Source organism: Virgisporangium aurantiacum (genome assembly GCF_016863635.1).
In the GTDB taxonomy this organism is placed as follows: Bacteria; Actinomycetota; Actinomycetes; order Mycobacteriales; family Micromonosporaceae; genus Virgisporangium; species Virgisporangium aurantiacum.
Map to the genome: position 1 here is coordinate 113,020 of NZ_BOPG01000025.1, position 43,736 is coordinate 156,755.

Sequence of the window (43,736 nt, forward strand, 5' to 3'; positions counted from 1 at the left end):
TCGAGGACGTCCCATCGCCACTCGGGCGGAGCGAAGCGGTCGCCCGCCGCGCCCCCCTCGGTGTTGGCGGCCAGCGCCGGCGGCAGGATCTGCGCGCCGTCGTTGTAGAAGAGGTGGAACGCCGCCGCGTACAGCCGCTCGTCCGGGTGCGCCGCGGCCAGGTCGGCCACGGTGCGGCAGCCGGTGTCGTGCCATGCCGTCTCGAACGCGGTCCAGTCCATCGGCGCACGCTAGCGCACGCCCGGCCCACGGCCGCGAACGGCCGTGGGCCCCGACCGCGTCACCGCGGGGTGAGGCGGATGACCGGGTACTCGCGGTCGGACTTGCTCTGGTACTTCGCCATCCGCGGGTTGGCGGCCGTGATGTCGCGCCAGGCGCGGTCGCGGTCGGCGCCGGCGAGGCGGTGCGGCGTCACCGGCAGGGGCTCGCGGCCGGCGAGTTCGATGGACGCCTTGTCGGGGTGCGCCATCAGGTTGGCGTGCCAGTCGGGGTGCTGGCTGCCGCCGCCGGACGCCACCACCAGCCAGGCGTCGGACCCGTCGGAGCCGTCGGCGAACCAGGCGACCGGGGTCTCCCGCGGCTTCCCGCTACGGCGTCCGGTGGTGTTCAGGATCAGGACGTTCATGCCCATCATGGTCCCCTTGCCCTGGCGGACCTTGCGGATCATGCGGCCGTTCGCCTTCTGCTGGAACCACCGCGAGAAAGCGCCGGGCGTGCCGGGCCTGCGCTTGTCGGCCTGCTGGTTCTGGGTCATCTCGCACCTCCGTGTTCGTTGTCCCGAACGCTATGTCCGGCACCGCTTCCGGCACTTCTCGATTCCTGACCGATCAGAGCGCGAACCTTCCGCGCCGGAACGCCGCCATCGGGTACCGGTTGCCGGTGGAGTGGTCGACGACCTCCGACCGCTGGTCGTTCCACGTCCACTGCTTCATCGGCCGCTCACCGGTGACGATCTGGTCGCGGCGCGCCCGGTTCCGGTCCGCGCCGGCGGCCGCCTCGGCGGCGACCGTGAGCCGCCGCCGCAGTTCCGCGAACGCCGCCTGGATGTTCTGCCGCTGGCTGCGCGACGCCGTGGCCACCACGACGAGGCCGGTGGGCCGGTGGGTCAGCCGGGCGCACTGCTCGGACTTGTTGCGGTGCTGGCCGCCCGGCCCGGACCCGCTGAAGACGTCGACGTCGATGTCGTCCCAGGACGGGTCCGCCGGCGCGGCCTCGGTCGCGTCGAGAACGGCGAGCGTCGCAGTGGACGTGTGCCGACGGCCGGCCCGGTCGTTGCGGGGCACGCGCTGGATCCGGTGCGTACCACTGAGATTCTGGATACGCAGGGGCCGGCCGCTGATCGTCACCGTGATCGTCCGTCCATTATGGACGGACGCGGCGCAACCGTTGCGACGCGCGTGCGCGGCGACCGCGCCGGCCAGTTCCGTGGCGAAGTCGAGTGCGTCGTCGCCACCCTCACCCGGCCTGATCTCGACGACGTGTCTGGTGCTGGACATGCTGATGGAGCCCTTTCGGCGGGATGCGGAAGGGCGCACGGAAATGCGGAAGCGAGACGGCGACTGTGCGCACCGCGAGCGGCAGGCTGCCCACGCGGGATCGGGAACGCCGGCTCGCGACCTCAGCGACGGCCGGGCAGGTGCGCGCCAGCCAGCAACGGGGCCACGGGCGCGCACATGGCAACCATGGTGCCCGAAGAAAGCACGCGCGGCGACTAGAATTTCGCGCCATGGGGTCCGCGGTGCGCGCGGCCGTCGGGCGGCTTCCGGCCGCACCCGGCGTGTACCGCTTCCGAGACGCGCGTGGGCGCGCGCTCTACATCGGACGCGCGACCGCGCTGCGCCACCGCGTCGGCTCCTACTGGGCCGACCTGGGCGACCGCCGTCACCTGGAGCGGATGGTGCCGCAGATCGTGCGGGTCGAGGCGCTCGTCTGCGACTCCGTGCACGAGGCGGCGTGGCTGGAACGCAATCTCCTCGAGCGGTCGAGGCCGCGCTGGAACCGGGTCGCCGGCGGTGCCGAGGAGGCGATGTGCATCCGCCTGGAGCACCGGTCCGGCGTGCCGCGGTTGGTGACGGTGCACTGGCCCGTCACCGAGACGGCGGGAACGTTCGGCCCGTATCTGGGTGGGAACCGCACGCGGCTCGCGGTCTCGGCGCTCGACCGGGTGCTTCCGTTGTGGGCCACCGACGACCGGCTCGCCGGCAGCGCCCGGGACCTGGCCCGGGTCCGCGGTGTGGCGGTCGCCGACCGCGAACGCTTCCTGGCGACGGTCACCGCGGTCCTGTGCCGCCGACCCGACGCGGTGCTGACGGTCCGCGATCTCCTTGTGCGCCAACGCGACCGGGCCGCGACCAACCTGGCGTTCGAGCACGCCGCCCGCATCCAGGCGGAGCTCGAGGCCGTCGACTGGATCGTGGCCGAGCAGAAGGTCACCCACCTCACGGCGCGACCCGACGCCGAGGCCTACGGCTGGCACGACGGCCTGCTGGTCGGCTTCCGCTTCCACGCCGGCCGCCTGTGCGACTGGACCCAACGCGTGTGCGGCCCGCGCGCCGCCCGGCCGTACCTCGACCGCACCCCACCGGCGCTGGCGGAGTTCGCCCGCCGCAACGCCGATCTCGGCCGTACGCTGGCCGGCGGCTAATTGATTAGAACCAGGCGAGGCAGTGCGGGGCGCGTTCGGCGCGGAAGAGCGCATCGGCGCGGGCGGCGGCGTCCGGGTGGTGGGCCTGGATGTGCCCGGCCCGCACCAGCAGGCTCGGTGCGGTGCCGCCGAGGTACACCGAGGCCAGGTCGCTCACGTCCAGCGACAGGTCGGGCCGCCGGTCCGTCGGGACGCAGTCGGCCCGGCCGTCGCGGACGGTCAGCAGGTAGCGGGCCCGCTCGCCGAGGAACGGGTCCTCGACGTCCAGAACGAGGTCGCCGTCGGCGAACCAGCCGCGGGCGGTCAGCGCACGCGGGACGTCCAGCAGCCGCACCCAGAGCCAATCGGTGTCGTCGGTCACCTGCGCGCCACGGAAGTCCGCGAGCTGCCAACGCAGCGGGTGATCGGGCGCGACGTGCTTGAACGACACCTGGGAGACCAGGTCGTGCCCGAGCACGAACCGGGTCAGCGCCGTGTCGACGGCGTCGTCGAAGGCGATGATCTCGTCGACGACCAGGGTGTCGGGATCCTCGATCGAGTAGCAGGCGTACCCGTCCGGAACGCCGTCGGCGTCCCGGTGGACGGCGAGGTAGCGCGGCGCCGGCGCGACCGGCGGCCGCCCGGCTCCCTTGGCCCACCAACGGTGCGGCCGCGACAGCGCACCGGGTTGCGCCCGCCGGTACCGGTCGTAGACGTCTTCCAGAAGCTTGTCGCACTCGGACCGCCGCAGCACCTCGACGGTGCCGCTGTCGGCCGGTCCGGTCGCCCGGGGAACGGCGAGGGCGGCCCGGTGCCGCGTCACCGTCAGCCGGGTGGTGTAGGTCGCCGGACCGTAGCCGAACCGGCGGTAGATCAGCGCCTCGGAGGCCAGCAGCACGGACAGGAACTCCCCGCGCTCCCGGAGGTCGGCGAGCTGACGCCGCATCATCGCGTTGAGCACACCCTGGCGCCGGTGCGACGGCAGGACACCGACGACGGTGATTCCGGCTGCGGGTACGACGACCCGGCCGGGCAGCGTGAGCTCGAACGAGTACGCGCCGGCGGTGCCGACGGGACGGCCGTCCGCCGTCACGGCGAACAGGTTGCGGTCCATCTCGAGCGCCGCCCACCAGACGCCTTCCCGGGCGTTCGGCGTCTCCGGGAACCGCCCGAACGCGGCGTGGACGGTGTCGACGAAGACGTCGAACTCCTCGTCGGTGGTGGGCCGGATGTCCATCGCTGGTCTGGTGTGGGGGGACGGCGACGCGGTCACCGCCGGATCGTAGCGTTACTGTCCGGGCATGGCCCGGTGGATTTCGAACCCTGACCGTGACGCCGGCTGGACCTGCCGGCCGGCGCCGGCCGGGGTGCTGGACTTCCACCGGTCGCTGCCCGGGTACGCGCCGACACCGTTCGTTCCGCTGCCCGGGCCCAACGGAACGCGCCTGTTCGCCAAGGACGAGTCGAACCGGCTCGGGTTGCCGGCGTTCAAGGCGCTCGGCGCGTCGTGGGCCGTGCACCGGACGCTGCGGGAGCGCGCACCCACCGGCCCGGTCACGATCGTCACCGCGACCGACGGCAACCACGGCCGCGCCGTCGCGCGGTTCGCGCGGGGGTTCGGCCACCGCGCGTCCATCTTCGTTCCGGACGGCGTGCATCCCGCCGCCGTCCAGGCGATCCGGGACGAGGGCGCAACCGTGACGCACGTCGCCGGTGACTACGACGCGGCGGTGCGGGCCGCGTCCCGGGTCACCGACGGGATTCTCGTGCAGGACATGGCCTGGGACGGCTACGAGGAGATCCCGGGCTGGATCGTCGACGGATACACGACACTGTTCGCCGAGATCGACGACCAGTTGCAGGGGCGGCCCGACCTCGTCGTGGTCCCGGCCGGGGTGGGATCGTTGCTGCAGGCGGCGCTCACCCACTACCGGCGTGCGGACGCGGCGCCCGGTACCGCCGTGGTCAGCGTCGAACCGGCGACGGCGGCGTGCGTGCTGGCGAGCGTCGCCGCCGGCCGTCCCACGACGATCCCGACCGGGACGACCATCATGGCCGGACTCAACTGCGGCACCATCTCCTCGCTCGCGTGGCCCCACATCCGGCCCGGCCTCGACGGGTGCGTCGCCGTCGACGACACCGAGGTGGCCGACGCCGCCCGCCGGCTGGCCGCGAACGGCGTCGACGCCGGCCCGTGCGGCGCCGCCCCGCTGGCCGCGCTGGACGCCATCGAACCCGCCGGCACGGTCGTGCTCCTCGTCACCGAGGGAAGCGCGGCCAACCCGGCCTGAGCGCCGACCGTCAGCGGCGGCCGACCCAGACCATGCGGGTGGCGCGGACGACCAGGTCGTCGCGGTCGTTCGCGGTCGCGGCCAGGGTGTCGAGGGCGGCCAGGTCGTCGGCGCTCAGGGTGTCCTCCAGGCGGTGGCGCATGCGCTGCATGGTCACCTGGGCGTAGCGGCGGGCCTTCGCGGGCAGCGGCGGGCGCAGTTCGAGGTCGAAGCGGCGCTCGCCGTCGAGCGTGAATCCGGCGGACGTGAGGCGGGCGCCCCAGTCCAGACCCATGTGCATGCCGGCCTCGCGGCGCAGGCGGTCGAGTTCGGCGTGGCAGCGGTCCTCCAGGGCGACGCCGGCGGGGTCGGTGAGGAAGCGCGGGAACGAGTCCAGCTCGGTGATCATGAAGGCGCCGCCGGGGCGGAGCGTGTCGCGCACCTGGGCGAGCGTGCGGTCGACGTCGGCCATGTGGTGCATCGACGCCGAGGCCCACACGAGGTCGGCCGGGCCGAGGTCGGGCCAGGCCCCGTCGAGGTCCGCGCGGACGGTGCGGACGCGGTCGGCGACGCCGGCCTCGGTGGCGCGGTGGCGCAGGTGGGCCAGCAGGTCCTCGTCGAGGTCGACGGCGGTCACCTCGGCGTCGGGCAGGTGACGGGCGAGGGCGAGCGCGCCGGTGCCGCTGCCCGCGCCGAGGTCGATGATGCGCGGGTGGTCCGGCACCAGCGACGCGGCCCAGGCGATGAGCTCGCGGTGGTGGTCGTCGAGGACGTCGGCGTCGAGGTCGAGCATCTCGGCCATCTGGCCGGATCCCGGGTGGTGATGGTGGTGTGCCATGCCACGACGCTAGCGCCTCCTTGCGTCTACGACATAGTCTCTTGCGTATGACGCAAGACGGCGAACTCGACTCGCTGGTCCGCCAGCGCATCCGGAGCCTGCGGGTGGCCCGCAACTGGTCGCTGGACGAGCTCGCCGCGCGCAGCTACCTCAGCCCGTCCACCCTCAGCCGGATCGAGACCGGCCACCGCCGGATCGCCCTCGACCAGCTCGCCCCGATCGCGCGCGCGCTGGGCACGACGCTCGACCAGCTCGTCGAGTCCGGCCGCGACGAGGACGTGGTGATCCGCCCGCACCGCGACGAGACGCGCGGCATCACCACCTGGCTGCTGTCGCGCGAGGGCGCACCGGCGGGCATGACCGTGGCGAAACTGCGGGTGACCCGCGCCGTGCCCGCCGACCTGCGGGTGCACCCGGGGCGCGACTGGTTCACCGTGCTCTCCGGCACCGTCGTGCTCCGCCTGGCCGAGCGCACCATCCTGGTCCGCGCCGGCGAGGCCGCCGAGTTCTCGACGATGGTGCCGCACGCGTTCGGCGTCACCGGCGGCCCGGCCGAGATCCTCTGCATCCTCGACCACGACGGCGAGCGGACCCACCTCGGGCCGGGCTCAGCCCCGTAGTGCCGGGATCGGACCGAGGAGCTCGATGCCGTTGCGCGACGCGATCTCCAGCACGGTCGCCATGTCGGGCGGGCCGGCAGCGGCGGCCGCCGCCACCGCGCGGCTGAAGCCCTCCATCGGCGCGCCCGGCGCGTGCACGGAGAACGCGACGGCCGGCCGGTCGGACTCGTTGCGGACCGCGTGCGGCACGTTGCCGGCCAGCGGGACGGCGTCGCCCGCCCGGGCGGTCACGCGGCGCACACCCGCATCGCCCTCGTCGATGTAGAACGTGAACTCGCCGTCGAGCACGCGGTAGATCTCGCCGGGCGCGTGGCGGTGCATGACCGGCGGGCCGCCGCCCGGATGCATCGTGATCTCGACGGCGAACAGCGCGCCGCCGGTCTCGTCGGAGCCGGCCAGGATGGTGATCTCGTCGGTTCCCATGAGCAGCCGCTCGCATCCGGCCCGATCGACAGGTAGCTTGTCCATGTCTCCGAAAGTAGACAGGCAGCTTGTCCATTGTCAAGGACGGAGTCCGATGTCGCGTCGCACGCCGATCACCGACGGCCGGCCCCGGCCGGACAATCTCGCCGTCCTCCTGCGCGAGGTCTTCGTGGCCCTGAACGACCGCGCGCTCGCCCGCCTCGCCGAACGCGGGCACGGCGTGGTGCGGGCCGCGCACAGCGCCGTCTTCCAGTACCTCGACGACACCGGCACCACCGTCAGCACGCTCGCCGAACGGGCACAGGTCACCAAGCAGGCGATGGCGGAACTGGTCGCCCATCTGGAGACGCACGGATACGTCGTCCGCGAGCCCGACCCGGCCGACCGCCGGGCCAAGCTCGTCATGCCGACCGCGCGCGGCCGCGAGGTGGTCGCGATCGCCCAGCAACTGGTGCCGGAGATGGACGCGGTGATCGCCGGCTGGCTCGGCGCCGGCCGCGCGAAGGACCTGCGCGCCGACCTGGAGAAGCTGCGCGCCCACCTGCTGAGTACGGGGACTCAGGTGTGGCGTCCCCCGCCGCCGTAGGTTCTCCGTATGGCATCGAAGGTTCTCGGTGGGCTGGCCGTCGCCGTGTTGTCGGCCGCGGCGTGGTTCGGGTGGATGGGCTGGGACACGGAGTACGACGTCGATCCGGTGACGCAGTCCGCCAGCGGCCCCTACCAGGCGTGGCAGGTGATCGGGTGCGGCGTCACGTTGCTGGTGCTGCTCGTCGGCGCGCTCCTGCTGGGCGTCACCGCGCCCGTTGCCTGCGTGGCCATCACCGTGCCGTTCACCGCGGCCTGGACCACGACGGCGGCCGCCACCGACGACTCCGGCCTGTTCGTGGTGGGTGCGGTGCTGGTGTTCCTCGGCCTGGCCGCGGCGACGACGGTGGTCTCGGCGGTGACGGTGGCGCTGCGGCGAAGCTGACGCCCGTCCGGCCGTCGCGTGCCACGATCGGGTCATGACCAGGACCAGATCGGTCGGGTGCTACGGGGGTCATGTGCCCGATCGTCCGGATCCGGAGCGCGAGATCTGGGTCTACGACAGGGCGTTGTCGCTGCTGCTGGGCGAGGTGATCGGCACGGTGGAACGGTTGCCGACGGAGCGGCAGCCGGCGTGGTGGGCCACCCACGTGGAGGACCTGCGGGTGCAGGCCACGGTCAGCGACCTGTACTTCGACCTCACCGACGAACTGGACGCCCACCACCACGACGAGTTCGCCCGCCTGCTGGAGGAGGCCGCCGAGCGCCTGCGGCACCGCGGCGGCGAACCCGACGACCCGGAACCGGTTGCCGAACTCGGCCACGCGCTGGCGGACCTCATCCGGGGAACCCTTCCGGAACCACCCGCCGGGACGCTGTGGTTCTACGGCGCACCCGGCGGCCGCTCGACCATTCCGCCCGTGTAGTCACGACGCGTACGGTGGCAGGCCCGCCGGAGCCCACCCTCTCAGGTGGCCGTGAAGATCACCGCTCGGCCGGCGGCGGCCGCCCGGCCGTAGAAGTCGCGGACGTCGACGAAGTTCTCCCAGGTGTACGTGAAGTCCTCGTCGTCGCCGGCGCCGACGTACTCGGGATCGTCGATCGCGTCGAACCGGGTGCGCAGCCAGGCCTGGTCGATGCCGCGCAGCGCCACGGCCACGTCACGCACCTCGGACGCGCCGACGTGCACCACGTAGCAGTCCTCGTGCAGGTGCCGTCCACCGAGGACGGTGTGGTTCAGCGGGTACTCACCCGCGTCCGGGTACAGCGTGCCGTCGGTGAGGCAGCGGTGCATCGCGTCCCACGCCTTGTCGGTGTCGACCGTCAACCGGTCGTCGTCCCACGACTCCTCGAGTTCCTCGACGATCTCGCCGACCGCGTCGTCGTCGCCGTCGGCGGCCAGCAGCGCCCGTTCCTGCTTCGCGGTGATCGCGAAGTGCACACCCAACATGTCTTGCGATCCTACGGACCGGTGACGCCGCCCCGGTGGAACCACGGTCACCGGCAGCCGCACCGTGTCGGGTGATCCGCGAAAGGCGGGTCCGGTCGGCCCATGGGCCGACCCGGTTGCGAGACGGTAGAAATTCCTCTGTTGTTCCCGATCGCGACGGGGACCCGCTCCCCATTCCCGTCACCCGAGGACACGCCACATGCGCAGAGCACTCATCGTCACCGCCCTCGCCGCCACGCTCACGGCGGTCGCACCGGCCGCCGCCGGCCAGGCCGCGGCCACCGATCCGGCACCGTCCGGGTCGGCCGCGGCGTCGAGTTCCGCGCCGGTGACCCCGGGCGACCAGCTCACCGGCCTCGGCACCCTCGGCGACTTCGGCACGCCCACCGCCTACCTGGCCGCGGCCGGCACCCGCTGGGGCGCGGCCGGCGCGTTCACGATCACCTACCCGGACGGCACCTACGCCATCGGCCGCTCGACCTGCCTCTCGGTCGACGGCAACGTCGCGTTCCTGACCGGGAAGATCGACCTGTCCGGCGGGCCGCGCCGCACCGCGAACGCGTGGACCAGGGGCAGCTACCTCGTGATCGGCGTCGAGGACAACGGCAACGGCCGCCCGGGCGAGACCCCGGACCGGCTGAACTTCTCCCCCGGCAAGACCGCCGACCCCGGCTGCGGCTGGAACGGCCAGGCCACGCCCGACTTCATGATCGTGCGCGGCAACTACCGCATCGTCGACGGCGCCGCCTGAGAGACCTGCGCGGCACCGAACACCCAGCCCGACGTCTGCGCGATGAAGTCGGTCGGGAAACCGGCCTCGAACGGGGCCGCCGCCTCCAGCCGCGCGCACTCCTCCGGCGCGAGGTCGACGGCGAGGGCACCGAGGTTGTCGCGCAGTTGGTCGACGCGGCGGGCACCGACGATCGGGTGGATCGCCGGCGAGCGGGTCATGGTCCAGGCGATCGCCACCCGGGCCGGTGTCACGGCCCGCTCGTCGGCGATCTCCCGCACCGCCCGCGCGACGGCGTGCGCCCGCGCGTCGACCGAACCCGGGTCGAGCCGGACCCCGGCCGGCGCCGCCCCGCCGCCGCTGTACTTGCCGGACAGCACCCCGCCGGCCAGCGGGCTCCAGACGGTGACGCCGAGGCCGAGCGCCTCGGCCATCGGGAGCAGGTCCCGTTCGACGTCGCGCTGCAGCAGGTTGTACGGCACCTGGAGGGCGACGAACGGGCTCCAGTCGCGCAGCGCCGCCATCGTGTTGGCCCGGGACACGACCCAGGCGGGGGTGTCGGAGACGCCGACGTAGAGGATCTTGCCGGCGCGTACGGCGTCGTCGAGGGCGCGCATGGTCTCCTCGATCGGCGTGGCGCGGTCCCACATGTGTACCCAGTACAGGTCCAGGTGGTCGGTGCGCAGCCGGCGGAGGCTGGTCTCGAGGGAGGCCCGCAGGTTCTTGCGGGCGTTGCCCGCCGCGTTCGGATCGGCGCGGTTGCGGGAGACGGTGTACTTGCTGCCGAGGACGAAGGAGTCCCGGCGACCGGCGAGCAGCTCACCGAGGAACTCCTCGCTGGCGCCGTCGCGGTAGTTGATGGCGGTGTCGATCGTGTTGCCGCCCGCCTCGGCGTAGGCGTCGAGGATGCGTCGGCACTCGTCGATGGGCGCGCCGACGCCGCCCTGCTCCCCGAACGTCATCGCGCCGAGGATCAGGTCGGACACGCGCAGCCCGCTGGTGCCCAGCGTCCGGTATCTCATGCGTCGACCATACACCGCGTCCATACACAGTGTATGGTGAGCGCCATGCCGGATCCGCGTGGTGCCCGCCCGGGAGACGCCGACCTCCGCGAACGCGTCCTCGACGCCACCCGGCAGCTGCTCGACGGGCGCCGTTTCGACGCGCTCAGCGTGGCCGACATCATCGCGGCGGCCGGCGTCTCCCGGGCGAGCTTCTACTTCTACTTCCCGAACAAGCAGGCCGTGCTGGCCGAGCTCGTCCGGCGTGCGGTCAGCGGTGGGCAGGAGGCGGCCCGGCCGTGGATCGCGACGGTGACCGACCCGGTCGACGCGCTGCGGCTGGGCATCGAGGCCGGCGCCGCGCTGTGGCGCGCCAACGCGGGCGTCCTCGTCGCGATCGTCGACAACCAGGGCACCGACGACCAGCTCCGCCGGCTGTGGCACGACCAGATGCAGACGTTCACCGACGCCACCGTCGCCCGCATCCGGGCCGATCCCGAACTCGTGGGTCGGCTCGACGGCCGGGACATCCCGGCCGTCGCCGCGTCACTGACCTGGCTGGGCGAGCGGCTGTACTACCTCGCCGCCGCCGACGTGCCGCCCTTCGACGACCCGGAGACGCTCGTCGACACGCTGCTCCACGCGTGGACCCGCATCCTCTACACGCCCTGAAGGACGCGCTCCCAGTCGACCGTGCGGGCCCAGTCCCCGTAGCTGTGCCAGGCCACCTCGGGATACCGGGCGCGCAGGCCCGCGACGTCGAGGAAGTCGGTGTTCTCCTCGAACCGCTGGAACATGTCGGCGATCTCGTCGCCGGCCCACTGCCGCACCTGGTCGAGTGGCAGTTGGACGTACGGGACGGCACGGCCGAGCACGTCGCTCAGGATCCGGGCCGCCTGCTCGCCCGTCACCCGGTCCGACGCCACGTCGATCCGCTCGCCGACGAACCGGTCCGGGTGCTCGATCGCGTGCACGGCGAGGCCGGCGATGTCGCGCACGGTCACCTGGTCGAGCGGCTTGCCGGCGGTGAGCGGGTTGGCCAGCACGCCGTCGCCGAGGCGGCTGAACCCGAGGTTGAGCGCGTTCTCCATGAAGTACACGGGCCCGAGGACGGTCGCCCGGACGTCGCGCCCGCGGAGATACGCCTCGATGACCTGCTTGCTGTCGGCGTGGCCGATGTCCGTCGAAACGTCGCGGTCCGCGCCGCGCACGGACGAGTGGACGAGGTGTGCGCCGGCCAGCGCCGCCGCGTCCACGATCGATCGTCCCTGGGCGATCTCCCCGTCCTGCCCGGTGTCGCCGAACGGAACCGACAGCCCGAAGACCGCGTCGACGCCCTTCGCCGCCGCCCCGAGCGCCGCGGTGTCGACCAGCTCGCCGGCGACGAGCCGGACGCCGGCCCGCGACAACGCCAGCGCCCGCGGCGACTCCGGCGACCGCACGTACGCGGTGACCTCGTGCCCGCGGTCGAGCAGCAGGTCGGCGACGGCGCCGCCCTGCCTGCCGGTGGCTCCGATGACGAGAACCGTGGCCATACACAACTCCTTGATAGAGGTGGACAACGTGCAAGGCAGACGATTCTCTGGCCTCAACCTCTGTTGAGGTCAAGCGCTAGGGTCGACGCATGCCGAGGGCCCGCACCACGTTCCACGAACTCACCGTCGGCCAGGTCGCCGACCGCAGCGGCGTCGCCGTCTCCGCCCTGCACTTCTACGAGCGCAACGGCCTCATCCGCAGCACCCGCACGGCGAGCAACCAGCGCCGGTACAGCCGCGACACGCTGCGCCGGGTCGCGTTCATCCGGGCCTCGCAGCACGTCGGCATCTCGCTGGCGACGATCCGCGCGGCGCTCGACCGGCTGCCGAGCGAACGCACGCCGACCCGCGACGACTGGGCCAGCCTGTCGGCGACCTGGCGCTCCGAACTCGACGCGCGCATCGCCCACCTGCAGGCGCTCCGCGACGACCTGACCGACTGCATCGGCTGCGGCTGCCTGTCCCTGCGGGTCTGTCACCTCACCAACCCCCGCGACGTCCTGGGCCGCGACGGCCCGGGCGCCCGCCGCCTGCCGGCGCCGGCGGTGGAGACGTGAGCGCCCAGATCCCGGACGAGCTCCGGTATCGGGGACGGCTGTTCGCGCTGACCGCGGCCGAGGGCGTCGGCGGCTTCGACCCGGCCGAACACGGCCTGACCCCGCGCCCGGCGAGCACGGCGTGCTGGCGCGGCACGGTCTGCCGCTACCGTCTCCGCTACCGGCAACTGCTGCTCGACCGGCTCGACCTGGCCACCGACGACCCGCCACCCCCGCTGGCGGGCGCCGAACCCCGGGCCGGTCGCTACGACTGGCGCTACCGCGACCTCGGCCTGCCGGTCCCGTTCACCGGACGCATGCTCGTCGGCCGCGGCGACGTCGACGGCACCCCGTACCTCAACATGGGGTTCTGGCCGGCGTGGATGTACGCCGAGGCGCACGAGCTCACGTTCACCGACGGCACGTTGACCGGCGCGCGCGACGTCTCCGACGACCTGGCCGCCGTCCGCGACACCATCGCCGAAGCCGGGCCCGGCGCCGGGGAATCCAGCAGCGACTGGATCGCCCGCACGTTCTCGTTGACGTTCGCCTACAGCTGGCCCGGACTACTCTCCGGTGGTGACCCATCTGCTGAGTCGTGAGCAGGCCCGCCGGATCGCGGTCCGGGCGCAGTACCTGAGCAGGGAGCGGCCGGCCGGCCTGCTCGACCTGGTGCGGCAGCTGACCCTGCTGCAGGTCGACCTCACCCAGGCCGTGGCGCCCAGCGCCGACCTGGTGGCGTGGAGCCGGCTCGGCGCGGCGTACTCGCCGAAGGACCTGGAGGCGGCGCTGGGCAACCAGGCGCTCGTGGAGTTGCAGGCGCTGATCCGGCCGGCCGAGGACATCGCGCTGTACCGGGCCGACATGGCCGCCTGGGACGAGCGCAACGGGATGCTGGGCGGCTGGCGCGAGTCGAACCGGAACTGGGTGGCCGCCAACCGGGGCTGCCGGCTCGACATCCTCAGCCTGCTGCGCACCGACGGTCCCCTGCCGGCGCGGGAGATCCCGGACACGTGCGAGGTGTCCTGGCGGTCCAGCGGCTGGACCAACAACCGCAACGTGTTGAAAATGCTGGAGTTCATGGAGGTCCGCGGCGAAGTCGCGGTGGTCGGTCGGCAGGGCGGCCGGGACCGCCTGTGGGACCTCGCCGAGCGCGCCTATCCCGACGACGACGTGGTGCCCGCCGCCGAGGCGGCGGTGACCCGGGCCGAGCGGCGCCTGCGGTCGCTGGGCATCGCCCGCGAGCGCGGGCCGGAGTGCCCGATCGAACCGCAGGACGTCGGCAAGGTCGGCGAGCCCGCCGTCGTCGACGGGGTGAAGGGCACCTGGCGGGTCGACCCCGCACAGCTCGACCAGCCGTTCGCCGGGCGGGCCGCGCTGCTGTCGCCCATCGACCGGTTGGTGTACGACCGCAAGCGGATGGTCGAGATCTTCGAGTTCGACTACCAGCTGGAGATGTACAAGCCGGCCGCCAAGCGCCGCTGGGGCTACTACGCGCTGCCGATCCTCTACGGCGACCGCCTCGTCGGCAAGGTCGACGCCACCGCCGACCGCCCGGCCGGGGTGCTGCGCGTCGACGCCGTCCACCGCGACGTCCCGTTCACGAAGGCGATGACCTCCGCGGTCGACCGCGAGATCCGGTCGCTGGCGACGTTCCTCGGCCTGAAACCGACAATGCCGTAGCGCCGTTATTTCGGATCCGTATATTCTGGATCCGTGAAGAACGGATCCGTAATACTTGAGCTGCAGCGGGCGACACACGCCACGCTGCAGCGGTTGGCCGCCGACCTGGCCGGGCTCGGGCTCGCCGCGTCGGACATCAACGCGCTCGGCAACCTCGCCGACGGCACCGCGCGCACCGTCTCGGAGCTCGGCACCGCGGTCGGCACGAAACCGGCGACGATGACGGGCGTCCTCGACCGGCTGGAGGGCCGCGGCCTGATCACCCGGGCGGCGCGCCCGGGCGACCGCCGGGCCGTCGTCGTCCAACTGACGCGGGACGGGGTGAAGGCCGCCACGCAGGTCCGGCGGGCCATGGACGACCTGGAACGGCGGGCGCTCGCCGACCTGCCGGCCGGCACCCTCGACGGCGCCCGTGCGGTGCTGCGCGCCCTGGCGGAGGTGGAGTGATGGCCTTCGACGACCTGCTGGCCGAGGTGATGTCGACGGCCGACCGGTTCGGACACCGGCAGCACATCCACCTGACCTGGCTCGCCGTGCGCCGGTACGGCACCGGTGCGGCGGTCACGCTGGTCAGCGACGGCATCCGGCGCACCGCCCGGTACGCCGGCGCGCCGCAGAAGTACCACGCGACGGTCAGCCGGGCGTGGGTCGAGCTCGTCGGCTACCACGCGGCCGAACACACCGGCGACGACTTCGACGCGTTCGTCGACGGCAACCCGGCGCTGCTCGACAAGCGGCTGCTGACCCGGTTCTACCGGTCGTCGACGCTCGCCGCGCCGGAGGCGAAGGCGGGCTGGGTCGAGCCGGATCTCCGACCCATCCCCGGTTAGGCTCCGTCCCACCAGCGGAGGACCCGCAGTGCCCGGAGGGTGTTCCAGCGGCTCGGCTCCCCCACCCCGGCGTCGAACGGGAAGTGGACGCGGCCGGGGTGCACGCGGTCGAGCTGCCAGCGCCCGTCGGGCTGCTGCTTGGCTCGCACGAGGTCGACCGCGTCCGCCAGGCGGGGATCCCGCGGCCCGCCCGCGCGGCGGAAGTGGTCGAGCGCGCGCAGCACGTCGTAGTGCCAGTAGTACGGGAACGCGAAGTCGAGGTAGGCCTCGTCGACGACCGCGCCGGTGCTGCGGCGGCGGAACAGGGCGCGCTCCAGCAGGTACTCCTCCCCGCTACGGCGGGCCGTGCGGAGATCGTCGGACGCGCCCACCGTCCGCTCGTATTCGAGCAGGCCGTCGAGCACGCACAGCGTCGTGTCGAACGAGGACCGGACCGACCCGAACTCCGCCTCGCAGTTCCAGCCGCCGTCGGGCAGGCGCTCGGCGAGGAGCCGGTCGACGATCGGCGCGATGTCCACCCCGAAGTAGGCGCCGGCCTCGACGGTGCGTCCGTTGATGCACGGCTCGACCTCGCCGTCGAAGTAGCGCTGGCCGTCGTGGTCCCACGTCGCGTTCGCGCCGATGAGCGCGACCGCCCGGCGGGCCGGCCCGCACGCCGGGTCGAGGCCGAGGATCTGCAGCGTCTGCAGGACGTGCATCGTCGTCGTCCACGGCTGGCCCGGCTCGTCGCGCGGGTGGTCCGCCGGGAACAGGCTGCCGCCGTCCCACTGTCCGTCCGGATCCTCGAGGGCGAGGAGCCGGGCACCCCAGCCCTCGTGCTCGACGCGGGCCCGCTCGGCGGCGACCGCGTCGGGCGACGCGTCGGCCAGGTCACGCAGCACCTGCCACCGGATGGCGGGATCCGAGTCGAGCAGCCAGTCGACGACGTCCATCGCCGCAGACTACCGATGGCCGCCTACCGATGGGCCGCGAAGATGCGGTCGTAGATGCGGTCGATGACGTCGTTCTTCGCCAGGCTGTAATCGCCCGGCCGGTCGACGGTCTCCCCCGCGATCCGCCGCTTGGCTGCCGCGTACCGGTCGCGGTCGTCGGGATGCTCGCGCAGCCAGTCACGGAAAAGCTTGTGGCGGACGGGTTCCGGCGCGTCGTGCGGCCAGACGTGCAGGTTGACGTCGGCGGTCTCGCTGACGAGCATCCGGTGGCCGTACCACCACGGTTCGCGGAGCACCAGGCGGTAGCCGATCCCCTCCAGCGCCGGCAGGTACCGGGACTCGTCGGCGGTGTCGTCGAGGAGCAGGTCGATGTCGATGATGGGCTTGGCCGCGAGGCCCGGCACCGCGGTCGAGCCGACGTGCTCGATCGCGTGCACCCCGCGTCCGATGTGGGCCGTGAGGTGCGCCGCGGCCGCGGCGAACCGATCGGCCCAGCCCGGGTCGTATTCTTCGATGACGATGGCCGCCCACCGTTCCGGCGGCTCGCCGACCAACCCGGCGCCCAGCTGTTCGGGGTTGGCGTGGAAGCGCTCGCGCACCTCCGGCGGAAACTGTTCCAACTCGACCTCCCGATCGGAGCAAAGTCGGCGAGCCTACGGTCTTACGGCGGCTCCCGCCAGTGGTCGCCGAACAGTTCCCACAGGCGCGGGTAGGCGAGGGCGAGCTGGGCGGTGTCGAGGCCGGCCGCGTGGGACGAGCGGTACTTGGCGGTACCGAAGGGCTTCCGTCGTAAGTTACTTTTAGGTAACCTCGGCGACGCACACTCCGCAGGCCTGCGCACCACCCGGACGTCCGCCCACCCCGTCCCGTCGCGACACCACGCCCTTCAGGAGGAATCGTGGGTCCACTGCGCCGATCCACCATGCTCGCCGCGGCCGCCGTGCTCGGTGCCGTCACCGCTGTCGCGGTGCCGGCCGCCGCGCAGGCCGCGCCGATCGCGGTCGACTTCAACAATGTCACCGGCACCACCCACCTGGCCAAGCCGAACGTCGACGTCGCCGTTCCGACGTCGGTCGTGAAGACCCAGGTGGACCTCGACACCAAGACGCTCACCGGCAGCGCCGCCCTGGCGCCGCTCACCGCGAAACTCAACCTGGCCAGCCTGATCGGGGTCACGTCGACGGTGAAGGTGGTGTCGACGGGTCCGCTCACCGGCACGATCGACCTCGCCGCGTCGAAGCTGACGACGACCACGACGTTCGTCCTCGAGGTGACCAACGTGCACCTCGACGCCGCACCGGGCATCAACCTCGTCCCGAAGGGCTGCCGGACCAGCCGGGCGACCACGCTGACCCTGCGGAACACGACCCCGGTCGACATCTTCCAGCCGATCACCACCCAGGGTACGTACACGATCCCGTCGTTCACCCGCTGCGGCGTGCTGACGCCGTTGCTGTCGCTGCTCCTGTCCGGGCCGAACAACACGATGACGCTCGTGCTGAAGTAGGCGCATGGCGGAAAACGAGCTGACCGGCGGTGGGCGGACGAGCGTCCACCGCCGGGGCGACGTGGTGGTCCGGGACGCCGGGCCGTGGACGCCGGCCGTGCACACGCTCCTGCGTCACCTGGAAGGCAAGGACTTCGCCGGTGCGCCGCGCCTCGTCGGCACCGGCATGGACCGTGGCCGGGAGACGCTCACCTTCATCGAGGGCACCTTCACCCAGCCCGGTCCGTGGAGCCTCGACGGGGCCGCGGGCGTCGGCGCGCTGCTCAGGGACCTGCACGACGCCACCGCCGACTACGAGCCGCCGCCGGGCGCGGTGTGGTTCCCGTGGCACGGCCGCGACCTCGGCGGGCCGCACCGGGTGATCGGGCACTGCGACGTGGCGCCGTGGAACATCGTGGCCCGCGGCGGATTGCCGGTCGCGCTCATCGACTGGGAGACCGCCGGACCGGTCGACCCGATCGTCGAACTGGCGCAGGCCGCCTGGCTCAACGCCAAACTCCACGACGACGTCGTCGCCGGCCTGGAAGGGTTGCCGCCGCTGGCGGACCGCGCCGCGCACCTGCGCGCGATCGTCGACGGCTACGGGCTTCCGGCCGCACGGCGGCGGGGGTTCGTCGACCGCATCATCGAGTTCGTCGTGTGCGACACGGCCGGCCAGGCCGACGAGGCCGGTGTCACCCCGGAACTCACCAGCCATCCGGACGCGCTGTGGGGAATGGCGTGGCGGGCCCGGGCCGGCGCGTGGATCGTCCGCAACCGCCGCGTCCTCGACAACGCGATGTGATCGCGGGGCGCGGCTACACCGCGGGGAACGCCACGTGGATCGCAAGACCTCCGCCGGGACGCGCGTGCGCGCTGACGCCGGCACCGTGTGCGGTCGCGATCGCCCGGACGATCGACAGGCCCAGGCCGTGGTGACCGTCGTCGGCGGTGCGTTGCAGCCGCTGGAACGGCTCGAACAGCCGGTCGACCTGGGCCGGCGGCACCACCTGGCCGGTGTTGGCCACCGACAGCACCACCTGGCCGACCTTGCGGCGCACGCCGATCTCGACGGTGCCGCCGGGGACGTTGTAGTGGATGGCGTTGTCGCAGAGGTTCGCCAGCAACCGGGCCAGCAGCACCTCGTCACCGGTGATCCGCTGCGGACGGAGCGTGCGCACCACGCGGAGGCCGCGCCGCTCGACGTCGGGTTCCCGGTCGTGCAGGGCCTGTTCGATCAGCTTGCCGAGGTCGACCCAGCCGTCGGGGGCGCGGGCGTGCTCGCTGCTCGTCAACGTCAGCAACGATTCGAGCAGCTGGCCACGCCGTTCGCTGACGACGAGCAGCCGCTCGAAGTTGGCCCGGAACGACGCGAGGTCGGCGTCCGGATCGATGAGCGGCTCCTCCAGGAGGGCGCGTTCGATGGTCAGCGGGGTCCGCAGTTCGTGGGCGGCGTTGGCGACGAAGCGTTTGTGCGCGTCGAGCGCGGTCTCCAGCCGGCCGAGCAGTTCGTCGACGGTGTCGGCGAGGTCCTTCAGCTCGTTGCGCGGGCCGGGCAGGGCCAGCCGCTCGTGCACCGTGCGCTCGGAGATGCGGTGCAGGCGTTCGGTCATCGTCAGCACCGGGCGCAGCATGCGACCGGCGATCAGCCAGCCGAGCAGCAGCGAGAGGACGGCCAGGATCGCGAGCGCGAGCCCCGGCAGGATCAGCATCTCGGCCGAGAACTCGCCGCCCCGCGGCACCGGTTGGATCATCGGCGTGAACCCGTCCGGGGCCGGCACGTCCTGCTTCATGATCCGGTCCGGCAACCCGCCACTGGCCAGCAGGGCCATGATCACGAGCAGCACCAGGCTGGACACCACCGACACGAGGCAGTACAGCAGCGTCAACCGGAACCGGAGCGGGTGCTGCACGTCAGATCCGGTATCCGGCGCGGGGCACGGTCTCGATGAGCGGCGGGTCGCCGAGCTTGGACCGCAGCCGGTTCACCGTCGCCTTCACCGTGGTGGTGAACGGATCGGCCGCCTCGTCCCACACCCGGTCGAGCAGTTCCTCGGCCGACACGACCCGGCTGTCGCAGCTCAACAGGTACTCCAGCACGGCGAACTCCTTCGGGCTCAGCGGTAGCCGCGACCCGGCCCGGGTGGCGGTGCGCTGCGCCGGGTCGAGCCGCAGGTCGCCGTGGACCAGCACCGGCGGGGTCGCCGGCCGTACGCGCCGGCCGACGGCCCGGATCCGGGCCACGAGTTCGGCGTAGGCGAACGGCTTCGGCAGGTAGTCGTCGGCGCCGAGGCCGAGCCCCTCGACCCGTTCGGCGATGGTGCCGGACGCGGTCAGCATGAGGATCCGGGTGGTCGCGCCCTGGTCGATCAGCGCCCGGCACACCTGGTCGCCGTGCACCACCGGCAGGTCGCGGTCGAGGACGACGACGTCGTACTCGACCACCGTGGCGCGTTCCAGCGCCGCTCCCCCGTCGTACGCGACGTCGACGGCCATGCCCTCGCGCCGCAGCACCCGTGCCACGGAGTTGGCCAGGTCAGGTTGGTCCTCGACCACGAGCACCCGCATGCGGCCACCTCCCCCTGGTGAAGATTATCGGCCGGCCCGTCACAGTCCGGTCACAACGGCGCGGACCGTGCTGTGACCGTCCGAGGCATAGAAATCTCCCGACATCACAACCTTGGGAGGACGCGATGACCCCGGTCATCCATACCAACGGGCTGAGCAAGCGCTACCGGCGCAAGCTCGCGTTGGACGATTGCACCCTGTCCGTACCGGCCGGCCGGATCGTCGGGCTGGTCGGCCCGAACGGCGCCGGCAAGTCGACCCTGCTCGGCCTGGTGTGCGGCATGATCGCGCCGACCGGCGGGAGCATCGAGGTGCTCGGCCGGCAGCCGGCCACCAGCGCCGAGCAGCTCGCCCGGGTGGGCTTCGTGGCGCAGGACGCGCCGGTCTACCAGCGGCTCACGGTCGCCGAGCACCTGCGGCTCGGCGCCCGGCTCAACCCGCGGTGGGACAACGCGCTGGCGGAGCGGCGCATCCGGCAGCGGAACCTGGACCCCGGGCAGAAGGCCGGAACGCTGTCCGGCGGCCAGCGGGCGCAGCTCGCGCTGACCGTGGCCGCGGCGAAGCGGGCCGACCTGCTGCTGCTCGACGAGCCGGTCGCCTCGCTCGACCCGCTGGCCCGGCGGGCGTTCCTGCAGGATCTGCTGGACTTCGTCGACGAGTTGCAGGTGAGCGTCGTGCTGTCGTCGCATCTGCTCGGTGACCTGGAGCAGGTCTGCGACCACCTGATCGTGCTCGCCGACGCCCGGGTGCAGATCGCGGGCGACGTCGCCGACCTGCTCGCCGACCACCACCGGATCACCGGCGCGCCCGGCGAGACGCACCGGCTGGCCGCCGGCGCCGAGCTGATCCACGAGGAACAGACCCGGGACGAGTCGACGGTGGTGGTGCGGGCGGGCGGGCCGAAGCCCGGCGCCGAACCGGTCGATCTGGAGGATCTCGTGCTCGCGTACCTGACCCGGGCCGCGATGTCGACGGCGGGGGTGCACTGATGATCTGGCTGACCTGGCGGCAGTTCCGCGCGCAGTCCATCGTGGCGGCGGGTGCCCTGGCGCTGTTCGCGGCGTACCTCGTCTATCTCGGCCTGGCCAGCCGGGACTTCTACGACACCAAGATCGTGGGCTGCACGCCGGACACCTGCCGCCTGGTGACCCAGCAGTTCCAGAACGACTTCGGCGACATGTACATCCTGCTCGGCTTCGTGCTGATCGCCGTGCCGGGGCTCATCGGGATCTTCTGGGGCGCGCCGCTGGTGACCCGGGAACTGGAGGAGCACACCGACCGGCTGGTGTGGAACCAGAGCGTCACCCGCGCCCGGTGGTTGGCGGTCAAGCTCGGCGGCATCGCGCTGGCCGCCGTGGCGGTGACGGGCCTGTTCAGCCTCCTGCTGACGTGGAGCGCCAGCCGCTACGACTACGTGCTCGCCGACCGGTTCGCGGCGTCGAGCTTCGACGCGCGCAACATCGTCCCGATGGCGTACGGGCTGTTCGCGTTCGTGCTCGGGACCGTCGTCGGGATGGTGGTGCGGAGGACCGTTCCGGCGATGGCGATCACCCTTGCCGTGTTCGCGGTGGTGCAGGTCCTGATCCCGTCGGTGGTGCGGCAGCACCTGATGCCGCCGGTCACCACGACCGTGACGGTCGACGCGTCCGTCTTCGACCGGATCGACGGGATCAGCCTCCGCGAGAGCGGCGGCATGTTCCTGCAGGGGTACTCCATCCCCGGCGGGTGGTCGCTGTCCACCGAGGCCCAGCTGTTGAAGGCCGACGGCTCGGCGTACGGATCCGAGGACGCGCGGAAGTGCATGGCGGCCGGCAGCCGGGAGGAGAACGAGGCCTGCACGGTCGCCGCGAACCTGCACTTCTCGCACACCTACCACCCGGGCAGCCGCTACTGGCCGTTCCAGTGGATCGAACTGTCCCTGTACGTGACGGTGTCCGCGCTGCTGGCGGCGTTCGGCTTCTGGTGGCTCCGCCGGAAGGTCTGACCGCTGACCGCTGACCGCGCGCCGACGCGGGGCGGCGCGCGGTCAGCACGCGTCAGTAGGTGTTGTTCGCCGTGACGAGGCGGACCTCACCGGACGGGAGCGCCGGGCACACCGGCGCTCCCTTGTACGTCGCGCCGGCCGGGGTGATCACCCAGACCGGCAGGTTGGCGCTGCTGCCGATGAGGTAGGTGCCGAGGTCGTTGCCGGCGAACCGGTTGTGGTACGACGAGCACTCGTCGGCGGCCTCGTTGACCTCTTCGCGGTAGTGGACCATCGACGGCGAGGACCGCACGAACCCGTTGGCGCCGAACGTGTTGTTCTCGAACGAGTTGAAGTCGCTGCCGTCGCGCACCTTGATCGGCTCGCTGCTGACGCCCGTCACCTGGTTGCCGGCGAAGCGGTTGTTCGAGCTCGTTCGAGCTCTTGTGCGTCACGTAGATCGCGTGGATGTAGCTGTGCTCGGAGTTGCGCAGGTCGACGAAGTGGTTGTTCTCGATGCGGTTGTTCGACGACTCGGTGAGCACGATCCCGCCGTAGCCGCACCGCTGGAAGTCGGGGTCGTCGCACGCGCCGCCGGTGTAGGCGTTGCCGATCTTCGTGAACCGCATCCCGAAGACGGTGTTTCCGTCGAGCCCGCGCGCCGACGGCAGTCCGGGCGCGGAGGACCGCTGGTACCCGCCGCCGCACGAGCCGGCCGAGCCGTCCAACGACAGGGCGGCGTTGGCGTAGTACTCCACCCGCAGGTAGTAGAACCGCAGCCCGGACGTGCCGCCGTCGGCGAGCGGCTGCCCGGCAGCGCCCGGGCAGGCCATGAACCACGACCCGGTGATGTAGCGGCCGGATCCGCTGGCCCGCTTGTTCTGGAACACCGGCAGCGCGGCGATGCCGCCGACGCCCTCGCCGTACTCGTAGTCGTCGGGCAGGAACGTGATCGTGTGACCCGGCCGGTACGTCTGCCACGTGATGCCCTGCGCCACATAGGTTCCGGCGTGGATGCGCACCTCGACGTCCAGGTCGGCCGGGCCGGCGGCGACGAGCTGCTGCACCCGCACGAGGCTCGCGACCGCCGTGGCGGGCGTCGCGCCGTCGCCCGCGTCGTCACCCGCCGCGTTCATGTAGACGGTCTGCACCGTCGCGGCGCGAACAGGTGACGCCGTCAGCGTGGCCGCCGCCAACCCAGCCGCCACCACCAGTAGATATCCGATGTTCCGCACGTGACCCTCTCCCCGTATATCGATCTTCGTCGCTGCATCATACGGAAACGATCCGACAGTCGGGATCACCGGCGGGCGGCCCCGCAGAAGCTCGCCGCCCGCATCAAGGAACTACGCAACGGCACGCCGGGTGTCGGGAATCTTCGCGGCGGCGCGGTCGGCTTCGGCAACAGCGAGGTCCGCGACGCCGTGCTGACGATCATCAAGGAAATGCTGCCCACCGCGACCAACGTTCCGACCGGACCGGTGCAGGCCGCCGCCCGCATCAAGGTCGGCGCCAACCGTCGTGACGCCGACGGCATCGCGACCGAGGTCGAGAAGGTCTACGCCAAGCAGGTCGGCACCGCCGGCGCGATCTGCGTGACGCTGGTGGGCGAGTCGCACCAGCACCTCGACGGTTCCCTGACCGCCGACCACGACCGCGCGAAGACCCTGCTGACCTTCATGACCACCGGCGGCCGCCTCGACGCGACCGGCGTCGTCCTGCTGGAGCGCAAGATGGAAGCCCGCTACAAGCCGTACCCGATGCCGTTCGCACCGAATTCGATGCTGGAGACCGAGGTTCCCCGCACCGGCGGCGGCACGCTCGAGGCGGGGCTCGACCTCGAGCAGCGCGACTACGTCCTGGCCGGCTACCTGTTCCTCACCCTCGCCGGCGGTGACCAGTCGACGATCGACAACATCGTGGTCTTCCGGGGGTCGCGGCACGTCGAGTTCCTCGACAAGTTCGAGTACTTCGCGAAGACCGCGGCGAACGTCACCGGCGTCGACCGGGTGGCCCGGCGGCCGCGCACGCTGGTGTTCGCGGACTCGCTGTTGGCCTGATCGGAGGCGGGCGGCGGGCGCCCGGAAACCGGCCTCAGGTCCAGCCGGCGCCGAAGCACACGACGGCGGCGGCCGTCACCGCGGCCGCGTCCAGCGGACCGTCCGGGTGCACGCCGAGCTCGGCCTGGGCCCGCGACAGGGCGCCCGCCGGGCCGACCCCCTCGGCCAGGAGGCGGTGCAGGTGCAGCATCAGGCGCGGCGCGGTGCCGTCGTGGACCGGGAGCACGCTCGCGAGGACGTCGCCGGTGCCGGTTCCCAGCAGCGCCGCCGTCAGCCCCATCAGTTCCTCGCCGGGACGCACGGCCGACAGGCCGGACTCGCACGCCGACAGCACCACGGTCGCCGGAGGCCGGGCCAGTCCCTCAAGGTCGTAGACGGTGAGCCGGCCGTCGGCCAGCCGCAGGTACGAGAACATCGGGTTGTCGGCGCGGAACCGGCCGTGCGTGGCCAGGTGCGCCAGTGGGGCGCCGGGCAGCGACCGCACCACCCGGTCGACGGTCGCGGCCGCGCCGACGTAGACGTCGGCCGATGCGAGGTGACCGGCGAGCTCACACACCTCGTCCTCCGCGTGGGCCAGCCCCGGCCCCGCGACCAGCACCGGCCGTCCCGTGGGCGGTGCCGCCGCCGGGCGCCGCGCCGTCAGCCACACCGCCGCGGACGGCGCGACGGTCACCGGCCGGCCCTGGCACGTCGGCAGGAAGGCCCACGGGAGGGCGTGCAGCGCGCCCACCGGCACCACGACGAGCGGGCCGGTGCCGAGCCGGTGCCGGACCGGATCGAACACCGCCCGGTCGAGCCGCTGGATCGCGTGCCGCGCCGCCGCCTCGGCGGCCCGTAGCGAGGCCGGCGACCCGTGCCGGCGCACCACGCGCACGAGCGCGAACCGCAACGCCTCCAACTCGTCGGTGACGGCGCCGGCCGGGCCGAGATCCTGCCAGTGGTACCGGTTCCCGGTCACCACCACGGCGATCAGGGACCCGTCGAGCTCGACGAGCTCCACGAGCGTCGCGTCACCGAGCACAGTGGACAGTTCGGTCAGGTCGCCGGTCCCGTCTGTCGGGCCGCCGGCGCCGGTGGCGTGCCAGCTGCGGCGGCGGACCCGGTCCTCCAGCGCGCGCTGCTGCCGCAGCAGCCCAGCCACCCGCGCGGGTTCGCCGGCGTGCTCGTCCACCGCCGCGACGACGTGCCGCAACTCGGCCAGGTCGGCGGCCAGCGCGGCCTCGTCCGGCGGCCGCGTCGGCGGCGTGCGCAGGGACGCGGCCCGGCACCGCTCGGCCCACCAGAGGACCGGCTTCGGGCGTCCGGCGCTCAGCGCCAGGCGCAGGCCGCTCGCGGCCAAGTCGACCGCGTAACTGGACGCGAGGCTGCGCAGTTCGGTCGCGCCGAGCGCGGCCCGGTACCGGTCCAGGACGTCGATTCCGGCCCGCAGCGCGCGCCGCGCACCGGCCCGGTCGCCGGCGTCCGCCCGCAGCAACGCCTCGGCGTGCCAGGCCCGGGCCCGCAACTCGGCCGGTCCGCGCCGGCCCGTCGCCCGCACCTGGCGCAGCGCGGCCGCGGCGGCGGGACGGCCGGCCGCCAGCCGGGCGACGTAGAGGCGGGCGTCCAGCGCCGCCGCCGGCCAGCCCGCGTCGGTCAACTGATCCGCGATCCGCCCCGCGAGACGCACCGCCGCCGGGCCGGGATCGGCGGCGCGCAGAGCGCAGTACCGGGCGAGGGCGGCCCACCCGGGGCGGCCCTGGCGGACGAAGGCGCGCGTCGCGGCGGCGCTCAGGTCGCCGGCGGCGGCCCGGTCGCCGGTCGCCAGCGCGATCTCGGCCAGCATCAGCCGCGCGTGCGCCTCGTACAGCGCCATCCGGCCGGCGGTCGCCGTCTCCAGCGCGGCCCGGGTGACCTGCCGCGCCTCGGCCAGCAGCCGCGCCCGCAGCAGCAGCTCGCCGCGGTCGATCAGGGCGGTGGGCGGGCGGCCGGCCCGGGCGAAGTACTCGTCGGCGAGGTCGTAGAAGCGCAGCGCCGTCGGCACGTCGCCGGCGCGGGCGGCGGCGAAGCCCAGGTTGTGCCGCACCTGGGCGACGGCGTGCGGCTGGCCGAGTTCCGTGTGCAGTTCCTCGGCCGCGCGCAGGTCGGCGTACGCCTGGCGGATCGCGCCCCGGTAGGCGTGGAAGATGCCGCGGTTGGAGAGCGCCCGCGCCTGCCACAGCCGGTCGCCGGTGCGGCGGAACACCGCGAGGGAGCCGGTGTAACCGTCGAGCGCCTCGGCCGAGCGGCCCAGCCGGTCCAGGATGATCGCCCGCTGCATGCGCGCCCGCGCCGCGCCCAGGCCGGACAGCGCGGCCAGCGCGGTGTCCAGTTCGCGCAGCGCCTCGGCCGGGTTGCCGGCCTCGTCGAGGACGAACGCGAGGCTCATCTGTGCCTCGGCCCGCCGCACCGCGAGCCCGGCGCGGTCGGCGACGGCGATCGCGCGGCGCAGGTGCCGCAGGGCCCGGGCCGCGTCGTGCAGTTCCCGGGCGACCAGGCCCAGCGCCCGGTCGGCGACCGACTCGCCGTCGGGGTCACCGGCGCGCCGGGCGGCCCGCAGGGCGCGCTGGGCGAGGACCCGTGCGCGCACGGGGTCGGCGGTCGCGAGCCGCAGCGCCTCCGCCGGGTCGACGGACTTCGATTCGGCCAGGGCCTCGTCCACGCGACCGAGTGTGTCAACGGCGAACACTGTCGGGTATCGGCCGGATCAGTGGAGGTTCGGCGACATCTGGACCCGTGACACGAATCCCCATCACTTCCCACCGGGAGGTACCCATGCCAGCCTCCGATGTCCGATTCGAGAACTGGCGGTCGCGCCGGGAACAGCGGCTGGCCCGGCAGGGCCGGCTGCGGTCGGTCACCACACCGCACGGCAAGCGCGCCTGGTACGCCGCCGACGAACTGCTCGTCGCCGACGACCTCGTCGGGCACGCCCAGGACACCCTCGCCGCCGACGGCCACGACCGGAGCCAGGTCGGCGAGGACGAGGTGGTCGGCGGCGTGCGCCGGTTGAAGGTCGCCGGGCTGGACGCGCCGGGCACGGTGCGCCGGGTCCGCCAACGGCTGGCGCAGCTGCGCCCCGGCTCCACCACCGACGACCAGACCGTCGGCGTCAACCACGTCTTCCTGAGCGCCCCGATCTACCAGGGCGGCCCGTTCGGCCCGCCGGTGCCGGCGGTCGCCGCGGCCCTGCCCGGCCAGCGACCCACACCCGACCAGCCGCCGGTGGTCGTCATCGACACCGGACTGTGGACCGACAGCCCGATCGCCGCCGCGTGCGAGCAGCCGAGCGACCGGGAGACCGAGACGGACGTCGACCGCGACGGCGTGCTCGACGGCGACGTGGGCCACGCCAACTTCATCGCGGGCGTGATCCTCGCCAACACCACGCGGGCGCGGGTCAGCGTGGTGAAGGTGCTGGACACGTTCGGCGTCTGCGACGAGGCGAAACTGGCCGTCGCGCTGACGCGGTTGCCGGCCGACACCCGGATCGTGAACCTGTCGCTGGGCGGGTTCACGGTCGACGACCGGCCGCCGGTCATCCTGCGCTGGGCGATGCGGCGGGCGCTGGCCGGCCGCGACCGGGTCGTCGTCGCGGCGGCGGGCAACGACGGCAACGTCGCCGACCCGTTCTGGCCGGCCGCGTTCACCGGCACCGGCGACGCCTGGAGCGCCCAGGTCGCCGCCGTCGCGGCCCACGACGGCGACAAGCTGTGCGAGTGGAGCAACACCGGCCCGTGGGTGTCGATGCTCGCGCCGGGCCAGGACGTCACCAGCACCTACATCCACCACGACGAGTTCGCGTCGGGCTGGGCTACCTGGAGCGGCACGTCGTTCGCGGCACCGGTGGTGGCGGCCGCGATCGCCGAGGAGCTGGGCCGGGGCGGTTCGGCCACGGCGGCGCTCGCCCGGGTCCGGGCCAGAGCGGACGAGGCGGGGCCCGACCACCAGATCCGCCTGCCGTGATCGCCGCGAGCGGGGGCGGCGCGGGCAGGAGCGCGAGCGGGGACAGAGCCGCGAGCGGGGCCGGCGCCAGGAGCGCGAGCACGACGGTGAGCGGGACGGTGATCGCGGCGGCGGTCGACGGCGACCAGGACGCCTGGGACACGATCGTCGAGCGGTTCTCCGCGATGGTGTGGCGGATCGCGCGGGGGTTCCGGTTGAACGCGGCCGACGCGGCCGACGTCAGCCAGGTGACGTGGTTGCGGGTGGTCGAGCACCTCGACGCGTTGCGCGAGCCGGACGCGTTGGGCGCCTGGATCGCGGTCACCGCGCGCCGGGAGGCCCTGCAGCTGCTGCGCCGGCGGCGGGAGATCCCGGTGGACGACACGATGTGGACCGAGGCCGCCGACGACGACGCCCCGGCGCCGGGGCAGCGGTTGCTGCGCGACGAACGGAACCGCGAACTCTGGGACGCGTTCCAGCGCCTGCCGCTGCGGTGCCGGACGGTGCTGCGGATGCTGGTGCTCGAGTCGCCCGGCAGCTACGCCGCGGTGGCGGCCGCGCTGGAGGTGCCGATCGGCAGCCTCGGCCCGGCCCGCGGGCGGTGCCTCGACGCGCTGCGACAGGAACTACGGCTCACCGAGGGGGTGACGCGATGAACGAACCCGAAGGCGGACACGTCGATCCCGCCGACGCCGCCCTGCTCGACCGGCTGCGCCCGCTCGTCGAGGAGGACGATCCGGTACCGCCGGCGGTGACCGCCGCCGCCAAGGCGGCCTCCACCTGGCGACGGATCGACGAGGAGCTGGCCGAACTGGGCGAGTTAGCGGACCTGACCGGCGACAGCCTGAGCCTGGCCGCCGGGGTCCGCGGTGGCGCCACCCGGCTGCTGACCTACGAGGCCGGCGACCTCACGGTCGAGATCGAGGTGTCGACCGACGACGACCGGATACGCATCCTCGGCCAGGTGGTGCCGGCGGGTGCGCTGCTGGTGCGGGTCGAGCAGCCGGCGCAGGCGGTCGAGGTGGGCTCCGACGAACTGGGCCGCTTCCGCGCGACCGGCCTGTCCGCCGGACCGACCAGGCTGTCCCTCACCCCGCCGGGGGGTGCGCCGGTCCGGACCCAGTGGACACTGTTGTGACGGACCCGGGCGCCGGCGGTACCGCGGGGGCTCTGCGCCCGTCTCCGATTCTTTTGACGATGACGGCACCGGCGATCGCGGTGACCAGCGCGACCACGGCGAGGAACCCGCGGTCGGGCAGCGTGTCGGCGTGGGCGACGATGCCGAAGGCGGTGTGGCCGACCAGGGCGCCGAAGCAGGCGGCGAGCGGGTGCCGGAGTGTCCACTGTGGACCGGCGGACCAGCGGCGCAGGGCGACGAACACGGCCACGGCGACCAGGGCGGCGCCGGTCATCGGCAGCAGTGCCCAGGCGCCGTGGGTGAACAGCGGCTGCCGGGCCCCGGCGAACGGCCACACGAGGCCGAGGAACGCGAACGTCGCGGCGGTCGCGAGGGCCGCGAGCGCCGCGACCGGCGGCGGACCGGCGGGCCGGACGGACGGACGGACCCGCACCCGCAGCCCGACCACCACGAGCGCCGCCACCACGGCAACGGTGAGCAGCACGGCGGACAGCGACATGGTGTAGCCCGGATCCTCCGACGGCGGCACGCTGATGCGCAGGAGGGCGGCGCCGAGCAGGGCGACGACGCCGGTGCCGATCACGCCGCCCCGCCGCAGGTACGGAGCGGCGCCGAACCGCGCCTCGACCAGCACGATCGGGATCGTGACGCTGAAGACCGCGTGGTAGGCCAGGTTCGCCTCGGCGTACGCGGTGTTGAGGCCGAACAGCCGGGGTGCCCAGTCGGCCGCGCCGTAGAGGTGGCGGCTGGTGAGGCTCTGCAGCGCGAGGCCCTCCTCCACCAGGCCGTAGGCGAGGCCCATGACGAGCAGGTTGACCACCCCGCCGCCGGTGCGCCGGACCACCTCGCGGATGAACAGCACACCGGCCCCGTAGATGGGCACGTAGAGCGGGATCACCCAGATCTCGCGCAGCGACGTCGAACCGACGCTCACCTCGGCCACCAGTGGTGCCAGCACCGCGAGCAGCGCGGCGGCCCGCAGGTTGCGCGGCCGGGGATCCGCCACCTTCGGGAACGCCGCCCGGACCACCGGCCGGTTGACCGCGACGATCAGCGCCGCCAGCACCGCGAGCTGGGCCACCTGGACGCCGCGCAGCCAGAGCGGGTACGCCGCCGACGCCACCAGCCACGCGATCGCGACGAAGCCGACCACCGACACGATCCGCACCCGCCGGTACGCCCGGGGCCGGCCCGCGAGCAACTGCCGCGCCACCCACACGTACAGCACCGCCACCACGAGGACCGGGATCGGCCGGGTCCACAGCGTGCGGGACAGCTCGTCCGGGTCGGCGCCGGGTTGCCGGGCGAGTTGATACGCGAGGACGTCGTGGCGGAAGAGCAACGTGAGCACGGCGAAGACGACGCCGAGCGCGAGGCTGGCGACGAGCAGGGCCACGACGGTCCGGATCGCCCGGTGCTGGTGCGTTGGCAGCATGGGCCGACGGTAGAACCGGGGCGGATCGGGCACCTCCGGCCCGCGACCGGTGTTGCGGCTCCGACGTCAGGATGAGGGACGGGGGCGCACCAGTCCGAGGTCGTAGGCGAGGACGACGGCCTGCACCCGGTCGCGGACGCCGAGCTTGCGGAGGATCGCCGACACGTGGGTCTTCACGGTCGCCTCGGTGACCACCAGTTGGGTGGCGATCTCGGCGTTGGCGGCACCCCGCGCAAGCAGCGCGAGCACCTCCCGTTCCCGGTCGGTCAGCTGGGCGAGGCTACCCGCCGGGGCCGACGGCGCACGGTCGAGGGCGAGGTACCGGTCGAGCAGGCGACGGGTGACCGCCGGCGCGAGCAGGGCGTCGCCGCGGGCCACCACGCGGATCGCCTCGACCAGGTCGGCCGGCCGCACGTCCTTGAGCAGGAAGCCGCTGGCCCCGGCCCGGAGCGCGGCGTACATCGGCTCCTCCAGGTCGTAGGTGGTCAGGATGATGATCCGGGGACCGTCGGGGGTGGCGGTGAGCCGGGCCGTTGCGGCCACGCCGTCGAGGCCGGGCATGCGGACGTCCATGAGCACCACGTCGGGACGGGTCTGCGCGGCCAGCCGGATCGCCTGCTCGCCGTCGCCGGCCTCGCCGACGACCGCCAGGTCCTCGCGCGCCTCGATGATCATCCGGAAGCCGGCCCGGACGAGCGCCTGGTCGTCGGCGATCAGCACCTTGATGGTCATGCGGGCTCCCGCAACGGAAGCTTTCCGGTGACCTCGAAGCCGCCGCCCGCGTGCGGACCCGCCAGCAGCTGCCCGCCGACGAGGTCGGCCCGCTCGCGCATCCCGACGATGCCCTGGCCGCCGGTTCCGGTGGGCGGGCCGCCGCCGCGGCCGATGCCGCGTCCGGCTCCGCGTCCATCGCCGCGTCCGTCGTCGCGGACGCGCAGGAAGACCTCGGAACCGGTGACCCGGATCAGCACCTCGGCCCGGGACGCGTTGGCGTGCCGCAGCGTGTTCGTCAGCGCCTCCTGGACGATGCGGTACGCACCCAGCTGCACCACCGGCGGGACGTCGTCGGCGCTGCCCTCGCGGGTGAGCGTCACCGGCAGGCCCGCCTCGCTCACGGTCTCGACCAGCCGGCCGACGTCGTCGAGGGTCGGCTGCGGGGCCGTGTCGTCGCCGCCGTCGGCGCGGACCGTGCGCAGGAACCAGCGCAGCTCCGTGAGGGCCTGCCGCCCCGCCTGCTCGGTGCGCCGCAACGCCTGGCGGGCCAGCCGGGGGTCCACGTCGAAGACGTCGTCGGCCGCCGCCGCCTGTACCACCATGACCGACACCGTATGCGACAGCACGTCGTGAAGCTCGCGGGCGATCCTGGCCCGCTCCTCGAGCACCGCCTGCCGCCGCTCCGCGAACCGGCGCGCCCCGCTGGCCCGGCCCAGCGAACCCCAGCTCCAGGCCAGGACGACCGCGGCCGCCCACAACGCGGCCAGACCCCAGCTTCCCCGCGCCGCGGCCGGACCGCAGGCCGCCACCACGGCGGCCGCCAACCCCCACACCGTCTCGGCGGCGGGCAGCAGCCACGCGAACGTGCACAGCATCACGAACAACAGGCCCGGGCCGAACACGGGGAACAGCACCTGCAGGCCGGTGCTGGCGACCAGCACGACCGCCAGGCACACGCGCGGCCGGGCCGCGAACCACCACAGCGCCGCGACCTGTGCCAGCACCAGCGGGAGCGCGACCAGCCGGCCGGCGACCAGCGGCAGGAGCACGGGCTCGGCGGCCAGCAGCGGCACGGTGACCACGATCGCGGCCGTGACCAGCAGCGTGCGCCACCGCCGCGGCAACGTCGGCGTGTACCCCTCCCCCACGGCGCCGACCCTACCCGCCGGTGGCCGGGATGTGGATCAAATGCGCGCGCCGCGAATCGGTATTCCGACCCGGGAATGAGCTTTTCGCCTTCTTCCCCACCACCGCAGGTCGGTGGTATTTCAAAGAAAGGACCGGCGAGCGGAGACAATCATGGATCCGAAAATGATCGAAAAACTCCTCGATTCCGATGTCGTATTCGATTGGATTCCCGAGGATGTGCAGGCGACCATCGACGCCCGCGACACGTGGCTGGCCGACCTGCCGCCGGATCAGGCCGGGCTCGCGTTCCTCGTCTCCGACCTGCAGCGATGGACGCCGGGAACCGTTGTCACGGTCGCTTTTCTCGGTGGGTCGAGCACCCTTCACCGGGAGATCGCCGACGCGACGAAAGAGATCACCGACATCGCCAATCTCACTCTCGATTTCGGCCCGAACGCGGCCGCCGGGCAATTCCGCACATGGACGACCGACGACGCCGTATACAGCGCGGACATTCGGGTCAGTTTCGACCGTGCCGGCAATTTCTCACTTGTCGGCACCGACAGCATCAGCGAAAGCATCGGATTACCCACCCAGGCCGTCGGCGGGCGCCCGCATCAACGCACCCTCAACCTCGGCGGCTTCGACGTGCGGAAGCCGGTGCGGTGGCAGGGCACCACGCGGCACGAGTTCCTGCACGCGGTCGGCTTCCAGCATTCGCACCAGAACATGCGCGGTCCGTGCGAGGCGGAGTTCCGGTGGGAGGACGACGACGGCTACGTCCCCACCAGGGACGCCGACGGCCGGTTCATTCCCGACGCCGACGGCCGCCGGCCCGGGGTGTACACCTACGCGTCCGGATTCCCGAACAACTGGGACCGGGCCAAGGTCGACCACAACCTGCGCACGCGGGAGCTCCCCGGGCTGGTGGCGGGACCGTTCGACCGCGCGTCGGTGATGCTGTACCGGTTCGAGGCGCTGTTCTACAAGTCGCAGCCGAGCCCGTGCGCGCCCACCGGCAACGGGATCAACCTGTCGGCCGGCGACGCCCGCGCGCTGCGTCTGCTCTACCCGACGATCGGCGCCGACCTGGCGACCGTCGCCGCCCGCAGCACGGCGCTGCTGAACACGATCGGGGCGGAGGCGAGGACCGACATCGGCCTCGAGGACGCCTCGCCGAACCGGTCGTTCGCGGTGGACGCGGCCCGGGTCCTCCGCCAGCGGATCGCCGACCTGGGCCGGTCGTCGACCGTGTAGATCAAGCAGAGCGCGGTGACGGCGGCCGTCCGCCGTCACCGCACTACCGCTACTCGAACGAGATGTCGTCGAACACCGCCTCGTCGCCCATCTCGTCGGTGCTGCCGCTGGACATCACGTAGCCGGTGATCGAGTCGAGGGCGACCGGCTCGCTCTTCGGCAGCGTGCCGATGAGCGTCTCCACACCCGCGGCGTCGACCAGGTAGAGCGTCGCGGTGCCGGTCGTCGCGACGACCTTGAACGTGCGCCACGCCTTCAGCGGGACCGTCGCGCCGCCGAGGGCGACCCAGCCGCCCGCCTTGGTGTAGGCGATCCACCCGCCGCCGTTCTGGCTGATCCCGAGGTGGTAGGCGGCGATGGTGGCCTTGTCCGACGACCGGACGCCGCGGATGTCGAACAGGATGCCGTGGGCGTTGCTGACCTGGTAGACGTCGGCGCGCAGGGTGCGGGACGCGGCCGGCGCGAGGCTGACGCCGGGTCCCGGGTAGACGAACTTGGCGATCGTGTTGTCGCCGTTGCAGTACGACAGGTCGGTGCTGTCCTTGAGGCGCAACGCGTACCGGCTGTCGTGGTTCGGGTCGCCGTTGCCGGCCGGCTGGGTCACCCGCACGCAGGCGATCTCGGCGAGGCCGTGCGGGACCGACGGCTCGTTCTCGAACGAGTTCACCGTGGAGAACAGCTCGAGCTCGTTGATCATGCTGCAGGTCGCCGGCCCGCCGACGGCCGTGCAGCTCGCCGCGTCGGTGGTGACCCGCACGTGGCGGGCGTCGACCGCGAGCGTGTAGTAGCGCAGGGCGCGGTCGCCGGGCGAGTCGATCCGGCCGGCCGCGCCCGCCGGGACACCGGCCGGGTAGCCGAGGGTGGCCGGGGTCCAGGTGACGCCGTCCACCGAGGTCGAGACCTGGGCGCCGGCCCGGGCACCGGGGAGCAGGGCCAGCCCGAGCTTGGTCAGGCGGTAGGTGCGGTCGAGTTCGAGTTGGTAGGTGCCGGTGCCGTCGGCGCGGCCGGACAGGGCGCCGGACCAGAACGCGGTGCTGCCGTCGACGGCACCTTCAGCTCCCGACCAGTAGTTCGTGCGGGTGGCGTCGGCCGGCGACGGCTGGGCGCCGTACGGGGTCGGCGGGGTGACCGCGGCGGCCGGCGGAACACCGGTGAGGTCGGTGGTCAGTCGCACGGTTCCCTTGCGTAGCTTGGTCGCGAGGTCGATCCGGCCGAGGTCCGGGATGAGCGTGGAAATGTTGCGGTGCAGCAGCCGGTACAGCTTGTCGTGGTCGTAGCCGGTGCCGCTGACGCAGCCGTTCTTGCCGCCACCGTTCGGGGCGGCGCAGTTGTCGACGTACTGCAGCACCTGGTTCGACGCGATCGGCACCAGCGAGGTGTAGCCGGAGGACCCGTAGTTCCAGTACTCGTCGGGGCGGTTGCGGTAGGTCGTCTGCTCCCGCGTCCAGCTGGTGCCGGACGCGTCGGTGGAGATCGCCATCCAGTTGTCGGGGCGGCCGCTGCTGAGCACGAGCAGGCCGTTGGGCATCAGGGCCAACTGCGGCGAGACGCCGTACACGGCGCAGCCGGGCTGGTCGGCGAACGACACGTTGGCGATGCCCGACCAGGTGTCGCCGGACGTCGTGGAGACCTTGTAGCTGAGCTGCGCCTCGGGCACGTTCCCGCGCGTCACCATCAGCAGCGCGCCGTCCTGGCGCTCGACCACGGCCGACTCACCGAACGACAGCGTCGGGTTCGAGGTGACCGGGTGCATGGTGAACCGCCACGTCGAGGCCGTGTCGACCGCTCCGCCGGAGAACGTCGGGCGCACGGTGAACACCGACTCGAAGCCGACGACGCCGCCGGTCGTGTTGGCCATCGTGAAGTAGATCGGCATGACGACGGTGCCGTTCGTCATCTGGATCGGCCGGCCCGACGCCCGCACCCCGCGGATCGCGGAGGTCCTGCGCTGCGGCAGGTTCGCGGGCAGCGCGTCGTCGGTGAACTTCGTCTCGGCGGTCAGCCGCTGCCAGGTGCGTCCCTTGTCGGCCGAGACGTTCAGGATGAGCGGGATCGTCACCTCGGTGCCGTTGAACGTCAGGGCACCGTTGACGATGAACGTCATCGCGAGCAGCCGGCCGTCGAGCAGCGTGCCCACCTCACCGAGCGAGGTCGCCGGCAGGTCCGCGGGGGCGGCCGCGTACGACCCGCCCGAGTTGGTCGACACCATCGCGGCGTTGCGCACGCCTCCCGGCGGACCCACCACGTCGGTGTTGGCGCTGTAGACCATCGTGATCTGCTTGTCCTGGCGGTCGACGCCGGTCGACGCGTCGCGCGTCACCACGTCGGCGCCGAAGGCGCGCGGCAGCCACGCGATGTTCGAGCCGGTCGCCGTGGTGACGGTGCTGATGCCGTTGGCCGCCAGCACCTGCCCGGCCGGCCAGGGCGCGCCGCCGGCGGCCGGAATCGTGGTCGGCGCCGTGCAGGCCGCCTGTACGACGGAACCGGACGCGGGCGTGTCCCGCACCACCAGTAATGGACTCAGACAGAGGAGAGCGGACACGACTGCCCGCAGACCACGGATCATGCGACACCCCGTAATATCGATAGATCGACATGGATTGACGCGGAGCATAACAGGGGTCGACCCGATTCGACCGCATTCAGTGGACGTTCAGTGGACGCTCAGTGCGCGCCGGTACGGTCCCGCACACTCGATCGTCGACCGAACCGGAGGACCCGTGTTTCGCCGCATCAAGTCACTGCTGGCCGCGCTCGCCGCGACCCTCATCGCCGCGGTGTCGTTCACCGTGGCCACCGCCGCACCCGCGGCCGCGTTCGGCGCCGAGACGTTCGGCTGCCGGGTCTCACCGGGAACGATCCTCACCTGGCAACCGGTCTGCACCAACTCCCGCCCGGCGACCACCTACAACGCCGGCTTCGCCGTTTTGAACACCTCCGGAACCTACGACTTCAGCTGGCGGATCGACGGCCCGTACCTGGGCATCTTCACCGGTTGCGACCGGACGTCGAGCGGCTGCGGGGTGCTCGTGGCGGGCGGCTCGACCGACAGCGTCGTCACGGTGACCGTGACCTACACCCAGAACGGCCAGAGCGCCACCAGATCGGCGACGGCGATCATCAACGGCTACTGCGGCGGTCAACTCTGCTGATCGTCCCCGACCGGTGCGACGGGAAAATGCGAGGCGTTCGATCGTCGCACCGGGTTACATTGCCGGACGTGAGCAGGATCGTTTCGGTCAACCTGGCGGTCCCTGAGCCCAACCCCGCCAAGGGCGTCGGCATCACCGGCATCAACAAGCGGCCGGTCGACCACCTGGTCACCGTCCGCGCGCCGGGGCCGAAGACCACCGGGCTGCACAGCGGCCTGGTCGGCGACGGGATCTTCGACATCGAACACCACGGCGGCGACGATCAGGCCGTGTACGCGTACGCGCGCGAAGACTACGAATGGTGGCAGGGCCGGCTGAATCGCCCGCTGGCCAACGGTCTCTTCGGCGAGAACCTGACCACCGAGGGGGTCGACGTCAACGGCGCGGTCATCGGCGAGCGCTGGCGCATCGGTCCACGACTGGTCCTCCAGCCGACGTTCGGTCGCATCCCGTGCGCCACGTTCCAGCACAAGATGGGCGAGCCCCGCTGGACGAAGACGTTCGCCCGGATGAACCGCCCCGGCGCCTACCTGCGCGTGCTGGAACCGGGCGAGATCCTGGCCGGCGATCCGGTCACCGTCGAAGACCGGCCGGCGCACGGGGTGACGATCGCACAGGCGTTCCGCGCGTACATGACCGCGCCGGAACTGCTGCCCGAACTGGTCGAGACCGACGGCCTCCCCGACGACCTGCGCGCGAACCTCGCGAAGCGGCTCCCCCAACGGCGGTAGCCGCATCGCGGCGCGAGCCGATCGGCGACGGTAGTGTGCCGGCATGCGGGCCTTCGCTGACCGGGAGCCGCCCATCCACGTCACCGAATGGATGGACGCCGGCGCGGTCGCCGATCCGCCGGCCGTGCTGGTGCACGGGACCCTGTCGTGGGGGACGTTGACGTTCGAACGGCAGCGGACGCTCGCGCTCCGGCGGCGGCTGCTCGTTCCCGACCGGCGCGGATTCGGGGCCAGCCCCGACCTGCACGGGTCGCGGTACACCAGCGACCACGACGTCGACGCGCGGGACGTCATCGCCCTCCTGAGCGGGGGTGGACATCTGGTGGGCCACTCGTACGGCGCCGTGGTGGCCATGCTCGCGGCCGCGGCCCGGCCCGACCTCGTGCGGTCGCTGGCGTTGATCGAGCCGCCGGCGCACATGGTGGCGATCGACGATCCGGTGGTCGCCGCCGCGGTGACGCGGGCGCGGGCGTTCATGGCGCTGGCCCGGCGCGAATCGGCGGAGGACTACCTGCGGATCGTCTTCGACGACAACGACGTTCCGCGGCCGGCGCCGCCCGACCGGCTGCTGCGCGCCGCCGCGACGGCGTTGCACGAGCGGCCGTGCTGGCTGGCCGACGTTCCCGTGGCGCCGCTGGCCTCCGCAGCGTATCCGCGCCTGGTCCTGGTCGGTGCCCGCGACGCCAGGGCGGCGGGCTTCGACCCGGTGCTCCCGCTGGTCGCACGCACGGTCGCCGATCGGATCGGCGCGGACCTCGTCACCGTTGCGGGCGCGGGTCACGACGTGCAACGGGACCGGCCCGGGGAGACCAACCGGCTCCTGGAACGGTTGTGGTCGGCCGGTTGATGCGCCGGGGTCCACTTAGGATGGTCGGACACGAGGAGGTGTGTCGATGCGTGCTGTGGTGGTCACCGCGTTGGGTGGGCCGGAGGTCCTGCAGGTCGTCGAACAGCCCGACCCGTCGCCCGCCGCCGGTCAGGTGGTGGTGAGGGTGCGCGCGACGTGCGTCAACCCGGCCGACATCGGGGCGCGCGTCGGGCAGATTCCGGGTGGGCCGGTGCCGCCGCCGTTCCTGCTGGGGTGGGACATCGCCGGCGAGGTCGTGGAGGTCGGCGCCGGGGTCACCGACCTCGAGGCGGGCCAGCCGGTCGTCGGGATGATTCCGTGGTTCCAGACCCGGGGAGCGGTCGGCGGGTACGCGGAACTGGTGGCGGCCGACGCCGAGTGGCTGGTGCCGGTGCCCGACGGCCTGGATCCGGTGGTCGCCTCGACGATCCCCCTCAACGCGCTGTCCGCCCACCGGTCCCTGGAGATCATGGCGCTGTCCGGACCGACGACACTTCTGGTGACCGGTGCCAGCGGCGCCGTCGGCGGCTTCGCCGCGCAGTTGGCGGTGCGGGCCGGGCACCGGGTGCTGGCGTCGGCCACGCACGACGACGAGCAATGGGTCCGCGGCCTCGGCGTCGACACCGTGATCCCGCGGTCGGCCGACCCGTTCCCGGAGCAGGCACCGGCCGTCCTCGATGCGGTGCCCCTCGGTGAGCCGGCCAACGCGGCGGTCGCCGACGGCGGCGTGCTGGTGTCCACCCGGCCGACACCACCGATCGATCCCGCCCGCGGGGTGCGCCAGGAGATCGTGATGGTGCGCCTCGACCGGCCGGCCCTGCGCGCGCTCGTCGACGACGTGGCCGCCGGCCGGCTGCGCACCCGGGTCGCGGCGACGGTGCCGCTGGCGGAGGCGGCCGGGGCGCACCGCCGGGTCGAGGCCGGGGGCCTGCGCGGCAAGGTGGTCCTGGTTCCCTGACGTTCAGTCGGTGGGCAGGTCCAGCGTGAACGACGTGCCGCCGCCGGGTGCCGGGCCGGCGGTGATCGTCCCGTGGTGGGCCTCGACGATGGCCTTGGCGATCGTCAGGCCGAGACCGGTGCCCTTGATGCCGCGGCTGGTGGCGGTGTCGGCGCGGAAGAAGCGCGTGAACAGCTGGGGGTACTGCTCGGCGGGGATGCCGATGCCGGAGTCGGTCACCGTGACCGTGATGCCGCCGGGGCTGTCGACGGCGGTGACGGTGACGGTGCCGCCGGCGGGCGTGTACTTGATCGCGTTGGACAGCAGGTTGTCGACGACCTGTCGCAGCCGGCGGGCGTCGCCGAGCAGCACCCTGGTGCAGCTGATACCCGTGGTGAGCGTGAGCCGCTGGGCGTCGGCGGCGGGCTGGTGTGCGGCGGTCGCGTCCCGGAGCAGTTTGGCCGGCACGAGGGGACGCGCGTCGATCGTCATGTGACCCGCGTCGAGGCTGGCGAGGTCGAGCAGGTCGTCGACGAGGGTCTGCAGGTGGCTGCTGGTGCGCGCGATGACCGACAGCTCCCGGCGGTCGGCCAGGTCGGCGTCCTCGCGCAGCAGTTCGGTGTAGCCGGCGATGACGCCGATCGGGTTGCGCAGCTCGTGCACGACGACGGCGACGAACTCGTCCTTCATCCGGTCCAGTTCCTTCAGTCGCCGCACGTGCCGCTGCTCCTCCTCGAGCAGTTGCTCCCGCTGCTCGGCCAGCTCCCGGCGATCGGTGACGTTGGTGCAGATCCCGTCGACGAGGAGCCGGTCGCCGTCGCGGCGGGCGGTGGCCCGGGTCCACACCCAGCGGGTGACGCCGTCGTCGCCGCGGACCCGCACCTCGATGTCGGCGGGTTCACCGGCGGCGACGGTGGCGTGGAACGCGGCGAAGGTGCCCAGGTCGTCGGGGTGGATGCGGACGGCGAGGGCGGCCCCCATGTCGGCGTCGGTGGGCAGTTCGGCGCCGAACACGCCGGTGCCGTTCGGGCTGGCGTAGACCGAGTGCACGGTGCCGTCCGGGCGGATCTCCACGGTCCACAGGTAGTCGTTGACCTGTTCGACGACGCGGTCGAAGTCGCGGCGGGCGGCGGCCAGGGCGAGCGTGAGGTCCTCGGCGCGCCGGCGCTCGACGTAGCGGCTCACGTGGGTGGCGATGCTGTCGAGCAGGCTCAACACGTCGATGTCGGGGGGCATCTCGGTGTCGGTGAAGAACGCCAGCACGCCGACGACCCGGTCGCCGCTGCGCACCGGTAGCCCGATCGCCGTGCACAGCCCCGCCTCGACGGCGGCCTCCTGGCGGCCACCGCCGGCGGCACCGGCCGGGATCGGGCTGCTCCACACCGGTCCCCCTTCCTGCCACACCGCGCCGGCGAGCCCGACGCCCTCCGCGAACGACAGCGGTTCGGCGCCGGTGAACCCGGACAGGTCCCGACCCGGCGTCGTCCACGAACTGGCCCGGGTGATGTGCCGCGCGTCGTCGTCGACCTGCCAGTACTCCGCGCACGCCCAGCCGAGTTCGGCGGCGGCGGCCGCGACGGCGGCGGACGCGGCGGCGAGGGCGCTGGTGGCGTCGGCCAGGGCGTGGGCGACCGCGTGACGGGTGCGGCGGCGCTGCTCGGCCCGGTGGGTGTCGGTGATGTCGTGCATCGCCACGACGGCACCGAGGCGGCGGCCGTCGGCGGTGTCGATGGGCCGGCCGTTGGCAAGGAAGCGGCGGACCTGCCCCTCCGGGTTGCGGACGACGAGATGCTCGCCGAGCACCACCTCGCCGGCGTAGGCGCGGGCCAGCGGCACCTCGCCCGCGCCGTGCACCTGCCGGGCCGCCTGGTTGAACAGGAGCAGCCGGCCGTCGCTGCCGCAGGCCACCACGCCGGTGTCCAGGCTGTCGAGCAGCGTCTGCAGGAACGTGCGTTCGTCGGCGAGGCGCTGCCGTTCGGCCTCCAGTTGCAGCTCGCGGCGTTCGGCCTCCTCGGCCAGCGCGGCGTTGAGCCGGGCCTGGCGGCGACGCTCGAACAACGCCACGACCATGGCGGCGAGGTCCTTGAGCCGGTCGACCTGTTCGTCGCTCAGGTCGCGCGGTTCGGTGTCGAACACGCACAGCGTCCCGAGGGCGTACCCCTGCGGGGTGACCAGCGGCGCCGAGGCGTAGAACCGCACGTCGGCGAGGACGCCGGTGACCCACGGGTTCGAGCCGTAGGTCGGGTCGACCGACGCGTCCCGCACGTGCACGAACTCGCCCGCCTGGAACCGGATCGCGCACATCGAGTCGGACCGCGCCGAGTCGCCGCCCTCGAAGCCGACCGTGGTCAACTGGCACTGCCGTTGCTCGTCGATCAGGTTCAGCGTCGCGGTCGGCACCCCGGCGACCAGCGCGGCGACCCGCACCGCCGCCTCGAGCTCGTCGTCGGCCGGCGCGTCGAGCAGCCGGTACTCGTGCAGCGCGGCCAGCCGCCGCCGCTCGTGCTCGATGGTGCGCGCAGGCAGAACCGACGTCACCTTGCCCCCATCGGCAGGGCAGCCGACCATCTGAGCCTTTCGTATTGAACGCCTTTGTATTCAACGACGACGCTCGATGGTTGACGGCGTCTCCGCGCGCGGCTAGATTTCGCGTCTCGCGGAGATTTTCCGGCATGCCGACACGGGGGCATCGCATGAAGAGATCGCGTGCTGTGGCGTCGGCGCTGGCCGGCGTCCTCGCCGTCGCTGTTGTCGCGGTACCCGCCGGCGCCGCCGCCCGGTCGGTCTGCAACCGGTACTGCGACGGTCGCGACCCGGCGCTCGCGCCGGGCCAGCGGGTCCCGGTGGTCACCGCGATTTCGGGACGCACGATCAGGCTGCTCTTCGACGACGCCGACGCCATGGGGTGGGCGTCCATCGACGACGGTGGGCCCGGCGACCAGGTCTGGCTCGACCGCTCCTTCGACGGCGGCCGCACCTGGTCGGACGGCAGCAAGCTGGGCGTCACCGCCGTTCCGGCCGGGTACACCGGCTGGCGCACGGCGATGTTCAACGTCGACGACTGGTACGCCTACGACGTCGGCGCGCTGCGCGCCTGCGGGCGCACCGCCGCGTCCACCGCGACCGCCTGTACTCCGTGGGCCCGCACCACCTGGAACGCCTACAGCGCATCGACCGCCGCCGCGACCGGGCTGATGCAGTTCTACAACTACGACACCGGCCTGTTCGAGACGACCGGCTGGTGGAACTCGGCCAACGCGCTCACCGCGCTCATCGACAACATCCGGGTCACCGGAATGCCGAGCTGGCGCTACGCGATCGCGAACACGTACACCCGCAACGTGCGCGCCAAGAACGGCAACTTCATCAACAGCTACGTCGACGACACGGGTTGGTGGGTGCTGGCCTGGCTGGCCGCCTACGATCTGACCGGCGAGGCCCGCTACCTGGCCACCGCCCGGGCCGGCGCCGACTTCATGAACACCCAATGGGACGCGGTGTGCGGCGGCGGCGTGTGGTGGACCACCGCGAAGACCTACAAGAACGCCATCTCCAACAGCCTGTTCCTCCAGGCGAACGCCGCGCTGCACAACCGGATCGCGGGCGACACGGTGTATCTGCAACGGGCAAGAGCCGGGTGGACCTGGTTCGCGGGGTCCGGCATGATCAACAGTGCCGGTCTCGTGAACGACGGCCTCACCACCACGTGCGCCAACAACGGCCAGACAACCTGGACCTACAACCAGGGCGTCCTGCTGGGCGGCCTGGCGGAGTTGCATCGCGCCACCGGCGACCCCGCCGTGCTGGCTTCTGCCCGGTCCCTGGCCGACGCGTCCACCACCTCGCCGACACTGAACCCGGCCGGAATCCTGCGCGAGCCGTGCGAGGCCGCGAGCACCTGCAACGGCGATCAGACGTCGTTCAAGGGCATCTACGTCCGCAACCTGGCGAAGCTCGACGCGGTGCTGGCCGACCACCCGTACACCCCGTACCTGACCCGCCAGCGGGACAGCGCCCACGCGGCCGACCGGACCCCGCCGGACCTGTACGGCCTCCGCTGGACCGGCCCCGTCGACGCCACCGACGCCGCCCGCCAACAGAGCGCCGTGGACCTCCTCAACACCTGACGCTCATCCGCGTCATCGACACAACGTGGAGGATGATCAGGCCTCCAGCACTGATCATCCTCCACGATCTCGCGCGATCGCCTTGGGTTCAGACGGTGAGGGTCCAGGTGTCGATGGTGCCGGTGTCGCCGGCGAAGACGTCCTGCACCCGCAGTTTCCAGACGCCGGCGCGGGTTTCGCCGGACAGGTTGGCGGTGTAGGTGGTGTTGAGGTTGGCGACGTCGTCACCCGAGGTGG

The 43,736-nt window shown here is 72.7% G+C and carries 48 protein-coding genes (1 of these 48 running past the window's edge); 27 read left to right on the forward strand and 21 right to left on the reverse strand.

What is annotated here, in order from left to right; translation table 11 throughout:
* From Vau01_RS20920 to Vau01_RS20930, 3 genes are all read right to left on the reverse strand, one after another.
* Nucleotides 1-221, reverse strand: the beginning of a protein-coding gene (locus Vau01_RS20920; protein ID WP_203995449.1) for a hypothetical protein. 316 nt of this gene lie to the left of the window's left edge; 221 of the gene's 537 nt are visible here — the first part of the coding sequence; it begins with the start codon at nucleotides 219-221; its stop codon lies beyond the left edge, outside the window.
* Between the two features lie 59 nt (nucleotides 222-280).
* Nucleotides 281-754 carry a nitroreductase family deazaflavin-dependent oxidoreductase gene (locus Vau01_RS20925; protein WP_239151736.1) on the reverse strand — a complete coding sequence of 158 codons (474 nt, stop codon included), beginning with the start codon at nucleotides 752-754 and terminating at the stop codon, nucleotides 281-283.
* A gap of 73 nt (nucleotides 755-827) precedes the next feature.
* Complete coding sequence (locus tag Vau01_RS20930; RefSeq protein ID WP_203995451.1) at nucleotides 828-1,496, reverse strand: peptide chain release factor-like protein; 669 nt, start codon at nucleotides 1,494-1,496, stop codon at nucleotides 828-830.
* Between the two features lie 230 nt (nucleotides 1,497-1,726).
* On the opposite strand from Vau01_RS20930, the gene Vau01_RS20935 reads away from it, so the two are divergent.
* Nucleotides 1,727-2,644 (forward strand): GIY-YIG nuclease family protein, encoded by a 918-nt coding sequence (locus Vau01_RS20935; protein WP_203995452.1) that lies wholly within the window; start codon nucleotides 1,727-1,729, stop codon nucleotides 2,642-2,644.
* Between the two features lie 4 nt (nucleotides 2,645-2,648).
* Here the strand turns inward: Vau01_RS20935 and Vau01_RS20940 are convergent, their stop codons facing one another.
* On the reverse strand, nucleotides 2,649-3,896 hold the full coding sequence (locus Vau01_RS20940) for a GNAT family N-acetyltransferase (RefSeq protein ID WP_239151737.1): 1,248 nt from the start codon (nucleotides 3,894-3,896) through the stop codon (nucleotides 2,649-2,651).
* A 28-nt stretch (nucleotides 3,897-3,924) separates the two neighbouring features.
* Here Vau01_RS20940 and Vau01_RS20945 point away from each other — a divergent pair, with 28 nt between their 5' ends.
* On the forward strand, nucleotides 3,925-4,914 hold the full coding sequence (locus tag Vau01_RS20945; protein WP_203995454.1) for a pyridoxal-phosphate dependent enzyme: 990 nt from the start codon (nucleotides 3,925-3,927) through the stop codon (nucleotides 4,912-4,914).
* 10 nt (nucleotides 4,915-4,924) lie between these two features.
* Here Vau01_RS20945 and Vau01_RS20950 read toward each other — a convergent pair whose 3' ends face one another.
* A complete protein-coding gene (locus Vau01_RS20950; RefSeq protein WP_203995456.1) occupies nucleotides 4,925-5,731 on the reverse strand; it encodes a class I SAM-dependent methyltransferase in 807 nt (268 codons plus the stop codon).
* Nucleotides 5,732-5,778: 47 nt separating this feature from the next.
* On the opposite strand from Vau01_RS20950, the gene Vau01_RS20955 reads away from it, so the two are divergent.
* Nucleotides 5,779-6,351: a helix-turn-helix domain-containing protein gene (locus tag Vau01_RS20955; RefSeq protein WP_203995461.1), complete on the forward strand. Its 573-nt coding sequence runs from the start codon at nucleotides 5,779-5,781 to the stop codon at nucleotides 6,349-6,351.
* On the opposite strand, the gene Vau01_RS20960 is transcribed toward Vau01_RS20955, so the two are convergent.
* Nucleotides 6,340-6,819 carry a cupin domain-containing protein gene (locus tag Vau01_RS20960; RefSeq protein WP_203995462.1) on the reverse strand — a complete coding sequence of 160 codons (480 nt, stop codon included), beginning with the start codon at nucleotides 6,817-6,819 and terminating at the stop codon, nucleotides 6,340-6,342. The two genes, Vau01_RS20955 and Vau01_RS20960, sit on opposite strands and share 12 nt — an antisense overlap.
* 49 nt (nucleotides 6,820-6,868) lie before the next feature.
* Between Vau01_RS20960 and Vau01_RS20965 the strand changes: the two genes are divergently transcribed.
* The 3 genes from Vau01_RS20965 to Vau01_RS20975 are packed head-to-tail and all read left to right on the forward strand — an operon-like array spanning nucleotide 6,869 to nucleotide 8,225.
* On the forward strand, nucleotides 6,869-7,360 hold the full coding sequence (locus tag Vau01_RS20965) for a MarR family winged helix-turn-helix transcriptional regulator (RefSeq protein ID WP_203995463.1): 492 nt from the start codon (nucleotides 6,869-6,871) through the stop codon (nucleotides 7,358-7,360).
* Between the two features lie 9 nt (nucleotides 7,361-7,369).
* Complete coding sequence (locus Vau01_RS20970; protein ID WP_203995464.1) at nucleotides 7,370-7,744, forward strand: hypothetical protein; 375 nt, start codon at nucleotides 7,370-7,372, stop codon at nucleotides 7,742-7,744.
* A 34-nt stretch (nucleotides 7,745-7,778) separates the two neighbouring features.
* A complete protein-coding gene (locus Vau01_RS20975) occupies nucleotides 7,779-8,225 on the forward strand; it encodes a hypothetical protein (RefSeq protein ID WP_203995465.1) in 447 nt (148 codons plus the stop codon).
* Between the two features lie 41 nt (nucleotides 8,226-8,266).
* Here Vau01_RS20975 and Vau01_RS20980 read toward each other — a convergent pair whose 3' ends face one another.
* Nucleotides 8,267-8,749, reverse strand: coding sequence for a DUF1877 family protein (locus tag Vau01_RS20980; protein ID WP_203995467.1), 483 nt, complete (start codon nucleotides 8,747-8,749; stop codon nucleotides 8,267-8,269).
* A 199-nt stretch (nucleotides 8,750-8,948) separates the two neighbouring features.
* Between Vau01_RS20980 and Vau01_RS20985 the strand changes: the two genes are divergently transcribed.
* Nucleotides 8,949-9,500, forward strand: coding sequence for a hypothetical protein (locus tag Vau01_RS20985; RefSeq protein WP_203995469.1), 552 nt, complete (start codon nucleotides 8,949-8,951; stop codon nucleotides 9,498-9,500).
* Here Vau01_RS20985 and Vau01_RS20990 read toward each other — a convergent pair.
* Complete coding sequence (locus Vau01_RS20990) at nucleotides 9,473-10,501, reverse strand: aldo/keto reductase (protein WP_203995470.1); 1,029 nt, start codon at nucleotides 10,499-10,501, stop codon at nucleotides 9,473-9,475. The genes Vau01_RS20985 and Vau01_RS20990 overlap by 28 nt on opposite strands.
* 45 nt (nucleotides 10,502-10,546) lie before the next feature.
* On the opposite strand from Vau01_RS20990, the gene Vau01_RS20995 reads away from it, so the two are divergent.
* Nucleotides 10,547-11,152 carry a TetR/AcrR family transcriptional regulator gene (locus tag Vau01_RS20995; RefSeq protein WP_203995471.1) on the forward strand — a complete coding sequence of 202 codons (606 nt, stop codon included), beginning with the start codon at nucleotides 10,547-10,549 and terminating at the stop codon, nucleotides 11,150-11,152.
* Here Vau01_RS20995 and Vau01_RS21000 read toward each other — a convergent pair.
* Entirely contained in the window at nucleotides 11,140-12,015 is an 876-nt protein-coding gene (locus tag Vau01_RS21000) for an NmrA family NAD(P)-binding protein (RefSeq protein WP_203995473.1), read from the reverse strand. The two genes, Vau01_RS20995 and Vau01_RS21000, sit on opposite strands and share 13 nt — an antisense overlap.
* Before the next feature lie 89 nt (nucleotides 12,016-12,104).
* On the opposite strand from Vau01_RS21000, the gene soxR reads away from it, so the two are divergent.
* Genes soxR through Vau01_RS21025 form a run of 5 tightly spaced genes read left to right on the forward strand, consistent with a single transcriptional unit; the run spans nucleotide 12,105 to nucleotide 15,064 of the window.
* Nucleotides 12,105-12,572, forward strand: a complete 468-nt coding sequence (gene soxR / locus Vau01_RS21005) for a redox-sensitive transcriptional activator SoxR (protein WP_203995475.1) — start codon at nucleotides 12,105-12,107, stop codon at nucleotides 12,570-12,572.
* Complete coding sequence (locus tag Vau01_RS21010) at nucleotides 12,569-13,153, forward strand: hypothetical protein (protein ID WP_203995477.1); 585 nt, start codon at nucleotides 12,569-12,571, stop codon at nucleotides 13,151-13,153. The genes soxR and Vau01_RS21010 overlap by 4 nt, the downstream gene beginning before the upstream one ends.
* The gene (locus tag Vau01_RS21015; protein ID WP_239151738.1) at nucleotides 13,131-14,234 is read left to right on the forward strand and encodes a DNA glycosylase AlkZ-like family protein; all 1,104 of its coding nucleotides are present in this window, start codon (nucleotides 13,131-13,133) and stop codon (nucleotides 14,232-14,234) included. The genes Vau01_RS21010 and Vau01_RS21015 overlap by 23 nt, the downstream gene beginning before the upstream one ends.
* Nucleotides 14,235-14,267: 33 nt before the next feature.
* Nucleotides 14,268-14,681 (forward strand): MarR family winged helix-turn-helix transcriptional regulator, encoded by a 414-nt coding sequence (locus tag Vau01_RS21020; protein ID WP_203995482.1) that lies wholly within the window; start codon nucleotides 14,268-14,270, stop codon nucleotides 14,679-14,681.
* The gene (locus Vau01_RS21025; RefSeq protein WP_239151739.1) at nucleotides 14,681-15,064 is read left to right on the forward strand and encodes a hypothetical protein; all 384 of its coding nucleotides are present in this window, start codon (nucleotides 14,681-14,683) and stop codon (nucleotides 15,062-15,064) included. Before Vau01_RS21020 ends, Vau01_RS21025 begins: the two co-directional genes overlap by 1 nt.
* On the opposite strand, the gene Vau01_RS21030 is transcribed toward Vau01_RS21025, so the two are convergent.
* The gene (locus Vau01_RS21030; protein ID WP_203995484.1) at nucleotides 15,061-15,996 is read right to left on the reverse strand and encodes a prenyltransferase/squalene oxidase repeat-containing protein; all 936 of its coding nucleotides are present in this window, start codon (nucleotides 15,994-15,996) and stop codon (nucleotides 15,061-15,063) included. The genes Vau01_RS21025 and Vau01_RS21030 overlap by 4 nt on opposite strands.
* Nucleotides 15,997-16,019: 23 nt before the next feature.
* Nucleotides 16,020-16,616: a GrpB family protein gene (locus Vau01_RS21035; protein WP_203995485.1), complete on the reverse strand. Its 597-nt coding sequence runs from the start codon at nucleotides 16,614-16,616 to the stop codon at nucleotides 16,020-16,022.
* Between the two features lie 278 nt (nucleotides 16,617-16,894).
* Here Vau01_RS21035 and Vau01_RS21040 point away from each other — a divergent pair, with 278 nt between their 5' ends.
* Together Vau01_RS21040 and Vau01_RS21045 are read left to right on the forward strand one after the other, a co-directional pair.
* Complete coding sequence (locus Vau01_RS21040) at nucleotides 16,895-17,503, forward strand: hypothetical protein (RefSeq protein WP_203995486.1); 609 nt, start codon at nucleotides 16,895-16,897, stop codon at nucleotides 17,501-17,503.
* A gap of 4 nt (nucleotides 17,504-17,507) precedes the next feature.
* Complete coding sequence (locus Vau01_RS21045) at nucleotides 17,508-18,287, forward strand: phosphotransferase (RefSeq protein WP_203995489.1); 780 nt, start codon at nucleotides 17,508-17,510, stop codon at nucleotides 18,285-18,287.
* A gap of 13 nt (nucleotides 18,288-18,300) precedes the next feature.
* Here Vau01_RS21045 and Vau01_RS21050 read toward each other — a convergent pair whose 3' ends face one another.
* Entirely contained in the window at nucleotides 18,301-19,395 is a 1,095-nt protein-coding gene (locus tag Vau01_RS21050) for a sensor histidine kinase (protein WP_239151740.1), read from the reverse strand.
* A gap of 1 nt (nucleotide 19,396) precedes the next feature.
* Entirely contained in the window at nucleotides 19,397-20,050 is a 654-nt protein-coding gene (locus Vau01_RS21055) for a response regulator transcription factor (protein ID WP_203995491.1), read from the reverse strand.
* A gap of 125 nt (nucleotides 20,051-20,175) precedes the next feature.
* Here Vau01_RS21055 and Vau01_RS21060 point away from each other — a divergent pair, with 125 nt between their 5' ends.
* Together Vau01_RS21060 and Vau01_RS21065 are read left to right on the forward strand one after the other, a co-directional pair.
* On the forward strand, nucleotides 20,176-21,039 hold the full coding sequence (locus Vau01_RS21060) for an ABC transporter ATP-binding protein (protein ID WP_203995493.1): 864 nt from the start codon (nucleotides 20,176-20,178) through the stop codon (nucleotides 21,037-21,039).
* Nucleotides 21,039-22,034, forward strand: coding sequence for an ABC-2 membrane transporter-related protein (locus Vau01_RS21065; RefSeq protein WP_203995494.1), 996 nt, complete (start codon nucleotides 21,039-21,041; stop codon nucleotides 22,032-22,034). Before Vau01_RS21060 ends, Vau01_RS21065 begins: the two co-directional genes overlap by 1 nt.
* An 86-nt stretch (nucleotides 22,035-22,120) precedes the next feature.
* On the opposite strand, the gene Vau01_RS21070 is transcribed toward Vau01_RS21065, so the two are convergent.
* The gene (locus tag Vau01_RS21070) at nucleotides 22,121-23,248 is read right to left on the reverse strand and encodes a right-handed parallel beta-helix repeat-containing protein (protein ID WP_203995497.1); all 1,128 of its coding nucleotides are present in this window, start codon (nucleotides 23,246-23,248) and stop codon (nucleotides 22,121-22,123) included.
* Here Vau01_RS21070 and Vau01_RS21075 point away from each other — a divergent pair, their 5' ends adjacent.
* On the forward strand, nucleotides 23,249-24,073 hold the full coding sequence (locus Vau01_RS21075) for a hypothetical protein (protein ID WP_203995499.1): 825 nt from the start codon (nucleotides 23,249-23,251) through the stop codon (nucleotides 24,071-24,073).
* A gap of 34 nt (nucleotides 24,074-24,107) precedes the next feature.
* Here Vau01_RS21075 and Vau01_RS21080 read toward each other — a convergent pair whose 3' ends face one another.
* Nucleotides 24,108-26,477, reverse strand: coding sequence for a CHAT domain-containing protein (locus Vau01_RS21080; protein ID WP_239151749.1), 2,370 nt, complete (start codon nucleotides 26,475-26,477; stop codon nucleotides 24,108-24,110).
* A gap of 386 nt (nucleotides 26,478-26,863) precedes the next feature.
* On the opposite strand from Vau01_RS21080, the gene Vau01_RS21085 reads away from it, so the two are divergent.
* The 3 genes from Vau01_RS21085 (at nucleotide 26,864) to Vau01_RS21095 (ending at nucleotide 29,171) form a co-directional block, all read left to right on the forward strand.
* On the forward strand, nucleotides 26,864-28,054 hold the full coding sequence (locus Vau01_RS21085) for a S8 family peptidase (protein WP_203995500.1): 1,191 nt from the start codon (nucleotides 26,864-26,866) through the stop codon (nucleotides 28,052-28,054).
* An 86-nt stretch (nucleotides 28,055-28,140) separates the two neighbouring features.
* Nucleotides 28,141-28,689 carry an RNA polymerase sigma factor gene (locus Vau01_RS21090; RefSeq protein ID WP_239151741.1) on the forward strand — a complete coding sequence of 183 codons (549 nt, stop codon included), beginning with the start codon at nucleotides 28,141-28,143 and terminating at the stop codon, nucleotides 28,687-28,689.
* Nucleotides 28,686-29,171 (forward strand): hypothetical protein, encoded by a 486-nt coding sequence (locus Vau01_RS21095; RefSeq protein WP_203995501.1) that lies wholly within the window; start codon nucleotides 28,686-28,688, stop codon nucleotides 29,169-29,171. Before Vau01_RS21090 ends, Vau01_RS21095 begins: the two co-directional genes overlap by 4 nt.
* On the opposite strand, the gene Vau01_RS21100 is transcribed toward Vau01_RS21095, so the two are convergent.
* From Vau01_RS21100 to Vau01_RS21110, 3 genes are all read right to left on the reverse strand, one after another.
* Nucleotides 29,122-30,606: a hypothetical protein gene (locus Vau01_RS21100; protein WP_203995502.1), complete on the reverse strand. Its 1,485-nt coding sequence runs from the start codon at nucleotides 30,604-30,606 to the stop codon at nucleotides 29,122-29,124. The two genes, Vau01_RS21095 and Vau01_RS21100, sit on opposite strands and share 50 nt — an antisense overlap.
* A 66-nt stretch (nucleotides 30,607-30,672) precedes the next feature.
* Nucleotides 30,673-31,338, reverse strand: a complete 666-nt coding sequence (locus Vau01_RS21105) for a response regulator (RefSeq protein ID WP_203995503.1) — start codon at nucleotides 31,336-31,338, stop codon at nucleotides 30,673-30,675.
* A complete protein-coding gene (locus Vau01_RS21110; protein ID WP_203995504.1) occupies nucleotides 31,335-32,468 on the reverse strand; it encodes a sensor histidine kinase in 1,134 nt (377 codons plus the stop codon). The genes Vau01_RS21105 and Vau01_RS21110 overlap by 4 nt, the downstream gene beginning before the upstream one ends.
* Nucleotides 32,469-32,631: 163 nt before the next feature.
* On the opposite strand from Vau01_RS21110, the gene Vau01_RS21115 reads away from it, so the two are divergent.
* A complete protein-coding gene (locus Vau01_RS21115; RefSeq protein WP_203995505.1) occupies nucleotides 32,632-33,705 on the forward strand; it encodes a zinc metalloprotease in 1,074 nt (357 codons plus the stop codon).
* A gap of 49 nt (nucleotides 33,706-33,754) precedes the next feature.
* On the opposite strand, the gene Vau01_RS21120 is transcribed toward Vau01_RS21115, so the two are convergent.
* Nucleotides 33,755-36,271, reverse strand: coding sequence for a hypothetical protein (locus tag Vau01_RS21120; protein WP_203995506.1), 2,517 nt, complete (start codon nucleotides 36,269-36,271; stop codon nucleotides 33,755-33,757).
* A 154-nt stretch (nucleotides 36,272-36,425) separates the two neighbouring features.
* On the opposite strand from Vau01_RS21120, the gene Vau01_RS21125 reads away from it, so the two are divergent.
* The 4 genes from Vau01_RS21125 (at nucleotide 36,426) to Vau01_RS21140 (ending at nucleotide 39,393) form a co-directional block, all read left to right on the forward strand.
* Nucleotides 36,426-36,857, forward strand: a complete 432-nt coding sequence (locus tag Vau01_RS21125; protein WP_203995515.1) for a hypothetical protein — start codon at nucleotides 36,426-36,428, stop codon at nucleotides 36,855-36,857.
* A gap of 68 nt (nucleotides 36,858-36,925) precedes the next feature.
* A complete protein-coding gene (locus Vau01_RS21130) occupies nucleotides 36,926-37,588 on the forward strand; it encodes an MOSC domain-containing protein (protein ID WP_203995516.1) in 663 nt (220 codons plus the stop codon).
* Between the two features lie 43 nt (nucleotides 37,589-37,631).
* A complete protein-coding gene (locus Vau01_RS21135; protein WP_203995517.1) occupies nucleotides 37,632-38,435 on the forward strand; it encodes an alpha/beta fold hydrolase in 804 nt (267 codons plus the stop codon).
* 46 nt (nucleotides 38,436-38,481) lie between these two features.
* Nucleotides 38,482-39,393 (forward strand): NADP-dependent oxidoreductase, encoded by a 912-nt coding sequence (locus Vau01_RS21140; RefSeq protein ID WP_203995518.1) that lies wholly within the window; start codon nucleotides 38,482-38,484, stop codon nucleotides 39,391-39,393.
* Between the two features lie 3 nt (nucleotides 39,394-39,396).
* Here Vau01_RS21140 and Vau01_RS21145 read toward each other — a convergent pair whose 3' ends face one another.
* The gene (locus Vau01_RS21145) at nucleotides 39,397-41,910 is read right to left on the reverse strand and encodes an ATP-binding protein (protein ID WP_203995519.1); all 2,514 of its coding nucleotides are present in this window, start codon (nucleotides 41,908-41,910) and stop codon (nucleotides 39,397-39,399) included.
* Between the two features lie 155 nt (nucleotides 41,911-42,065).
* Between Vau01_RS21145 and Vau01_RS21150 the strand changes: the two genes are divergently transcribed.
* On the forward strand, nucleotides 42,066-43,499 hold the full coding sequence (locus tag Vau01_RS21150) for a glycoside hydrolase family 76 protein (RefSeq protein ID WP_203995520.1): 1,434 nt from the start codon (nucleotides 42,066-42,068) through the stop codon (nucleotides 43,497-43,499).
* A gap of 88 nt (nucleotides 43,500-43,587) precedes the next feature.
* Here Vau01_RS21150 and Vau01_RS21155 read toward each other — a convergent pair.
* The coding region (locus Vau01_RS21155; RefSeq protein ID WP_203995570.1) for a proprotein convertase P-domain-containing protein at nucleotides 43,588-43,736 on the reverse strand (149 nt) is incomplete at its 5' end.

Bases quoted from the DNA above. Each gene is read 5' to 3' on its own strand.
- Vau01_RS20925 (WP_239151736.1), bottom strand. From the start codon at position 754: ATGACCCAGAACCAGCAGGCCGACAAGCGCAGGCCCGGCACGCCCGGC.
- Vau01_RS20930 (WP_203995451.1), bottom strand. From the start codon at position 1,496: ATGTCCAGCACCAGACACGTCGTCGAGATCAGGCCGGGTGAGGGTGGC.
- Vau01_RS20935 (WP_203995452.1), top strand. From the start codon at position 1,727: ATGGGGTCCGCGGTGCGCGCGGCCGTCGGGCGGCTTCCGGCCGCACCC.
- Vau01_RS20945 (WP_203995454.1), top strand. From the start codon at position 3,925: ATGGCCCGGTGGATTTCGAACCCTGACCGTGACGCCGGCTGGACCTGC.
- Vau01_RS20950 (WP_203995456.1), bottom strand. From the start codon at position 5,731: ATGGCACACCACCATCACCACCCGGGATCCGGCCAGATGGCCGAGATG.
- Vau01_RS20955 (WP_203995461.1), top strand. From the start codon at position 5,779: ATGACGCAAGACGGCGAACTCGACTCGCTGGTCCGCCAGCGCATCCGG.
- Vau01_RS20960 (WP_203995462.1), bottom strand. From the start codon at position 6,819: ATGGACAAGCTACCTGTCGATCGGGCCGGATGCGAGCGGCTGCTCATG.
- Vau01_RS20965 (WP_203995463.1), top strand. From the start codon at position 6,869: ATGTCGCGTCGCACGCCGATCACCGACGGCCGGCCCCGGCCGGACAAT.
- Vau01_RS20970 (WP_203995464.1), top strand. From the start codon at position 7,370: ATGGCATCGAAGGTTCTCGGTGGGCTGGCCGTCGCCGTGTTGTCGGCC.
- Vau01_RS20975 (WP_203995465.1), top strand. From the start codon at position 7,779: ATGACCAGGACCAGATCGGTCGGGTGCTACGGGGGTCATGTGCCCGAT.
- Vau01_RS20980 (WP_203995467.1), bottom strand. From the start codon at position 8,749: ATGTTGGGTGTGCACTTCGCGATCACCGCGAAGCAGGAACGGGCGCTG.
- Vau01_RS20985 (WP_203995469.1), top strand. From the start codon at position 8,949: ATGCGCAGAGCACTCATCGTCACCGCCCTCGCCGCCACGCTCACGGCG.
- Vau01_RS20990 (WP_203995470.1), bottom strand. From the start codon at position 10,501: ATGAGATACCGGACGCTGGGCACCAGCGGGCTGCGCGTGTCCGACCTG.
- Vau01_RS20995 (WP_203995471.1), top strand. From the start codon at position 10,547: ATGCCGGATCCGCGTGGTGCCCGCCCGGGAGACGCCGACCTCCGCGAA.
- Vau01_RS21000 (WP_203995473.1), bottom strand. From the start codon at position 12,015: ATGGCCACGGTTCTCGTCATCGGAGCCACCGGCAGGCAGGGCGGCGCC.
- soxR (WP_203995475.1), top strand. From the start codon at position 12,105: ATGCCGAGGGCCCGCACCACGTTCCACGAACTCACCGTCGGCCAGGTC.
- Vau01_RS21025 (WP_239151739.1), top strand. From the start codon at position 14,681: ATGGCCTTCGACGACCTGCTGGCCGAGGTGATGTCGACGGCCGACCGG.
- Vau01_RS21030 (WP_203995484.1), bottom strand. From the start codon at position 15,996: ATGGACGTCGTCGACTGGCTGCTCGACTCGGATCCCGCCATCCGGTGG.
- Vau01_RS21045 (WP_203995489.1), top strand. From the start codon at position 17,508: ATGGCGGAAAACGAGCTGACCGGCGGTGGGCGGACGAGCGTCCACCGC.
- Vau01_RS21055 (WP_203995491.1), bottom strand. From the start codon at position 20,050: ATGCGGGTGCTCGTGGTCGAGGACCAACCTGACCTGGCCAACTCCGTG.
- Vau01_RS21060 (WP_203995493.1), top strand. From the start codon at position 20,176: ATGACCCCGGTCATCCATACCAACGGGCTGAGCAAGCGCTACCGGCGC.
- Vau01_RS21065 (WP_203995494.1), top strand. From the start codon at position 21,039: ATGATCTGGCTGACCTGGCGGCAGTTCCGCGCGCAGTCCATCGTGGCG.
- Vau01_RS21080 (WP_239151749.1), bottom strand. From the start codon at position 26,477: ATGAGCCTCGCGTTCGTCCTCGACGAGGCCGGCAACCCGGCCGAGGCG.
- Vau01_RS21085 (WP_203995500.1), top strand. From the start codon at position 26,864: ATGCCAGCCTCCGATGTCCGATTCGAGAACTGGCGGTCGCGCCGGGAA.
- Vau01_RS21095 (WP_203995501.1), top strand. From the start codon at position 28,686: ATGAACGAACCCGAAGGCGGACACGTCGATCCCGCCGACGCCGCCCTG.
- Vau01_RS21100 (WP_203995502.1), bottom strand. From the start codon at position 30,606: ATGCTGCCAACGCACCAGCACCGGGCGATCCGGACCGTCGTGGCCCTG.
- Vau01_RS21105 (WP_203995503.1), bottom strand. From the start codon at position 31,338: ATGACCATCAAGGTGCTGATCGCCGACGACCAGGCGCTCGTCCGGGCC.
- Vau01_RS21115 (WP_203995505.1), top strand. From the start codon at position 32,632: ATGATCGAAAAACTCCTCGATTCCGATGTCGTATTCGATTGGATTCCC.
- Vau01_RS21120 (WP_203995506.1), bottom strand. From the start codon at position 36,271: ATGATCCGTGGTCTGCGGGCAGTCGTGTCCGCTCTCCTCTGTCTGAGT.
- Vau01_RS21135 (WP_203995517.1), top strand. From the start codon at position 37,632: ATGCGGGCCTTCGCTGACCGGGAGCCGCCCATCCACGTCACCGAATGG.
- Vau01_RS21140 (WP_203995518.1), top strand. From the start codon at position 38,482: ATGCGTGCTGTGGTGGTCACCGCGTTGGGTGGGCCGGAGGTCCTGCAG.
- Vau01_RS21150 (WP_203995520.1), top strand. From the start codon at position 42,066: ATGAAGAGATCGCGTGCTGTGGCGTCGGCGCTGGCCGGCGTCCTCGCC.